This window comes from Leifsonia aquatica H1aii (genome assembly GCF_000633535.1).
In the GTDB taxonomy this organism is placed as follows: Bacteria; Actinomycetota; Actinomycetes; order Actinomycetales; family Microbacteriaceae; genus Leifsonia; species Leifsonia aquatica_A.
The window spans coordinates 227,441-282,461 of sequence record NZ_AYMR01000018.1 but is presented as its reverse complement, the minus strand read 5'-3'; the positions used below and the strand labels follow the sequence as shown (position 1 = coordinate 282,461).

The 55,021-nt window shown below is 72.3% G+C and carries 54 protein-coding genes, 1 tRNA gene and 1 riboswitch (2 of these 56 cut by a window edge); of the genes, 24 read left to right on the top strand and 31 right to left on the bottom strand.

Annotated features, from left to right (window positions below; translation table 11 throughout):
• A protein-coding gene (locus U870_RS0117240) for a hypothetical protein (protein ID WP_025158621.1) crosses the window boundary here: on the top strand, window positions 1–293 show its 3' portion. It extends 52 nt beyond the left edge of the window; 293 of the gene's 345 nt are visible here — the last part of the coding sequence; its start codon lies beyond the left edge, outside the window; it ends in the stop codon at window positions 291–293.
• Between the two features lie 54 nt (window positions 294–347).
• Here U870_RS0117240 and U870_RS0117235 read toward each other — a convergent pair whose 3' ends face one another.
• From U870_RS0117235 to U870_RS0117225, 3 genes are all read right to left on the bottom strand, one after another.
• Entirely contained in the window at window positions 348–1,325 is a 978-nt protein-coding gene (locus U870_RS0117235) for a ribose-phosphate diphosphokinase (RefSeq protein WP_025158620.1), read from the bottom strand.
• Window positions 1,326–2,750, bottom strand: coding sequence for a bifunctional UDP-N-acetylglucosamine diphosphorylase/glucosamine-1-phosphate N-acetyltransferase GlmU (gene glmU, locus U870_RS0117230; protein WP_025158619.1), 1,425 nt, complete (start codon window positions 2,748–2,750; stop codon window positions 1,326–1,328).
• A 32-nt stretch (window positions 2,751–2,782) separates the two neighbouring features.
• Window positions 2,783–2,854 (bottom strand) — tRNA-Gln (locus U870_RS0117225).
• Between the two features lie 100 nt (window positions 2,855–2,954).
• On the opposite strand from U870_RS0117225, the gene U870_RS0117220 reads away from it, so the two are divergent.
• From U870_RS0117220 to U870_RS0117210, 3 genes are all read left to right on the top strand, one after another.
• Complete coding sequence (locus U870_RS0117220) at window positions 2,955–3,467, top strand: MarR family winged helix-turn-helix transcriptional regulator (RefSeq protein ID WP_025158618.1); 513 nt, start codon at window positions 2,955–2,957, stop codon at window positions 3,465–3,467.
• 160 nt (window positions 3,468–3,627) lie between these two features.
• The gene (locus tag U870_RS0117215) at window positions 3,628–6,141 is read left to right on the top strand and encodes a glycosyltransferase (protein ID WP_025158617.1); all 2,514 of its coding nucleotides are present in this window, start codon (window positions 3,628–3,630) and stop codon (window positions 6,139–6,141) included.
• A gap of 28 nt (window positions 6,142–6,169) precedes the next feature.
• Entirely contained in the window at window positions 6,170–7,261 is a 1,092-nt protein-coding gene (locus tag U870_RS0117210) for a DUF2207 family protein (RefSeq protein WP_025158616.1), read from the top strand.
• Between the two features lie 89 nt (window positions 7,262–7,350).
• On the opposite strand, the gene U870_RS0117205 is transcribed toward U870_RS0117210, so the two are convergent.
• Window positions 7,351–8,952, bottom strand: coding sequence for an acyl-CoA dehydrogenase family protein (locus U870_RS0117205; protein ID WP_025158615.1), 1,602 nt, complete (start codon window positions 8,950–8,952; stop codon window positions 7,351–7,353).
• A 36-nt stretch (window positions 8,953–8,988) separates the two neighbouring features.
• Between U870_RS0117205 and U870_RS0117200 the strand changes: the two genes are divergently transcribed.
• Together U870_RS0117200 and U870_RS0117195 are read left to right on the top strand one after the other, a co-directional pair.
• On the top strand, window positions 8,989–9,525 hold the full coding sequence (locus U870_RS0117200; RefSeq protein ID WP_025158614.1) for a GNAT family N-acetyltransferase: 537 nt from the start codon (window positions 8,989–8,991) through the stop codon (window positions 9,523–9,525).
• A 47-nt stretch (window positions 9,526–9,572) separates the two neighbouring features.
• Entirely contained in the window at window positions 9,573–11,396 is a 1,824-nt protein-coding gene (locus U870_RS0117195; RefSeq protein WP_025158613.1) for an ABC-F family ATP-binding cassette domain-containing protein, read from the top strand.
• Here U870_RS0117195 and U870_RS0117190 read toward each other — a convergent pair.
• Window positions 11,393–11,992: a TetR/AcrR family transcriptional regulator gene (locus U870_RS0117190; RefSeq protein ID WP_025158612.1), complete on the bottom strand. Its 600-nt coding sequence runs from the start codon at window positions 11,990–11,992 to the stop codon at window positions 11,393–11,395. The genes U870_RS0117195 and U870_RS0117190 overlap by 4 nt on opposite strands.
• An 88-nt stretch (window positions 11,993–12,080) precedes the next feature.
• Here U870_RS0117190 and U870_RS0117185 point away from each other — a divergent pair, with 88 nt between their 5' ends.
• Together U870_RS0117185 and U870_RS0117180 are read left to right on the top strand one after the other, a co-directional pair.
• A complete protein-coding gene (locus tag U870_RS0117185) occupies window positions 12,081–13,031 on the top strand; it encodes a hypothetical protein (RefSeq protein WP_205288787.1) in 951 nt (316 codons plus the stop codon).
• Window positions 13,032–13,232: 201 nt separating this feature from the next.
• Window positions 13,233–16,064 (top strand): helix-turn-helix transcriptional regulator, encoded by a 2,832-nt coding sequence (locus U870_RS0117180; protein ID WP_025158610.1) that lies wholly within the window; start codon window positions 13,233–13,235, stop codon window positions 16,062–16,064.
• 253 nt (window positions 16,065–16,317) lie between these two features.
• Here U870_RS0117180 and U870_RS0117175 read toward each other — a convergent pair whose 3' ends face one another.
• The 4 genes from U870_RS0117175 to metG form a co-directional block, all read right to left on the bottom strand.
• Window positions 16,318–17,262 carry a 4-(cytidine 5'-diphospho)-2-C-methyl-D-erythritol kinase gene (locus tag U870_RS0117175; RefSeq protein WP_025158609.1) on the bottom strand — a complete coding sequence of 315 codons (945 nt, stop codon included), beginning with the start codon at window positions 17,260–17,262 and terminating at the stop codon, window positions 16,318–16,320.
• A gap of 66 nt (window positions 17,263–17,328) precedes the next feature.
• Window positions 17,329–18,177, bottom strand: coding sequence for a 16S rRNA (adenine(1518)-N(6)/adenine(1519)-N(6))-dimethyltransferase RsmA (rsmA, locus tag U870_RS0117170; protein WP_025158608.1), 849 nt, complete (start codon window positions 18,175–18,177; stop codon window positions 17,329–17,331).
• Window positions 18,174–19,103 carry a TatD family hydrolase gene (locus U870_RS0117165; protein ID WP_025158607.1) on the bottom strand — a complete coding sequence of 310 codons (930 nt, stop codon included), beginning with the start codon at window positions 19,101–19,103 and terminating at the stop codon, window positions 18,174–18,176. Before U870_RS0117165 ends, rsmA begins: the two co-directional genes overlap by 4 nt.
• Window positions 19,100–20,689 carry a methionine--tRNA ligase gene (gene metG / locus U870_RS0117160; RefSeq protein WP_025158606.1) on the bottom strand — a complete coding sequence of 530 codons (1,590 nt, stop codon included), beginning with the start codon at window positions 20,687–20,689 and terminating at the stop codon, window positions 19,100–19,102. Before metG ends, U870_RS0117165 begins: the two co-directional genes overlap by 4 nt.
• Window positions 20,690–20,816: 127 nt before the next feature.
• On the opposite strand from metG, the gene U870_RS0117155 reads away from it, so the two are divergent.
• Window positions 20,817–21,110, top strand: coding sequence for a hypothetical protein (locus U870_RS0117155; RefSeq protein ID WP_025158605.1), 294 nt, complete (start codon window positions 20,817–20,819; stop codon window positions 21,108–21,110).
• A complete protein-coding gene (locus U870_RS0117150) occupies window positions 21,107–21,508 on the top strand; it encodes a type II toxin-antitoxin system VapC family toxin (protein WP_025158604.1) in 402 nt (133 codons plus the stop codon). The genes U870_RS0117155 and U870_RS0117150 overlap by 4 nt, the downstream gene beginning before the upstream one ends.
• 13 nt (window positions 21,509–21,521) lie before the next feature.
• Here U870_RS0117150 and U870_RS0117145 read toward each other — a convergent pair whose 3' ends face one another.
• The 8 genes from U870_RS0117145 to rsmI are packed head-to-tail and all read right to left on the bottom strand — an operon-like array spanning window position 21,522 to window position 26,302.
• Window positions 21,522–21,797 (bottom strand): hypothetical protein, encoded by a 276-nt coding sequence (locus tag U870_RS0117145; RefSeq protein ID WP_025158603.1) that lies wholly within the window; start codon window positions 21,795–21,797, stop codon window positions 21,522–21,524.
• Window positions 21,797–21,958 (bottom strand): hypothetical protein, encoded by a 162-nt coding sequence (locus U870_RS24465; protein WP_162819176.1) that lies wholly within the window; start codon window positions 21,956–21,958, stop codon window positions 21,797–21,799. The genes U870_RS0117145 and U870_RS24465 overlap by 1 nt, the downstream gene beginning before the upstream one ends.
• Before the next feature lie 35 nt (window positions 21,959–21,993).
• Window positions 21,994–22,872 carry a hypothetical protein gene (locus U870_RS0117135; protein WP_025158602.1) on the bottom strand — a complete coding sequence of 293 codons (879 nt, stop codon included), beginning with the start codon at window positions 22,870–22,872 and terminating at the stop codon, window positions 21,994–21,996.
• A gap of 54 nt (window positions 22,873–22,926) precedes the next feature.
• Window positions 22,927–23,322, bottom strand: coding sequence for a hypothetical protein (locus U870_RS24460; RefSeq protein WP_162819175.1), 396 nt, complete (start codon window positions 23,320–23,322; stop codon window positions 22,927–22,929).
• Between the two features lie 12 nt (window positions 23,323–23,334).
• Window positions 23,335–24,660 (bottom strand): TNT domain-containing protein, encoded by a 1,326-nt coding sequence (locus U870_RS23290; RefSeq protein ID WP_025158601.1) that lies wholly within the window; start codon window positions 24,658–24,660, stop codon window positions 23,335–23,337.
• A gap of 7 nt (window positions 24,661–24,667) precedes the next feature.
• A complete protein-coding gene (locus U870_RS0117125) occupies window positions 24,668–24,985 on the bottom strand; it encodes a hypothetical protein (RefSeq protein ID WP_025158600.1) in 318 nt (105 codons plus the stop codon).
• Window positions 24,986–25,011: 26 nt separating this feature from the next.
• Window positions 25,012–25,440: a YbaB/EbfC family nucleoid-associated protein gene (locus U870_RS23285; protein WP_025158599.1), complete on the bottom strand. Its 429-nt coding sequence runs from the start codon at window positions 25,438–25,440 to the stop codon at window positions 25,012–25,014.
• A gap of 31 nt (window positions 25,441–25,471) precedes the next feature.
• Window positions 25,472–26,302, bottom strand: coding sequence for a 16S rRNA (cytidine(1402)-2'-O)-methyltransferase (gene rsmI, locus U870_RS0117115; RefSeq protein ID WP_025158598.1), 831 nt, complete (start codon window positions 26,300–26,302; stop codon window positions 25,472–25,474).
• Window positions 26,303–26,365: 63 nt separating this feature from the next.
• Here rsmI and U870_RS0117110 point away from each other — a divergent pair, with 63 nt between their 5' ends.
• Window positions 26,366–27,979, top strand: a complete 1,614-nt coding sequence (locus tag U870_RS0117110) for a dolichyl-phosphate-mannose--protein mannosyltransferase (protein WP_025158597.1) — start codon at window positions 26,366–26,368, stop codon at window positions 27,977–27,979.
• A 57-nt stretch (window positions 27,980–28,036) separates the two neighbouring features.
• Complete coding sequence (locus U870_RS0117105) at window positions 28,037–29,653, top strand: S53 family peptidase (protein WP_025158596.1); 1,617 nt, start codon at window positions 28,037–28,039, stop codon at window positions 29,651–29,653.
• A gap of 27 nt (window positions 29,654–29,680) precedes the next feature.
• On the opposite strand, the gene U870_RS0117100 is transcribed toward U870_RS0117105, so the two are convergent.
• Window positions 29,681–29,998 carry a DMT family transporter gene (locus U870_RS0117100; RefSeq protein WP_025158595.1) on the bottom strand — a complete coding sequence of 106 codons (318 nt, stop codon included), beginning with the start codon at window positions 29,996–29,998 and terminating at the stop codon, window positions 29,681–29,683.
• 12 nt (window positions 29,999–30,010) lie between these two features.
• Window positions 30,011–30,077: riboswitch (guanidine-III (ykkC-III) riboswitch) on the bottom strand.
• 99 nt (window positions 30,078–30,176) lie between these two features.
• On the opposite strand from U870_RS0117100, the gene U870_RS0117095 reads away from it, so the two are divergent.
• On the top strand, window positions 30,177–31,469 hold the full coding sequence (locus U870_RS0117095; protein WP_025158594.1) for an O-acetylhomoserine aminocarboxypropyltransferase/cysteine synthase family protein: 1,293 nt from the start codon (window positions 30,177–30,179) through the stop codon (window positions 31,467–31,469).
• 44 nt (window positions 31,470–31,513) lie between these two features.
• Window positions 31,514–32,044 carry a CoA-binding protein gene (locus tag U870_RS0117090; RefSeq protein WP_430623527.1) on the top strand — a complete coding sequence of 177 codons (531 nt, stop codon included), beginning with the start codon at window positions 31,514–31,516 and terminating at the stop codon, window positions 32,042–32,044.
• A 95-nt stretch (window positions 32,045–32,139) separates the two neighbouring features.
• On the opposite strand, the gene U870_RS0117085 is transcribed toward U870_RS0117090, so the two are convergent.
• The 3 genes from U870_RS0117085 to U870_RS0117075 all read right to left on the bottom strand — a co-directional run bounded on the left by U870_RS0117085 (window position 32,140) and on the right by U870_RS0117075 (window position 33,440).
• Window positions 32,140–32,484 (bottom strand): type II toxin-antitoxin system PemK/MazF family toxin, encoded by a 345-nt coding sequence (locus U870_RS0117085; protein ID WP_025158592.1) that lies wholly within the window; start codon window positions 32,482–32,484, stop codon window positions 32,140–32,142.
• On the bottom strand, window positions 32,481–32,726 hold the full coding sequence (locus U870_RS0117080; protein WP_025158591.1) for a CopG family transcriptional regulator: 246 nt from the start codon (window positions 32,724–32,726) through the stop codon (window positions 32,481–32,483). Before U870_RS0117080 ends, U870_RS0117085 begins: the two co-directional genes overlap by 4 nt.
• A gap of 132 nt (window positions 32,727–32,858) precedes the next feature.
• Complete coding sequence (locus U870_RS0117075) at window positions 32,859–33,440, bottom strand: class I SAM-dependent methyltransferase (protein ID WP_025158590.1); 582 nt, start codon at window positions 33,438–33,440, stop codon at window positions 32,859–32,861.
• 59 nt (window positions 33,441–33,499) lie between these two features.
• Between U870_RS0117075 and U870_RS0117070 the strand changes: the two genes are divergently transcribed.
• Window positions 33,500–36,787 carry an ATP-binding protein gene (locus U870_RS0117070; RefSeq protein ID WP_025158589.1) on the top strand — a complete coding sequence of 1,096 codons (3,288 nt, stop codon included), beginning with the start codon at window positions 33,500–33,502 and terminating at the stop codon, window positions 36,785–36,787.
• Between the two features lie 73 nt (window positions 36,788–36,860).
• On the opposite strand, the gene U870_RS0117065 is transcribed toward U870_RS0117070, so the two are convergent.
• From U870_RS0117065 to U870_RS0117050, 4 genes are all read right to left on the bottom strand, one after another.
• Complete coding sequence (locus U870_RS0117065) at window positions 36,861–37,679, bottom strand: ABC transporter permease (RefSeq protein ID WP_025158588.1); 819 nt, start codon at window positions 37,677–37,679, stop codon at window positions 36,861–36,863.
• Complete coding sequence (locus U870_RS0117060; RefSeq protein WP_025158587.1) at window positions 37,676–38,692, bottom strand: daunorubicin resistance protein DrrA family ABC transporter ATP-binding protein; 1,017 nt, start codon at window positions 38,690–38,692, stop codon at window positions 37,676–37,678. Before U870_RS0117060 ends, U870_RS0117065 begins: the two co-directional genes overlap by 4 nt.
• A 121-nt stretch (window positions 38,693–38,813) precedes the next feature.
• Window positions 38,814–39,323 carry a Clp protease N-terminal domain-containing protein gene (locus tag U870_RS0117055; protein WP_025158586.1) on the bottom strand — a complete coding sequence of 170 codons (510 nt, stop codon included), beginning with the start codon at window positions 39,321–39,323 and terminating at the stop codon, window positions 38,814–38,816.
• Window positions 39,316–39,558: a helix-turn-helix domain-containing protein gene (locus U870_RS0117050; protein ID WP_025158585.1), complete on the bottom strand. Its 243-nt coding sequence runs from the start codon at window positions 39,556–39,558 to the stop codon at window positions 39,316–39,318. The genes U870_RS0117055 and U870_RS0117050 overlap by 8 nt, the downstream gene beginning before the upstream one ends.
• A 70-nt stretch (window positions 39,559–39,628) precedes the next feature.
• Here U870_RS0117050 and U870_RS24455 point away from each other — a divergent pair, with 70 nt between their 5' ends.
• From U870_RS24455 to U870_RS0117035, 3 genes are all read left to right on the top strand, one after another.
• Complete coding sequence (locus tag U870_RS24455) at window positions 39,629–39,802, top strand: hypothetical protein (RefSeq protein ID WP_162819174.1); 174 nt, start codon at window positions 39,629–39,631, stop codon at window positions 39,800–39,802.
• Between the two features lie 73 nt (window positions 39,803–39,875).
• Window positions 39,876–41,261 (top strand): L-serine ammonia-lyase, encoded by a 1,386-nt coding sequence (locus tag U870_RS0117040; RefSeq protein WP_025158584.1) that lies wholly within the window; start codon window positions 39,876–39,878, stop codon window positions 41,259–41,261.
• Window positions 41,262–41,861: 600 nt separating this feature from the next.
• Window positions 41,862–42,755: a sulfurtransferase gene (locus U870_RS0117035; RefSeq protein WP_052357783.1), complete on the top strand. Its 894-nt coding sequence runs from the start codon at window positions 41,862–41,864 to the stop codon at window positions 42,753–42,755.
• Here the strand turns inward: U870_RS0117035 and U870_RS0117030 are convergent.
• Entirely contained in the window at window positions 42,706–45,531 is a 2,826-nt protein-coding gene (locus U870_RS0117030; protein WP_025158582.1) for an FAD-binding and (Fe-S)-binding domain-containing protein, read from the bottom strand. The genes U870_RS0117035 and U870_RS0117030 overlap by 50 nt on opposite strands.
• Window positions 45,528–46,475: an N-acetylglucosamine kinase gene (locus U870_RS0117025; protein WP_025158581.1), complete on the bottom strand. Its 948-nt coding sequence runs from the start codon at window positions 46,473–46,475 to the stop codon at window positions 45,528–45,530. Before U870_RS0117025 ends, U870_RS0117030 begins: the two co-directional genes overlap by 4 nt.
• Before the next feature lie 164 nt (window positions 46,476–46,639).
• Here U870_RS0117025 and U870_RS0117020 point away from each other — a divergent pair, with 164 nt between their 5' ends.
• Complete coding sequence (locus U870_RS0117020) at window positions 46,640–47,518, top strand: MurR/RpiR family transcriptional regulator (protein ID WP_240183740.1); 879 nt, start codon at window positions 46,640–46,642, stop codon at window positions 47,516–47,518.
• Between the two features lie 88 nt (window positions 47,519–47,606).
• Window positions 47,607–48,095: a glutathione peroxidase gene (locus tag U870_RS0117015; RefSeq protein ID WP_025158579.1), complete on the top strand. Its 489-nt coding sequence runs from the start codon at window positions 47,607–47,609 to the stop codon at window positions 48,093–48,095.
• Window positions 48,096–48,119: 24 nt separating this feature from the next.
• Here U870_RS0117015 and U870_RS0117010 read toward each other — a convergent pair whose 3' ends face one another.
• Window positions 48,120–48,410, bottom strand: coding sequence for a hypothetical protein (locus tag U870_RS0117010; RefSeq protein ID WP_025158578.1), 291 nt, complete (start codon window positions 48,408–48,410; stop codon window positions 48,120–48,122).
• A 59-nt stretch (window positions 48,411–48,469) separates the two neighbouring features.
• Between U870_RS0117010 and U870_RS0117005 the strand changes: the two genes are divergently transcribed.
• Window positions 48,470–48,883: a TraR/DksA family transcriptional regulator gene (locus U870_RS0117005; RefSeq protein ID WP_025158577.1), complete on the top strand. Its 414-nt coding sequence runs from the start codon at window positions 48,470–48,472 to the stop codon at window positions 48,881–48,883.
• Between the two features lie 82 nt (window positions 48,884–48,965).
• Here the strand turns inward: U870_RS0117005 and U870_RS0117000 are convergent, their stop codons facing one another.
• Window positions 48,966–51,935, bottom strand: coding sequence for a helix-turn-helix transcriptional regulator (locus U870_RS0117000; protein WP_025158576.1), 2,970 nt, complete (start codon window positions 51,933–51,935; stop codon window positions 48,966–48,968).
• A gap of 73 nt (window positions 51,936–52,008) precedes the next feature.
• The gene (locus U870_RS24450; protein WP_025158575.1) at window positions 52,009–52,323 is read right to left on the bottom strand and encodes a hypothetical protein; all 315 of its coding nucleotides are present in this window, start codon (window positions 52,321–52,323) and stop codon (window positions 52,009–52,011) included.
• 144 nt (window positions 52,324–52,467) lie between these two features.
• Between U870_RS24450 and U870_RS0116990 the strand changes: the two genes are divergently transcribed.
• Window positions 52,468–53,061, top strand: a complete 594-nt coding sequence (locus tag U870_RS0116990) for an NADPH-dependent FMN reductase (protein WP_025158574.1) — start codon at window positions 52,468–52,470, stop codon at window positions 53,059–53,061.
• Here U870_RS0116990 and U870_RS0116985 read toward each other — a convergent pair.
• Window positions 53,036–53,548, bottom strand: a complete 513-nt coding sequence (locus U870_RS0116985; protein WP_025158573.1) for a metallophosphoesterase family protein — start codon at window positions 53,546–53,548, stop codon at window positions 53,036–53,038. The genes U870_RS0116990 and U870_RS0116985 overlap by 26 nt on opposite strands.
• A gap of 48 nt (window positions 53,549–53,596) precedes the next feature.
• On the opposite strand from U870_RS0116985, the gene U870_RS0116980 reads away from it, so the two are divergent.
• Together U870_RS0116980 and add are read left to right on the top strand one after the other, a co-directional pair.
• Entirely contained in the window at window positions 53,597–54,628 is a 1,032-nt protein-coding gene (locus U870_RS0116980) for an aldo/keto reductase (RefSeq protein ID WP_025158572.1), read from the top strand.
• Between the two features lie 130 nt (window positions 54,629–54,758).
• Window positions 54,759–55,021: the 5' portion of an adenosine deaminase gene (gene add / locus U870_RS0116975; RefSeq protein ID WP_025158571.1), read on the top strand. The gene runs 856 nt beyond the window's last position; only the first 263 of its 1,119 coding nucleotides appear in the window; the start codon lies at window positions 54,759–54,761; its stop codon lies off the right edge, out of view.

The window sequence follows — 55,021 nt, the reverse complement described above, 5'->3', positions numbered from 1 at the left end:
CGCCGCGGCAGCGGCGGGTCGTCCTCACGCGTGTCTTCGTCGTGGTCGCGCTGACGGCTCTCGTGCTCCCGGGCATCCTGCTGACCGTCGGGATGCAGACCGCGACCGCCGAGAGCACCTGCGCCGTCTACGTGCGCCACTACGAACCGGACGCGACGGACTCGTCGGCGCGCTTCGAGCTCACCGGCCCGACCGGTCCCGGCTGGCAGTGCTACGCGCTCAACACCGAGGGAGACGCCACGTTCGTGGCGCCGCTCGGCCTCATCCCGTCGACGCCGCACCAGCTGCCCTGACGAGCGGCCGACGCCGCAAGCGGGCCCTGCCGGCCGTGCGGCGTGCGTCGGCGGCTACGCGGCCCCGTCGAACATCGACGTCACCGAACCGTCGGTGAACACTTGCTCGATCGCGTCCGCGAGCAGCGGGGCGATCGGCAGCACGGTGAGCTTGTCCCAGCGCTTGTGCTCGGGCAGCGGAAGCGTGTCTGTGACGACGACCGAGTCGATGACGTCGGACTGCAGCAGCTCGACGGCCGGGTCGCTGAAGACGGCGTGCGTCGCCGCGACGACCACGCCGGTGGCGCCGTTGGCCTTGAGGGCCTCCGCCGCCTTCACGATGGTGCGGCCGGTGTCGATCAGGTCGTCCACCAGGAGGCACACCCGGCCGCGCACGTCGCCGACGATCTCGTGCACCGAGACCTGGTTCGGCACCAGCGGGTCGCGGCGCTTGTGGATGATCGCGAGCGGGACGCCCAGCTTGTCGCTCCAGTTGTCGGCGACGCGCACACGGCCCATGTCCGGCGAGACGACGGTCAGGGTCGACGGGTCGAGCTCGCGGCGCATGTGCTCCAGGAGCACGGGCATCGCGAACAGGTGGTCGACCGGGCCGTCGAAGAAGCCCTGGATCTGCGCGGCGTGGAGGTCGACCGACATGATGCGGTCGGCGCCCGCCGCCTTGAACAGGTCGGCGACCAGGCGGGCCGAGATCGGCTCGCGCCCGCGGCCCTTCTTGTCCTGACGGGCGTACGGGTAGAACGGCGCGACCACGGTGATCCGCTTGGCCGAGGCGCGCTTGAGCGCGTCGACCATGATCAGCTGCTCCATGAGCCACTCGTTGATCGGCGAGGTGTGGGACTGGATGACGAAGGCGTCCGAGCCGCGCACGCTCTCGTCGAAGCGGGCGTAGATCTCCCCGTTCGCGAACGTCCGGGCGTCGGTGGGGACCAGCTCGCTGCCGAGGCTCTCGGCGATCTCCTTGGCCAGCTGGGGGTGCGCGCGACCCGAGATGAGGACGAGGCGCTTCTGGCCGTTGGCGGTGATCCCAGACACTTATTCTCCGCTTTCTTCCGCTGCTCGGGCGGCGTCGGTGCCCGGTCGCTTCTGCGCGACCCAGCCTTCAATGTTGCGTTGAGGGGCGACCGTGATGGCGAGGGAGCCGGCCGGAACGTCCTTGCGGACGACCGTTCCCGCTCCGGTGTACGCTCCGTCACCCATCCTAACCGGCGCGACGAACACCGTGTTCGTGGCTGCACGCACGTGCGACCCGATCTCGGTGCGGTGCTTGTTCACGCCGTCGTAGTTGGCCGTGATGACGCCGGCGCCGAGGTTCGACTTCTCCCCCACCTCGGCGTCGCCGACGTAGTTGAAATGCGCCAGCTTGGTCCCGGCCCCGATGGTGGCGTTCTTCGTCTCGACGAACGTGCCGATCTTGCCGCCGTCCCCGAGCACGGTTCCCGGCCGCAGGTAGGCGAACGGGCCGACCGTCGCGCCCGCGCCGATGACGGCCAGGGTCGCGTCCGTGCGCTTCACCGTCGCGCCCGGGCCGACCTCGCAGTCGACCAGCGTCGTGTCCGGGCCGACCGTCGCCCCGGTCTCCACCACCGTCGCACCGCGCAGCTGGGTGCCCGGGAGGATCGTGACGTCCGGCGCCAGCTTCGCCCGCACGTCGATCCAGGTCGTCGCCGGATCCTGGACCGTCACACCGGCCAGCTGCCACGTGCGCACCAGCAGGGCGTTCAGTTTCGCGGCCATCTCGCTCAGCTGGGCGCGGTCGTTGATGCCCTCGACCAGCCAGGAGTCGGCCACGGGGAGGGCGTCGACGTCGAAGCCCGCCTCGCGCAGGAGTCCGATCACGTCGGTCAGGTACTTCTCGCCCTGGGCGTTGTCGGTCGTGATCGCCGCCAGCTCGTCCCGCAGCGCCGCCGCGCCGAAGAGGTAGATGCCCGCGTTGATCTCGCCGATGGCGCGCTCTTCGTCGCTGGCGTCCTTGTGCTCGACGATGCGGTCGAGGGTGCCGGAGGCGTTGCGCACGATGCGGCCGTACCCGGTCGCGTCCGCGGGGAAGCTGGAGAGGATGGTCGCCGCCGCGCCGCTTCCACGGTGCGTGGCGATCAGATCGTTCAGGGTGACCGCGTCGAGCAGGGGGACGTCCCCGTTGACGACGAGCACGTCGCCGGCGAAGTCGTCCGGGAGCGCGGCGACGGCCTGCTCCACGGCCCGCCCGGTGCCGGGGATCTCGTCCTGGTCGACGATCACGGCCTCCGGCAGGTCGGACGCGATGACCGCGGCCAGCCGGTCGCGCTCGTGCCGGACGACGGCGACGACGTGCGCCGCGTCGAGCTCGCGCGCGGTGGCGAGCACGTGACCCACGATCGGGATGCCGCCGAGCTCGTGCAGCAGCTTCGGGGTCGTGGACTTCATGCGCGTTCCCTGGCCCGCCGCGAGGACGACGATGGCGAGATTCTTGTCGGTCATGTCCCTCCCGGGGTCGGTGCGGCGGGGTGCCGCTCCGCCTCCAGGACTCGAACCTGGACCTAACAGCTCCAAAGGCTGTCGTGCTGCCATTACACCAAGGCGGAACGCGCAGAAACGCGCAGAGGACAGTCTGCCAGACGCGCCCCGTGCGGGAGGTGGACACGTCGGGCGGGCAACACGCCCGACGGTGAATACGATGGAGGGATGGGAGACGCACGCGACGGTGGACCGCGCGACGAAGTGGACCGCATCGTCGGGGCCTGGCTGCGCGAGCGCCCCGACCTCGACTTCTCCCCGTTGCAGGTGCTCTCGCGGGTCGACCGGCTCTCCCGGCACCTCGACCGCGCGCGCCGCGCGGCGTTCGACCGCTCCGACCTCGACTCGTGGGAGTTCGACGTGCTTTCGGCGTTGCGCCGGGCGGGGACGCCGTACCAGCTCAGCCCGAAGTCCCTGCTCCAGCAGACCCTGGTCTCCAGCGGGACGATGACGAACCGGATCGACCGGCTGGTCTCCCGCGGCCTGGTCGAGCGCCGCACCGACCCCAACGACGGGCGCGGCATCCTGGTGCAGATGAGCGCGCAGGGCCTCGCCCGCGTGGATGCCGCGATCACCCGCCTCGTCGACGCCGAGGCCGACCTGCTCGACGCCCTCTCCGCCTCGGATCAGGAACGCCTCGCCTCCCTGCTGCGCAAGCTCAGCCTGAGCTTCGATTCCTGACCTCTCCTCCACCGGCGGACCGAACGTCACCGGCGGACCGAACGTCACGAAAGCGCGCGTCGCACGCCACATCCGGTCCACCTGTCCGAAGCACCGCGCGCAGGAGGCTCGTGCCGCACTCCCAGGAGACCGTTATCCCGCTCTCATAAACTCGCTGTCGATGAGACTCTCCCGATTGAAGCGCCTGCCGTCGCGGGTGAAACGCGCCGCCCGCTTCGAGATCCACGCGCACTGGCGCCGCCAGCCGCTCGTCGCCGGGAGCGTCTTCTACGAGTCCTTCTCCGGCAACGGGATGCTCGACAACCCCGAGGCGATCTTCCGGGCGCTGCTCGCGGCCCCCGACCTGCAGGGACTGACCCACATCTGGGCGCTCTCCGACCTCGACCAGTACCGCTCCACGGTCGAGGAGTTCGCGGACGACGACCGGGTGAGCTTCGTCCGGTTCGGCTCCGCCGCCTACTACCGCGCGCTCGCGACGAGCCAGTACCTGGTCAACAACGCGACCTTCCCGCCCGACTTCTCGAAGCGCTCCGGCCAGGTCTACCTCAACACCTGGCACGGCACGCCCCTGAAGCGGATGGGCTACGACATCGAGGACGGCGCGCTGGGCACGGCGAACATCGTCCGCAACTTCGTGCAGGCCGACTACCTGCTCTCGGCGAACCCGTTCATGAGCGAGCAGATGTACGAGACCGCCTACAAACTGACCGGGATCTACCGCGGCACCGTCGTCGAGGAGGGCTACCCCCGGATCGATCGCCAGTTCCTGGACGAGGCGGGCCGTGACCGGGTCCGCGCACGGCTCGTCGCGGCGGGCATCCCGCTCGGCGACCGCAAGGTCGTCCTCTACGCCCCGACGTGGAAGGGTGCGACGTTCGGCCGGCCGACGGACGACCTCGACGAGCTGCTCGACCACATCCATCGCATCGAGGAGCAGATCGACACCAGCCGGTACGCGGTGCTGCTCAAGACGCACCAGTCGGTGCACAAGCTCGCCGCCCACCGGCCCGAGCTCACGCGCCTCCTCGTGCCCAACGAGATCCCCACCAACGAGGTGCTGGGCGTCTCGGACCTGCTCGTCTCCGACTACTCGAGCATCTTCTTCGACTTCCTGCAGACCGGCCGACCGATCGTGTTCTTCACCCCCGATCTCGCCGACTACGCCGGAACGCGCGGCCTGTACTTCGAGCCCGACGAGTGGCCGGGACCGGTGTTCGAATCGGCACGCGAGGTCGGCGAGCAGCTCGCCCGCATCGCGGCCGACGACGACCGCGTCCCCGCCGACGCGGCGGAGCGGTACGCCTCGATGCAGAGCCGCTTCACGCCCTCGGAGGACGGCCACGCCGCCGAACGTGTCGTCGACATCGTGTTCCGCGGCACCCGGGACGGCTACCGGCTGCGCACCGGGCTGGCCGACGACGGCCGGAAGAAGATCCTGCTGTACCTCGGCGGTATGCGCCCCAACGGCATCACCACCTCGGCCCTCAACCTGCTGAACAACATCGATCACGACGTCTACGACGTCTCCGCGCTGTTCTCGCAGAGCCGGTCGCAGCCGGCGATCGCCAAGCAGAAGCAGATCCACCCCGCGGTGCGTCAGTTCCCGCGCGTGGGAGGCATGAACGGCGCGAAGCTGCTGCACCTGGCCCGCCACCTGCACTTCCGCCGCGGCCGGATCGCCGAGCACGCGGACATGCCCGCGCAGAACGCGCTCTGGGACGACGAGTGGTACCGCTGCTTCGGCGACAGCCGCTTCGACTACGTGGTCGACTTCTCCGGCTACGGACCGTTCTGGGCGGCCCTGCTGCTGCACTCGCCCGACGCGCAGCGCGCCATCTGGCTGCACAACGATCTCGCCTCGGACGCGCACCGCGAGGTCAACGGCGAGAAGAAGATGCTGCACAGCCTGACCCAGATCTTCACTCTCTACGGCCAGTACGACCACCTGGTCTCGGTGTCTCCCACGCTCTCCGACATCAATCGGGAGGCGCTCGCCGAGTACGCGGCGCCGGACAAGTTCCTCTCCGCGCTGAACACCGTCGACGCCGAGCACATCCTCGAGTATGCGCAGGCCGACCTGCACGAGATCGCCTTCGACGAGGAGACCGGGAGCGTTCCGGCCTGGGCCGAGGCGCTGCTCGCCGACGACGACGTGACCACCTTCGTGAACGTCGGCCGGCTCTCGCCCGAGAAGAATCAGGGCCGCCTGATCCGCGCGTTCGCCGAGGTGCACGACGCCCACCCGAAGACGCGCCTGGTGATCGTCGGCGACGGGCCGCTCGCCGACGAACTGGAGGCGCTGATCGCCGAGCGCGGCCTGCAGGGTGCCGTGTTCCTCACGGGGATGCAGCGCAACCCGCACGCGATCATGGCTGCGGCCGACTGCTTCGTGCTCTCCAGCGACTACGAGGGCCAGCCGATGGTCATCCTCGAGGCCCTCGTCCTCGGGCTCCCGATCGTGACGGTCGAGTTCGCGTCCGCGAAGAACGCGCTGCCCGCCGGAAGCGGCCTCGTCGTCCCGCAGACGGACGAGGGCGTGGCCGACGGTCTGCGCGCCTACCTGGCCGGCGACGTGCCGGAGAGCCGGTTCGACTACGCCGCCTACAACCGCAAGGCGGTGGGCGAGTTCTACCGCGCCATCGGCGCCGCCCCGGTGTTCGCCGAGCGCGGCTGAGCGAGGCGGGAAGGGCAGGGCAGGCGGAATGACCTTGGTGCTCGGTGCACCCATCGCGTTCGGGGTGCTCAGTCTGATCCTGGCGCTCGCCGGGATCACGCTCCTCGCCGCGGCCATCCGCCACCGGGTGCGGGCCACGCGCCTGCCCCGCTCGCTGGTCGTCGAGTACACCCCGCGCCGCGGTTCGACGGTCCTGGCGGATGCGATCCTTGCCGGGCGCGAACGGCGGGCCGCGACGGCGGCGCTGCTCGACCTCGCGGTGCGCCGCCGGATCCGGCTGGTCGTCGACGAGACTGGCGGACGACGGACCACGGTCGGGGTCGAGCTGATCGACGGGGTCGACCTCACGACGCGGGAGCTCGCGCTCCTCGACGCGATCTCGGACCCCGCGCGGGAGGGGCGCGTCCGCCGGTTCTCGCGCAGTCGGCGCCGCACAGGCATCCGAGTGCGTGCCCTGATCGACGGCGTCGCGAAGGGGCTGGCTCGGCGGAGCCTCCTCGCCCCCGGCGGCTCCGCGCGTGCGGCTCTCCGGCGCCTCGCGGGCCTCGTGGTGCTGCTCTCAGGGCTGACGGCCCTCCTCCTGGTGATCTCGGCCCCGCTCGTTGCGCTACCGGCCACGATCGGGCTCTGCTGCGCGGTCGCGGCCGTCGCCGTGCTCCCGCCCGGGCAGGGCCGTCGCTTCACCGCCGGCGCCGAGCCGCTGCGACGGCACCTGGACGGCCTCCGCCAGTACCTCCGCGTGGCGGAGGCGGAACGCCTCCGCTTCCTGCAGGGGCCGACCACGGCGGAGCTGGAGGCCCTGCCCGACGACGTGCGGGCAGAGGCGGGGACCGCGGCCGGACGGTTCCGGCTGCACGAGAAGCTCCTCCCCTACGCCGTGCTCTTCGGCGTCGAGCGCGAATGGATCGGCCACCTGCGGATCGCGTTCGACGGCTACGACGGCGACACCCTCATCGCCCTGGGAGATGCGGCGGAGGTGGCCGCGGACCTGCTGGTGCTCGCGCACGCGCTCGGAAGCCTGGGCGAGCTCGTCGCCGCCATCGACGGGGTCTCGGATGCGGCCGGCGGTGCCGTCGACGTCACGAACGCCCTCGGCGCGCTCCACGATCTGCTCCCCTGACACCGCGCGACGGGAGGCGGCACCGCGCGACGGGAGGCGGCACCGCGCGACGGGAGGCGGCACCGCGCGACGGGAGGCGGCACCGAGGCTCAGATGCGGGCGACGAGGGCCGCGGTGTCGACGCCGGAGGGCAGCTCGCCGTAGAGGGCGCCCCGGTCGGGTCCGAGCCGCGCGGCCACGAAGGCGTCGGCGACCGCGGCCGGCGCGTGGCGGAGCAGCAGCGAGGCCTGCAGCGCGACCGCGAGCGCCGCCACCAGCGGCCGCGCCGAGGACTCGTCGGCCGCCGCCAGCGCGGTGCGCAGCCGGTCGTGGTGTGCGTCGTAGACCGGATGGGTGCCGCGGGCCGCGGCGAGCTCCGCGTCGAACGCATCCCGGCTCGCGGGTTCGCGGGTGAGCGCGCGCAGCACGTCGAGCGCGATCACGTTGCCGGACCCCTCCCAGATGGCCATCACCGGCTGCTCGCGATACCGCCGGGCCAGCGGGAACGCCTCGGTGTAGCCGTTGCCGCCGAGGCACTCGAGCGCCTCGTACGCATGGCCGGGGCCGCGCTTGCACACCCAGTACTTGGTGACCGCCGTCGCCAGACGGCGGAACGCCGCATCGGCGTCGGATGCATCCGCATCATGGGCGCGCGCGAGGCGCAGAGCGACGGCCGTCGCCGCCTCCGACTCCAGCGCGAGGTCCGCGAGCACGGCCGTCATCGCCGGCTGATCCACGAGCCGGGCGCCGAAGGCCGAGCGGTGGCGCGCGTGCCAGCCGGCCTCCGCGACCGCCTGCCGCATCCCGGCCGCGCTGCCCAGGATGCAGTCCAGGCGCGTGCGGTTGACCATCTCCAGGATCGTGCGGACGCCGCGCCCCTCCTCCCCCAGCAGGTAGCCGACCGTCCCGTCGAGCTCGATCTCGCTCGACGCGTTCGAGCGGTTGCCGAGCTTGTCCTTCAGCCGCTGGATGAGGAACACGTTGCGGGTGCCGTCGTCTAGCACCCGGGGCACCACGAAGCAGCTGAGCCCGCCCGCGGTCTGCGCGAGCACCAGGAAGCCGTCCGACATCGGGGCCGAGCAGAACCACTTGTGACCGGTGAGCAGCCAGCGCCCGTCGCCGTCGGCCAGGGCCCGCGTCGTGTTGGCCCGCACGTCGGAGCCGCCCTGCTTCTCGGTCATCGCCATCCCGAACAATGCGGAGGTCTTGCCCACGACGAGGCGTCCGTCGTACTCGCGGCTCAGCAGGCGCGGGATCCACTCCCCGGCCAGCCCCGGGTCGGCGGCGAGGGCGGCGACGGCGGCGTGCGACATCGAGATCGGGCAGGCGTGACCGGGCTCCACCTGGGCGAACAGCATGAAGGTGGCGGCTCGGGCGACGTTCGCCCCCGGTCCCGGCTCCGCCCAGGCCGCGGTGTGCGCGCCGGCGGCGACCGCCGAGCGGATGATGCGGTGGTAGCTCTCGTCGTACTCGACCTCGTCGACGCGCTCGCCCCACCGGTCGAACCCGCGCAGCTGCGGCTCGCGCACATTGGCGCGCTCGGCGTCCGCCTGGAACGCGGCCGAGCCGACCAGGCGTCCGGTCTCCGCCAGTGCAGGCACCGCCCAGCCTGCATCGTGGCGTTCGACGGCCTCCCGAAGCGGGAGGTTGGCGGCGAACTCGTCGAGGTCGACACGCGCGGGAGCCTGGTTCACGACGGTGTGGGTGCCCATGCGATGGGAGTCTACGGCGCGTCTACGATGGAGCGGGTGCGCCTCCCCGACCTCACCACCGACCGGCTGCGCCTGCGGCCGTGGCGGGAGGACGACGTCGCGTTCGCGTTCGCGCTCTACTCCCGCTGGGAGGTGCAGCGGTTCCTCGGCCGTGCGCCGCGGGTGATGTCCGACCCCGCCGAGGCCGAGCGGCTCGTGCGCCGGTTGCGCCGCCGCGAGGACGCCTACCGCGCCTACCGGGTCGTGGAGCTGGTCGCGACCGGGGCGGCCGTCGGAACGGTCATGCTCCAGCCCCTTGCCGCATCGGGACCCTCGGAGCCCCTCCGGCCGAGCGGCGACACGGAGATCGGCTGGCATTTCCACCCCGATCACTGGAGGCACGGCTACGCGACCGAGGCCTCCGCCGCCCTGCTGGAGGCCGCGCTCGCAGCGGGCCGGCCGCGCGTGCTCGCGGTCACCGCCCCCGGCAACACCGCGTCGCAGCGGTTGTGCGTGCGGATCGGGATGACGCCGCTCGGCCCGACCGACGCTTACTACAACACGACGATGGAGCTGTTCCAGCGCGCCCGCTGACCCCGCGGCGGCCGGGCGCCCCTCCGCCTCGGTACCCTGGAGGGGACATGGCACATCTTCTCGGGGCCGAGGCCCTGCATCTCGAATATCCGACCCGTGTGGTCTTCGACTCCGTCTCGCTCGGCGTGAACGAGGGTGACCGCATCGGCATCGTCGGCCGCAACGGCGACGGCAAGTCGAGCCTGCTCGGGATGCTCGCCGGGCTGCGCGCCCCCGACTCCGGGCGCGTCACCGTGCGCAGCGGGGTCCGGATCGGCGTGCTCGACCAGGCGGACACCCTCGACGACGACGAGACCGTCGGTCACACCGTCGTCGGCGACGCCCCCGAGCACGAGTGGGCGGGCGACGCGCGGGTGCGCGACGTCATCGCCGGCCTGCTGGGCGACCTCGACTGGGAGGCGCGGCTCGCCACGCTGTCCGGCGGACAGCGCCGCCGGGTGGCCCTCGCCCGGCTGCTCGCCGGCGACCATGACATCCTCGCCCTCGACGAGCCCACCAACCACCTCGACGTGGAGGCCATCACCTGGCTGGCGGAGCACCTCAAGCGGCGCTGGCCGGCGAACGCCGGCGGCCTGCTGGTCGTCACGCACGACCGCTGGTTCCTCGACGAGGTCTGCACCGTCACGTGGGAGGTGCACGATCGCGTGGTCGACCCGTTCGAGGGCGGCTACGCCGCCTACATCCTGCAGCGCGTGGAGCGCGACCGGCAGGCGGCCTCCATCGAGCAGCGCCGGCAGAACCTGGCCCGCAAGGAGCTCGCCTGGTTGCGCCGCGGTGCGCCCGCCCGCACGGCGAAGCCGAAGTTCCGCATCGACGCGGCGAACGCCCTCATCTCCGACGTGCCCGAGATCCGCGACCGGGTCGCGCTGCAGTCGCTGGCCGTCTCCCGCCTCGGCAAGGACGTCGTCGACCTGCTCGACGTCTCCGTCTCCTACGGCGACCGCCCGGTGCTGCGCGACGTGGAGTGGCGCATCGCCCCCGGCGAGCGCACCGGCATCCTGGGTGTGAACGGCGCCGGCAAGTCCACTCTGCTCGACCTCGTCTCGGGGACGCTGGAGCCGACGACCGGCCGCGTCAAGCGCGGCAAGACGGTGCATGTCGCGACCCTCACCCAGCGCCTCGACGAATTGGAGGAGCACCTGGAGGACCCGGTGCGCGTCGTCATCGGCCGGCTGCGCACGGAGTACACGATCGGCAGCGGCTCCAAGGCGCAGGCGCTCACTCCCGCGCAGCTGCTCGAGCGGCTCGGCTTCGCCTCCGCCCAGCTCTCCACCCCGGTGAAGGACCTCTCCGGCGGCCAGAAGCGGCGCCTCCAGCTGCTGCTCATCCTGCTCGACCAGCCCAACGTGCTCATCCTCGACGAGCCGACCAACGACCTCGACACCGACATGCTCGCCGCCATGGAGGACCTCCTCGACTCCTGGGCGGGCACCCTCATCGTCGTCTCGCACGACCGGTACTTCCTGGAGCGGGTCACCGACCAGCAGTTCGCGATCCTGGGCGGCCACCTGCGCCACCTGCCCGGGGGCGTGGACGAGTACCTGCGGTTGCGGAAGATCGAGGAGCAGCACGCCGGGGCGGGCGCACCGGCCGGGCCGGGCTCGGGGTCTGCGTCGGGCACGGGAGCTCCGACCGCGACTCCGGCGCTGGCCGGCGCCGACCTGCGCGCAGCGCAGAAGGAGGTCGCGGCCCTGGAGCGCCGGCTCGGCAAGCTCCAGCAGCAGATCGACACGGCCCGCACCTCCCTCGCCGACCACGACCAGTCGGACTACGTCGGCCTCGGCGAGAAGATGGAGGCCATCACCGCGCGCGAGCGCGAGGTCGAGGAGCTCGAGACCCGCTGGTTCGAGCTGACGGAGGCGTTGGGCTAGCCGCTACGACCGCTGCGTCGGAGCTCGGCGATCGCCGTCGCCAGGTGCGTCACTTGCTGCACGATCACCGTGCGTCGTTCGGCGTGCTGCGACGGTGAGGTCAGCACCACGCCCGAGAGCGCCGTCAGCGTCCACCAGGCCGTGACGAGCGCGATCGCGCTGAGGAGGAGCTGCTCGGCATCGGCGAGCGTCGCGTCGGGGAGCGCGTCGCCGATGGCCGCCGCCATCGTGGCACAGGTCAGAGCGCGGTGCTCGGACGACGCCGTCCCGGGCAGTTCGAGGCTCTCCCAGGCGAGCAGGCGTGCGAGATCCGGGGCCTCGGCCAGACGGTCGAAGAGGGCACCCGCGTAGGCGCCGACGGCCGCCGGCCCCTCTCCAGCCGGGGGCGCGATGTCCAGGACGCCGTCGAGACGGTCGGCGAGCACGGCCGCGAAGAACCCCTGCTTGTCGCCGAAATACCGATAGACGCGCTCCTTGTTGACACCCGAGTCGCGGCCGATCGCATCGAGGTGCGCGCCCGCGAACCCGTGCGCAGCGAACTGCCGCGCCCCCGCGTCGAGGAGCTTGCGTCTGGTCGCTTCCGTGTCCCACGCCATGACCGCAGTCTAGTCGAGGCCAAACGATCGTTTGCAGTCACAGACGGCAGGGTTTACGTTAACTCCAAACGAGCATTTGGAGATACATATGACGATCGACGCCCTGATCTTGGGAGCCCGTGGAGCGGTCGGCCGGGTGATCGCCGACGACCTCCGGCGGCGCGGCCACCGTGTGACCCCGGCGGGCCGGCGGCCGACGCCCGGCGGGCTCCCGCTGGACCTCGCCGCACCAGGCGGACTCACGGCGCTCCGCGCGGCGGCGGCGGGATTCGACGTGATCGTGAACGCCTCGGGGGTCGAGGAGCCGGCCCTCGGCGCGGCGGTCGGGACGACCCCGCTCGTCGACGTGTCCGCGACCGGCGCCTACCTGGACGGCCTCGCCGACGCCGTGCGCGCCGCAGGACAGCCGACGACCGTGGTGCTGGGAGCCGGCCTGGTGCCGGGGCTCAGCACCCTCCTGATCGCCGACCTCTCACCGCGGCCCGGCGACGACGTCGACGTGGCGGTGGTGCTCGGCTCGGGCGAGGAGCACGGCCCCGCCGCCGTCCGGTGGACCGCCGAGCTGGCCGGGCGCGCCCTGCACGAGCCTCCCGAGCCGGGGACCGTCCCGAACCTGCGCGAGCGGCGCAGGCTGAGCGGCCCGCTCGGCGAGCGCACCCACCTGCGCGCGGATTTCCCCGACCATGTGCTGCTCGGGCGACCCGGCGGCTACGCGGTGCGCAGCTACCTGGCGCTCACCAGTCCACTCGCGACCGCCGCACTCGGACTCGTGGGACGCTTCCCGAGCCTGCGTCCCCTCGTCAGCCGTGCGCCTCACGTCGGCGGCGACGCCTGGAGCCTGCACGCCCGGGTCCGCCGCACCGGAGAGACCCGCACGGCACAGGGCGCGGGACAGTCGCGGGCGACCGGGATGCTCACGGCCCGCGCCGCCCTCGCCGCGGTCGCCGCCCCGACCGAGGGCGCGGTGCCGATGTCCCACCTCCTCGCACTGGCCGACCTCACGGACATCCCCGACCTCGCCGCGCCCTTCCCCCGCTGATCCCGCCCGCTGATCCCGCCCGCATTCGTGCCGAATGTCGAGAATGGCGCCGCGATACGCGACATTCGGCACGAATGTGTGCCGGGAACCCCCACCCTCGGACGGGTGCTGCAAAGCGACCCGCCCGGTGTGCGAAGATTCTAGGGATCGGCTGACCCGCCCCGACCCGCCCGCGGCAGCCGGCCGGAGACGGGGACCCACGTGACCAGCGACGACCAGCCGGTGGCCGACAGGCCGCTCTTCGGCCGTGATCGCGCTCGGGAGACCGTGCTCCTCGTCGCCCACCGGGCGATCGATCGCGGCGGCGCTGTGCTGGTGACCGGCGAGGCCGGGCTGGGCAAGACGACGCTGCTGACCGACATCGCCGAGCGGCTGGACGGCTGGACCGTGCTGCGCGTGCACGCCGACTCGTTCGAGTCCGACCTCGCCTACGCGACGGTCGAGACACTGGTGCGCGGGCTCAACGCCATCAGCGGCGCCCGCATCCGGCCTCCCGCGCCCGGCGACGACCCCTTGACGGTCGGGCGCCTGCTGCTGGATGCCATCGACGGCGTCTCCGGCCCCGTCTGCCTGATCGTGGACGACTCCCAGTGGGTGGACGAGCCGTCCGCCCGCGCGCTGCGCTTCGTGGTGCGCCGGCTCACCGATCAGGGCTTCCTCTTCGCTGCGGCCACGCGCCCACAGCCGAACAGCGTCGTGGCCTTGTTCGACGACGTCGCCGCCGCTACGGTCAACCACGCCCGCGTCGAGCTCACACCGCTGACCGTCGCGGACACCCAGGACCTCGCCCAGCACCTGCTCGGGCACGCGATCTCCCGGCGCACCGCGACGCGTCTGACCGAGGCCACCCAGGGCTCGCCCCTGCTGCTGAGCGTGCTGCTCGGCCAGCTGCGCGACACCTTCGCCCAGGCCCTGCACCCGGCCGGCTGGGACCTCCCGGTGGCCGCGATCACCCCGCTGTCGACCGCGATCTCCTCCGCCCTGGAGGGTGCCGACCCGGCCGTGCGCGCCGCCGCCGAGATCGTGGCCGTGCTGCGCGACCCGCTGCCGCTGCCGGTCGTGGGCACGATCGCCGACCGTCTCGGCGTCGCCGCCGACGTCGCGGGCGCGGTCTCCCGCGGGCTCGTGCTGGCGGCCCCGCGCGACGGCGTGGTCTGGGTGGAGCCGGCCCACGCCATCCTCGCCGACGCCCTCGTCTCGGAGCTCAGTCTCGACCGCCGCGTCGCCGTGCACCGCATCGCCGCCGAGGTGCTCTCCGGGCACCGCGCCCTGCGGCACCGGGTGGAGGCGGCGGACCGCACCGACCCCACCCTCGTCGACGAGCTGCTCACGGCCGCGCTCGACGCCGCCGAGCTGGGCCGTGCAGAGCAGGCCCTCAGCTACGCCCGCTCGGCCGTGCACCTGGCGACCGGGGCGGAGCGCGACCGGGCGCTGATCGAGATCGGTCTGCTGGCGATGCGCTTCCGCATGCACGAGCGGGTGCTCGACCTGCGCGACGCGATCGAGGCGATCGCCCCCTCGCCGGTGCGCGACGCCGTCCTGCTCGAGCTGCGCACCCTCTCGCGCGACGCCCCCGGCGCCCTGGCGCTCGGTCTGGCGCTGGAGGCCGCACCCGCGACCACGCCAGACGAGCGGGCCATCCGCACCCATGTGGCGGAGGCGCTGCCGAAGGTCTACATGGCGATGGGCGACTTCGCCTCGGTGCTCGACCACCTGGATCGCGCCCGTGAGCTGATCGCCGACTGCCCGCGCCCCGAGGAGGTCTCCGACCCCGCGCTGCGCTGGATGGCGCACCCCGAGGAGCACCTCGTGCGACTGCTGGGCTGGGCTCTGAACTCCGCGGCGCACGCCCGACGACCCGACCTCTACGGGCCGCTGACCCTGGAGCTCGACGACCTGCTCGCGCGCCACGAGTCGCCCGCGGCGGTGGACGCCCTGGTCTCCCGGTCGCGCGTGTCCGTCCTCGGCGGGGACATCGAGCGCGCCCGCGCGGACCTGAGTGCGGCCAACGAGCTCGTCCGGCGCTTCCCGTCGAGCTGGACCGCCGGGTTCGCCCGCACGATCTACGCGCACATCCTGTTCCTCGTCGGCGAGTGGGAGGAGTCGGTGACGCTGGCCGACACGGCCGTCGCTCTGGCGCTCGACGAGACGGACCTGTCCTGCTGGCCGATCGCCCTCTGGACCTCGGCGCTGGTCCGCGCCGGACGCGGGGAGACCGAGGCGGTCGAGGAGCGCCTGCGCGCGGCGGCACAGGCCGACCCGCGCATCATCGGCTCGTACGACGGCGACCTGCCGTTCATCGCCCGAGCCGAGCTGGCCCGGGCGACGGGCCGACCCGAGGACCAGCTGGCCGCGACCCGGGATGCCGAGGAGGCCGCCACCCGGGCCTCCACCCTCGGCTGGCTCACCTACCGCATCGATGCCCTCGTCTCCCTCGGCCGGGCGGACGAGGCCCGCGCCGCCTACGAGCGCTGCATCGAGCCCGGACTCTGGCGCCCCTTCTACGGATCGCTGCGCTGGCTCGAAGGCCGGGTGCTGGAGGCCGAGGGCCGCACCGACGATGCGATCGCCGCCTACGCGGAGAGCGTCGACGACCCCGCCTGCGCGTCGTTCCCGTTCCCGCGTGCCGTCGCGTCGCTCGACGCCGCTCGCCTCCTGACCGATCAGGGATCGGACCCGGCGCTCGCCGCGCGGCTGCTCAGCGACGCGGCGGCGACCTTCCGCCGCCTGGGCGCCTCCGGCTACCTCGCGCGCTGCGCACAGCTCCTCGACGCGCTGGAGGCGGCGGCTCCCGCCACCGAGGCGGCCGACCCGCTGGCCGCCCTGACCACCCGCGAGCGCCAGGTCGCGCACGCACTCGCGGCCGGGATGACCAACAAGGAGATCGCGGAGCGTCTCTACGTCTCGGTGACGACCGTCAACTTCCACGTCCGCAACATCCTCGCCAAGCTCGGACTGCGCTCACGCCGCGACCTGCGCGCCCTCGGCATCGCCCGCCGGCGCCCGGCGCGCAGCAGCAGCGTGCGCAACTGAGCAGTCGGGCCGGCAGCCGGCCCCGTCTGCCCGTCAACTGTTGACGGTTTCTCGCGCACCGCTGGCCTCCGGGCACCGTCGTGACTAGCGTGGGAAGACCCGGGATGCCCGGCCTCGGGTGCGTGGACACGCTTCTCTCCGACGGATCGTCTCAACCCGACATGCGCCGCACCGGGCATCCGCGGGCAGACGGCGCGACGGACCGCCGTGAGCGAACGGGCCAGCGACGGCCCGGCGACGACCCACCGGCTGATCAGTCGCCGAGGATGCGCGCCCCGTGCACAGGACCGGTGGCCCGCACGGCTGTGATCCGCGACGCGCTCAGCGCGATCTGCAGGTCCAGCGCGGAGTCGAGGTCGGCGGCGAGGAATGCCACGGTCGGGCCCGAGCCGGACACCATCCCGGCGAGGGCGCCGTTCAGCTCCCCCAGCTCCAGCACATCGGCGATCGTCGGGGCGAGGTGGATGGCCGGAGCCTGCAGATCGTTGGCGAGGGCCTCGGCGAGCATGGCCGGGTCTCCCGCCCGCAGTGCCTGCAGCACCTGTGCGTCGACGCTCGGGGCGAGCTGGGCGGGAGCGATGTCGGCCGCGTGCCGCTCGCGGTGCCGATCGAGCTCGCTGTACACCTGCGGCGTGCTGAGCTCGGTCTCGGGCAGCGCCAGCACCCAGTGGAAGGTCCCGGTCGCCAGCGCCGGGCTCAACCGGTCGCCGCGTCCCGTTCCGATCGCCGTGCCGCCGACCAGCGCGAAGGGGACGTCGGCGCCCAGGCGTGCGGCCAGGGCCAGCAGCTCGTCGCGGCCGACGTCCGTGCCCCAGAGCGCGTCGCAGGCGACGAGGGTCGCGGCGGCGTCGGCCGAGCCGCCGCCCATCCCGCCGGCGATCGGCACTCGCTTGTCGATGCGCAGCCGCACCCCGCCCGTGTAGCCGGTGCGCTTGGCGAGGAGCTTGGCGGCCTTGATGGCCAGGTTGCTGCCGTCCGTCCGCAGCCCGCTGGTGTCGATGGGGCCGCCGAAGCTGACGGAGAAGTCGTCGGCGGGGTAGGCGCGCACGTCCTCGTAGAGCGAGACGGCCTGATAGGCCGTCGCGACGTCGTGGTATCCGTCGTCCATGACGGCACCGACCCGCATGAAGACATTGATCTTGCCGGGAGCCCGCACGTGCACGGCGTCCCCGCTCCATCCGCTCCCGCGCTCCACCATGCTTCCAACCTACAGGGGGCCGAGGGGCTCCCGCCGCACCAGCGGGCCGGTGGGTTCAGGCGGGGTTCAGGCGCGCGCGGCGCCGAGCCGGGCGAAGTCGTCGAACGAGAGCTGCTCGCCGCGGAGCGACGGCGAGAGCCCCGCCGCCTCGAGTGCCTCGGCGGCGGCCGTCGGGTCTCCGTACACGCGCGCGAGCGACTGACGCAGAGTCTTGCGGCGCTGCTGGAAGGCCGCGTCGACGAGCTCGAAGGTGCGCAGCCGCAGCTCCTCGCTTCCCGGAGGTGCGGCGTGCCGCTCGAAGGCGACCAGCACGGAGTCGACGTTCGGCACGGGCCAGAAGATCTGCCGGCTGACGTTGCCGGCGGTGCGCCAGGTGCCGTACCAGGCGGCCTTCACGCTCGGCGTGCCGTAGACCTTGGAGCCCGGCTGCGCCGCGATGCGGTGCCCGACCTCGGCCTGCACCATGACGACGCCCGAGCGCAGCGAGGGGAAGTGCTCCAGCAGGTGCAGGAGCACCGGCACCGACACGTTGTACGGGAGGTTGGCGACCAGCCGGTCCGGCTGTTCCGGGAGCTCGGTGACGGCCAGGGCGTCGCGGTGCACGACGGTCAGCCGGTCCGCCGCCTCCGGCGCCATCTGCGCCACCGTGACGGGGAGCTGCTCGGCCAGACGACCGTCGATCTCCACCGCCAGCACCCGCGCCCCCGCCTCGAGCAGACCGAGCGTCAGGGAGCCGAGCCCGGGGCCGACCTCGACGACCACGTCGCCGGCCTCCACCTCGCCGACCCGGACGATGCGGCGCACGGTGTTCCCGTCGATGACGAAGTTCTGGCCGAGCTTCTTCGTCGGCGTGACGTCGAGCAGTTCGGCGAGGTCGCGGATCTCGGCCGGACCGAGCAGACGCACGTCGCTCACGCGATGCGCCCGATCGGGCTGGTCGGCGGTGCTGCGACCGGCTCGGCGTCCCAGCGCCCGTAGACCAGCTCGGTGTTCGAGTTGATCTGCGCGGCGAGGGTGGAGGCGTCGGTGTCGATCGTCTCCGCCATCGCGCGCAGCGTGAGCGGGATGAGGTACGGCGCGTTCGGCCGGCCGCGGTACGGCGTCGGCGTGAGGAACGGGGCGTCCGTCTCGACCAGGATGAGGTCGCGCGGGGCCGAGCGCAGCGCCTCCCGGAGGGCCGGGGCGTTCGTGAACGTGACCGTGCCGGCGAACGACATGTACCAGCCGTTCTCGGCGCAGATCCGGGCCAGCTCCACGTCGCCCGAGAAGCAGTGGAACACGGTGCGCTCGGGAGCGCCCACGCGCTTCAGGGTCGCGACGACGTCGGCATGGGCGTCGCGGTCGTGGATCTGCATGGCGATGTCGTGCCGCTTGGCGATCTCGATGTGCGCCTCGAAGGAGCGCAGCTGCGCGTCACGGCGCGGCCCCTCCTCGGTGCGGAAGAAGTCGAGGCCGGTCTCTCCGACGGCTCGGACGCGCGGCCGGCCGGCCAGTTCGTCGATCACCGCGAGGGCGTCGTCCAGCTCGCCGCGCTCGGCGTAGTCCGGGGCATCGTTCGGGTGCAGGGCGACGGCCGCGAGCATCCGCGGCTCCACCGCCGCCATCTCGGCCGACCAGCGGGAGGTCTCGACATCGTTGCCCACCTGGACGACGCCGCGCACGCCGACGCTCGACGCACGGTCGAGCTGCTCGCGGTAGTCCAGCGACACGTCACCGTCGGCGATCTCGAGATGGGTGTGGTTGTCGTAGACGGGGACGACGAGCGCCTCCGGGAGCGGCGGGTAGGCCAGGTCGCGGCCGTCGGTGACGTGCCGCTGCCGGATGAACGCCGGGTCGGTCATGCGCCCGGCACCGCGTCCGCGTCGATCCGGGGGAACAGCGCTTCGAGCGCGCCCACCGTCGTTCCCGGCGGCAGCTGCCCCCACTCCCCCGCGCTCCGCAGCGGCTGGGCCGCGAGCGCACCGAGGCCGCCCTCGACCCCCAGGGCCGTCCAGAGCTTCGCCGTCGCCTGCGGGACGACCGGGGAGAGCAGCACCGCGAGGGCGCGAAGGCCTTCCGCGGCCGTGTACAGCACCGTGGCCAGACGCTCGCGCTGGGCGTCGTCCTTCGCCAGGCTCCACGGCTCCTGCGCGGTGATGTACCCGTTGAGCTCGTCTACGACGGTCCAGATCGCGGTGAGGGCGTCGTGGATCGCGAGCCGCTCGATCGCGGCGTCCGCGTTCGCGGTCGCCTCGGCGACCGTGCGCTGCACCTGCAGGTCGGAGTCGACGTAGTCGCCGGCCTCCGGAACGGAGCCGTCGAAGTAGCGCGCGAGCATCGCGATCACCCGGGACGCCAGGTTGCCGAAGCCGTTGGCGAGTTCCGCCTGGTAGCGGGCGGACAGGTCCTCCCAGCTGAACGAGCCGTCCTGGCCGAAGCTGATGGCGCGCATGAAGTAGTAGCGGAAGGCATCGGAGCCGAACGTGTCGGTGATCTGGGTCGGAGCGATGCCGGTCAGCTTCGACTTGGACATCTTCTCCCCGCCGACGAGCAGCCAGCCGTGGCCGTAGACGCGGTGCGGCACGTCGACGCCCGCCGCCATCAGCATGGCCGGCCAGATCACCGCGTGGAAGCGCAGGATGTCCTTGCCGACGATGTGGGTGGCGGGCCACCGCCGGGCGAAGGTCTCCTCGTCCTGGCCGTAGCCCACGGCGGTCGCGTAGTTGAGCAGCGCATCGAACCACACGTACACGACGTGCGACTCGTCCCACGGCACCTTGATGCCCCAGTCGAAGCTCGACCGCGAGATCGACAGGTCGCTCAGGCCCTGCCGCACGAAGCTCACGACCTCATTGCGCGCCGACTCCGGCTGCACGAACTCCGGGCGCTCCTCGTAGAGGGCGAGCAGCGTGTCCGCGAACTGGCTCATCCGGAAGAAGTAGTTCTTCTCCTGCAACAGCTCCAGCGGCTTCGAGTGGATGGCGCACACCTTCTGGCCCTCGTACTCGCCCGTGCCGTCGACGATCTCACTCTGCGGCTTGAACTCCTCGCAGCCCACGCAGTACAGCGCCTCGTACTCGCCCGCGTAGATGAAGCCGTCGTCGTACAGCTTCTGCAGGAACTTCTGCACGTTGGCCTCGTGGCGCTCGTCCGTCGTGCGGATGAAGTCGTCGTTCGCGATGTCGATCGTCTTCAGCAGCGGCAGCCACTCGTTCGTCACCAGACGGTCGGCCCACTCCTTCGGGGTCGTGCCGTTCGCGGTCGCGGTGCGCAGGATCTTCTGGCCGTGCTCGTCCGTGCCCGTCAGCAGCCAGGTGTCGTCGCCCGCCTGGCGGTGCCAGCGCGCGAGGACGTCCGCAGCGACCTCCGTGTAGGCGTGCCCGATGTGCGGGACATCGTTCACGTAGAAGATCGGCGTGGTGATGTAGAACGAAGAGCCGTCGGACATGCTGACTATCCTACGGGCGCGCGAGACGGAGGCCGGTTGTGTGTCGACGATCAGAGCGGGCCGACTCAGAGCCGATGTGGAGCCGAACTGGATAGAATGGCTCCGAACCGGATCGAACGGAGCAGAAATGACGCTCACCGCTGCCGACGTGGACGGCCTCCCGCACGTCCCGATCAGCACCTTCAAGGCCAATCCCGCCCACTACCTGACGACGGGCGCGGCCGTCACGACCCATGGTCGGGTCAGCGCAGCGTTTCTCCCTGTCGTCGACGACGCTGCGCGCGAAACCGAGCCGACCCTCGAGACGACCAGGGCGCAGCTCCGCCTGCTCTCCCGGCTGGTCGATCGGGAGGCTGTGGCCGAAGAGCGGCGACGACTGAGCGTCTCGCGCGACGCCGACGCTGTTCCCGACCCGCGATGACCGTGCTGGGCATGCTCGACACGAGCATCCTGATCAGCGGACTCCCCGACGACGTCATCGACGAGATCGACGCGTACCGCTCGTCGATGGTCTGCCGGGGCGAGCTCATCCAGGGGCTCGTCGCGTTCCGTTCCGATCCGCACCGCGAGGCCGCGGCCGCCCAGCGCCAGGAGCTCGTCCGGATCCTCGATGAGCTGCCCGGTTTCTGGCTGCCCTTCGACCGGGCCGCGTCGGACAGCTACGGCGCCCTCACGTCGGAGCCGCGCAGCGCCGGGCGGTTGAAAGACGCCCTGATCGCGGCCCATTCCCAGTCGGTCGGGGTTCCGCTCCTGACGGTGGACGCGGGCTTCACGCGCTATCCGGAGGTCGACATCCGGCTGCTCCCTCAACGCGGCTGATCGACACCGCCGTTCATCGCCAGTCCCCGCTCAGCAGATCGCGCAGAGCGCCGACAGCCTCCGGCGCGAGGCCGCCGGACTCCGCCGCGATCGTGGCGGCCTGCGTGTCCGCCCACGTCACGAGGTCGCGTGCCGTGTCGTCGGGTCGGATCGCGTCGAGCCGGCGGATGACCTCCTCGACGCGGGCCAGGAGGTCGGCGTCCTGCACGCACTCGGGATGCCGGCCGGGGAGGGACGAACCCGGTGCCCGGATGTAGGCGACGATGGCCGCGCTGAGAGCCGTCTCCATCACCGGAACGTGAGGTGGCCCCAGCGCCAGGCGAGCGCTTCGACAGCGGTGGGGCCGAGGTGCGGGAGGAGGTCGCGGATGCGCTGGTGGAGGCGCTCGCGAAGTCCGGTGCCGGACGGGGCGACCGCGTCGAACCTCATGGCGTCGGAGAGGCGAACCATCGCGGATTCCAGCGGAGACGATGAGCGTCCGTCGCTCACGACCGCGGCTCCGCGCGAAGGACGGTGCCCTGGATCTCGCCGGGAGCGAGCGCGGTGATCTGCCAGTCGATTCCGCGGCCGAGCAGTAGGGCGCCGGCGCCGGGCTCGCCGGGCTCGCCGGGCTCGCCGGGCTGCGGGGGCGTGTAGAGGGCGGGTGTGCCCTTCGTGACACGGAGGATCAGCGTGGTGGGCGCGTCGATCCGTGTCTGGCCTGTCAGGAAGGTCGAGGTCAGATAGGTGGGCTCGTGCACGACCGTCCCGACCGCGGCCTCGGCAGGCAGAGTCGCGGGGTCGTAGGCGAGTGCGACGAGGACGTCCTCGGGAGCGGTGCGCACGTGCGTCGCCTCATCGAGGGCGGCGATGCGCGCCTGGATCTCGGGAGTCGGACGAGCCTGGCCGCGCAGGACGGCGTCGATCTGCTCGCGCGTGGGCGCGGGGACGGCGACGCTCCGCTCGGCGCGTTCAGAGCGAGATGACTCCTGAGCGCGGCGACGGGCGACGTCTGGGTTCAGTCTGGCGAATACAGCGTCCGTGCTCTCGAACCGCTCCGTCGTCGGCGAAACGGTCCCGGCCGTGTCCGGCCCTTCGCCTCCGAGAAGCGTCTGGAAGAGTTCGGCCGCGGGCACACCCTTCTCCGCGCCGCTGTTGATGAGGCCTGTCCAGTATCGGGAACCGCCGTTCACGTAGTCCTCGTGCTCGTAGGACAGCGTCAGAGCCAATACGTTCTGAGCGGGGTCGAGCGCCGTCACCAGATACCCCATGAGGTGACCGTTTCGGAGAACGGGGGCGGCCAGAACCGGGTCCGCCGAACGCCACTCGTAACGGCAGGGTCCTCCCACGACCTTGAGTTCGAGGTCGAAGTCTTTCCAACTCATGGGATCACCTCGTCTCAAGCCTTTTATCGAACCGTCCCCTCGCGACCTCCTCTTTCATGCGCCTCCACGATCGTGAGGCTCGGCCTGACTTCGCACGAACTCGTCCCAACGACGTCGGACCTCAGCCCCTGCCGCCTCGTCGCGGGCTCGCTGTTCAGCGTCATACGTCGGAATTCGGCCGCGAGCCTCCTGCAGGTAGCCCCACGCCCAGTCGCAGGCCGAATCCTCGTCGGGGAAACGAAGCTCGCGTCCATCCGCGTCCGTCATCGGGACTGCTTTGGTCCGGAGATCTCCGTGGGCAGCCGAGTACGTACCATCGCGGTGCGCGATTAGCGTCAACAATGAAGTGTTGGGATCCCCGCCGAACACACGGGTCACGAGATACGGCACCGAGTCACGATCCATGCGCGGTAGTGTTGCCGCTTTCTCGACGAGCTCCTCATACTTCATACGTCCACTCTCCTACGACACTTGCCTCAGATAGTCCATCCACTCCGAGATCCCGCCCGGGAAATGAAGTTGGGTCCCGCCGCCTGGCTGCTGAAAATCGGGCGCGATGTTGCCTGCTCGCACCTCGGGAGGAAGCGGCTTCACAATCTCGTAGGTGTACCGGTTGAAGGCCGGCCCTAGGCGGTCAGGCGGGAGGCTCTGGTCGGGAAACTGCGTTCCGACAGGCGATGCGAACTCGCCTGAGTCCTTCGCTCCCTCTGCCACGGAGATTCGATCGATCCGTGTGCCCGGTGGGAAGTAGTCGGCAGCGGACACGATGGGAGAACCGGGGCTGAACCCGTCCTGGAGCGGCCAGCGCCAATCAGCGTACCCTTCCGGCGTAAACCGCTTGAGATGTGTATCGATGAAGTCTGTCCCATCGAGGCCCCCGAACGGCTTGTAACCGGGGATGCCTGCACTATCCGCCCAGTTCTGCATCTTGACGATGAGATCGTCTCGCCGCGGATCAAGTCGTCGGATGCCGGGAAGGCCAATCACCGCCTCCTTGGTGTTGTGCGCGGCCGTCTTCGCGGCCTCCTTCCCACCCTTCAGCACCGACCCGAACAGCTCGTCCGCCTCGCGCAGCAGCCCACGCAGTTCGTCGAGGAGCTTCGAGAGGGCCTTCACCGACCGCACCAGGGCGGTCATCTTGGAGCCGATCTTCGCGACCCAGGAGGCGACGCGGGTCGAGACCTGCTCGACGATCCACGGCGTCGCGAGTCCCAGGGTGAGCACGGCCTCCGACGCCCACGAGATCGCGGAGCCGACGAGCTGCGAGAGCACGTCGCGCACGATGTCGTGCACCACCTGCACGATCGTGGACGCGACGCTGAGCCCGGTCGCCATCGCGCCCGCCCAGGTCGCCGCACCGTGGAGGTGCTGGGCCGAGTCCTGCTGGAATCGGCGGTAGGCGTCCATCGCCTCGCCGGCGAGCTCGTCGACGTCGCCCACGATGCGCGTGAGCTCGTCGCCGGACGACTGGAGCTGCCTCTGGATGTTGGTCCAGGTCTGCGCGAACGCCTGCACCTCGCCCGCGTCGCCGGTGAGGTCGTTGAACCAGCCTTTCAGCGGCTCGAAGTGGTCGATCAGCCAGCCGAGGCCGGCGGCGATGAGGGAGCCGAGCGGATCGGAGACGGTCGCGATGGTGTCGGCCGCGGCCGAGAACGCGGCCATGCCGCCCTCGACCCAGTCTCCGGACTCGATCGCCGAGGCCAGTTGGGTGCCCGAGTCGAGCAGCCCGGCGCCGCTGAAGGGCGTCGCGGTGTCGACCGGGGCCGCGACGAGCGGGTTCGCGTTCACCGGCGGCTCACCCCAGACCCTTCTCGAGTGCGCGCACCGCCTGCACGATGTCGTCCTCGACCGCGGCCATGTCCGAGGCGACTCCGCGGACCTCCCGCGCGCTCCGGGTCAGCATGCCCTCGGCGGCCCCGATCGCGGAGGCCGCCATCGTGGCCGCGAGCGTCGCGGGCGGCACGAGGAAGGCGCAGATGACGCCGAAGGCGCCTCCGCCCATGTTCGTGGCGCCCGCCGCCTGCCGGGCCGTCCCGACATCCGCCGCGACCCGCTCGACGCGGGCGGCGTGGGCGACGATGATCTCGGCGTCCACGGCGATCTGCTTCGCCATCGCGACTCCCCCCTTCGGCCCCGCGCTCAGTACTCGATCCGCGTCCCGTCGCCCGTTCCCCCGGCGTCCGGAGCAGCGGACCTCTCGACCTCGCCACGCAGATGCGCCACGATACCGGACTCCGCGCCGAACGCCTCGCTCGCCACCTCGACGGCTTTGGCCCCGGCCTGGCGCTGCGCCGCGTTCGCCGTCTCGACGATGAGCCGGCCGAGATCGCGCGGAGCGAGGCGGGATGCGGCGTCGGCGAGATCGACGGCGACGAGCCGTCCGCTCGCGTCGACGGTCACGGTGACCTCCCGACGAGGCGAGGTCGCCGATCCGCGAAGCGCATCGATCTCCTGCCGGACCTCGCCGGCGCGCCTCGCACGCTCCTGGGCCTCCGCGATCTGCTCCTCGATCCGCGCCACCGCGAGATCGGCATCAGCATCCGCATCGGCTGAGAAGAAGTCGGTCACCGGGCCAGCATAGCCACACGGCCGTCCGGCGCTAGCGAGGTGCCCGGCCCTTGTGCTCCAGCGCCGCCTGGTAGAGGTCGCGGCGGCCGAGACCGGTCGCCTCCGCCACCTCGGCGGCGGCATCCTTGAGGCGCGTGCCGGAGGCGACGAGGGCGAGCACCTGCTCCAGTGCGGTCTCGGGATCGGCTTCGCGAGCGGGGGCGCCCGCGACGACGATCGCGATCTCCCCGCGCACGCCCTCGGCCGCCCACGCCGCAAGCTCGGCGGCGGTGCCGCGACGAACCTCCTCGAACAGCTTGGTCAACTCACGGCACACCACGACACGACGCTCGTCCCCCAGCACCTCCGCCATCGCGGCGAGGGAGGCGGCGAGCCTGTTGGGCGACTCGAAGAACACCATGGTGCGGGGTTCCGCGGCGAGAGCGCGCAGAGCGGAGGACCGCTCCCCCGGCTTGCGCGGGAGGAAGCCCTCGAACGTGAACCGATCGGTCGGCAGGCCGGAGACGGCGAGCGCGGTCAGCACCGCCGACGGCCCCGGCAGCGCGGTCACCCCGACACCCGCCGCCGCGGCCGCCTCGACCAGGTGGAACCCGGGGTCGGAGACGGTGGGCATCCCGGCGTCCGAGAGCACCACCACGTCCTGGTCCCGCGCCAGCTCGACGAGCTCGACGGCGCGCTCGCGTTCGTTGTGATCGTGCAGGGCGATCAGACGCGGCCGGTTCTCGATGCCGAGACCCGCGAGGAGCCGTTGCGTGACGCGGGTGTCCTCGGCGGCGACGACGGGCGCCTCGGAGAGCACCTCGACCAGGCGGGCGGTGGCGTCGCCGAGGTTTCCGATGGGGGTCGCGGCCAGGATGATCATGCTCCCAGTGTGACAGGCGGGGCGCACGGCGTCGGGCGCGGCCGCTCCCCGTAGCATTGCCTGGTGAGCTCGCTTCCCGTCACCGATCCCGTCCCCGCGCACACCGCGCCCGGGCCGATCGGCAGCCGCCTCGATGACTGGTGGGCGCGCGTGCTGCGCACCCCCACCCGGATGCGCGTCTGGTACTGGGGCGCACCGATCGGCGTGACCCTGCTCGCCGCGGTGCTGCGGCTGTGGGACCTGGGCTCCCCGCACTCCCTCGTCTTCGACGAGACCTTCTACGTCAAGGACGCGTGGTCGCTCTCCCACCTCGGCTACGAGGGCAGCTGGCCGGACAAGGCCGACGAGCAGTTCAACGCGGGCAACACGGACATCTTCACGTCGTCGCCCTCGTTCGTCGCGCATCCCCCGCTCGGCAAATGGATGATCGCCCTGGGAATGGCGGCGACCGGAGCGGGCAACTCGTTCGGCTGGCGGGTGTCGACCGCGATCGTCGGGATCATCGCCGTCCTGCTGGTCTTCCTGATCGCCCGCGTCCTGTTCCGCTCGACCATCATCGCTACCATCGCCGGCTTCCTGATGGCGATCGACGGCCACGCGATCGTGATGAGCCGCGTGGCGCTCCTCGACAACTCGGTCATGTTCTTCGGCCTGCTCGCCTTCGGCTGCATCCTCCTGGACCGGCGCTGGCATGCGGGCCGGCTGGCGGCGGCGGTCTCGGCGGCGCGCTCGGCGGGCCGGGATCCCGCGTGGGGCCCGGTGCTCTGGTGGCGTCCGTGGCTGATCGCGGCCGGCATCCTGTGCGGGCTCTGCGCCGGAGTGAAGTGGAGCGGCTTCTACTTCCTGGCGTTCTTCGCGGTCTACACGGTGGTGGTCGACGCCGTCGCGCGCCGCCGAGCCGGCCTGGCGTTCTACCTGAGCGGCGCGACGCTGAAGCAGGGACCGGCGACCTTCGTCCTCATGGTCCCGATCGCGTTCGTCGTGTATGTGGCGACCTGGACCGGGTGGATCGTCACCGACGGCGGCTACTACCGGCACTGGGCCGAGTCCACGCACATGCAGTGGACGGGCGGTCTGAGCTGGGTGCCGCTGTGGCTGCAGAACCTCTGGCACTACCAGACGGAGATGTACAACTACAGCATCAACCTGCACGTGCCGCATCCCTACCAGTCCAACCCGCTGACCTGGCTGTTCATGATCCGGCCGACCAGCATGTACTACGTCGGCACCACGCAGGGGCAGGGCGGGTGCGACGTCTCGAGCTGCTCGGCCGCGATCACCTCTCTCGGCAACCCGCTCATCTGGTGGGCGGGCGCGGCGGCGCTGTTCTACCTGATCTACCGGCTGGCACGCTACCGCGAATGGCAGATCGGCCTCATCCTGACCGGGCTGGCCGCCGGCTACCTGCCGTGGCTGCTCTACATCAACCGCACGATCTTCCAGTTCTACTCGATCGCGTTCGAGCCGTACCTCATCCTGGGCCTCGCGGCCGCGGTCGCGGTGGTGCTGGGCAGACGCACGGATCCGGCGCCGCGACGGCGGCGCGGGATCGCCTGGGTGGCCGTGTTCCTGGCCGCGTCGGCACTGCTGAGCGTCTACTTCTGGCCGATCTGGACGGGGGAGCAGATCCCGTTCTGGTTCTGGCAGATGCACATGTGGTTGCCGAGCTGGGTGTAGGCGCACCCGGACGGAGGCAGGGGTGGCGCTGTCGTCCGGCGGGTGTAGACCGTGGGTATGACCGACGCGCAGCTGCCCGGCGATGACCGGCTCGACCACCTCGACCTCGTCCCCCTGCCCGGGAGCGAGCGGCCGGAACGCCCGGGATACCGTGCCCACGGCGCACTGGCCCCGGAAGCGGTGGTGTCCGCGACCCTCGTGCTGCGCCGCCGGGCGGAGCTGCCGGAGAGCGCCGTCACCGCCCGGCTGAGCAGGGACGAGCTCGCCGCGCGCTACGGCGCCGACCCGGCCGAGGTGGAGCTCGTGAGCACGACGCTCAGCGGGCTCGGCCTCTCGATCGACGAGGCGGACGCCGCTCGCCGCACGGTGCGCGTGAGCGGTCCGGCCCGCGTCGTCGCCCGGGTCTTCGGGACGGACCTGGCGCGCTCCGCCCCCGCCGACTCCGGCGACGACGCAGAGGCTCCCTACCGTCAGCGCACGGGGAGCCTCAGCATCCCGCGCGCGCTCGACGGCGTGGTCACCGCCGTCCTCGGCCTCGACGATCGGCCGCAGGCGCGGGCGCAGTTCCGCATCGCCCGGCCGGCTGCGGTGTCGGTCAGCTACACGCCTCCCGAGCTCGGCACGGTCTACCGCTTCCCGGCCGGCACCGACGGGAGCGGGCAGACGATCGCGATCATCGAGCTCGGCGGCGGCTACGAGCAGGGCGACCTCGACACCTACTTCGCGGGACTCGGGATCGCGACCCCCTCGGTGACCGCCGTGGGAGTGGATGGCGGAGCCAACGATCCGGGGGCCGACCCGAACGGCGCCGACGGGGAGGTGATGCTCGACATCGAGGTCGCGGGGGCGCTGGCGCCCGGCGCCTCCCTCGTCGTGTACTTCGCACCCAACACCGACGCCGGGTTCCTCGATGCCGTGACGACGGCGGCGCACGCCTCCCCCACTCCCGCCGCCATCAGCATCAGCTGGGGGCAGGCGGAGGATCAGTGGACCGCGCAGGCCCGCACCGCGTTCGACCAGGCGCTGCAGGACGCCGCGGCGCTCGGCGCGACGACGACGGTCGCCGCCGGGGACGACGGCAGCAGCGACCGGGTGACCGATGGGGCGGCGCATGTCGACTTCCCTGCCTCGTCCCCGCACGCCCTGGCCTGCGGCGGAACCCGGCTGGAGGCGGACGGCAGCACCGGCGCGGTCAGCAGCGAGACCGTCTGGAACGACGGCTCGGGAGGCGGTGCGACCGGCGGCGGCGTGAGCGCGGTCTTCCCCCTTCCGTCGTGGCAGGGCGGCGTCGGAGTGCCCTCGGGTGCGGGCGGAGCCGACGCCGGAGGCAGCGCGAACGGACCGGGCGGACGCGGGGTGCCCGATGTCTCCGCGGTCGCCGACCCGCAGACCGGCTACCGCGTGCGCGTCGACGGGAAGGACACCGTCATCGGCGGCACCAGCGCGGTCGCGCCGCTCTGGGCGGCCCTCGTGGCCCGGATCGTGCAGCAGACGGGACGACCGCTCGGGCTGGCGCAGCCGGCGCTGTACGACTCGGTGCGGGCCGGGCAGGTCGCCGCGGGGTTCCGCGACATCACGCAGGGCGACAACGGCGCGTACACGGCGACGGCCGGCTGGGACGCCTGCACGGGACTGGGCGTGCCCGACGGAGCGCGGCTGCTCGGCGCGCTCTGAGGATCCCGCTGTGTCGGCCGGACGGGCTCAGTGGTCGACGAGCTTGAGCCCGACGACGCATCCCACGAGCCCGACGATGAGCAGCACCTTGACGAGCGAGAAGCCCTCGCCACCGAAGATCGACGCGTAGAGCACGGTCAGCGCCGCCCCGATCCCCACCCAGACCGCGTAGGCGGTGCCGGTCGAGATCTCGCGCATCGCGAAGGCGAGCCCGCCCATCGACGCGACGAGGCCCACGCCGAAGATCACGGTCGGCCAGAGGCGGGTGAAGCCTTCGGCCTTTCCGAGGGCGGTGGCCCAGACGGCTTCGAGCACACCGGAGAGGATGAGGACGATCCACGACATGACGACGGACTCCTTGGCCAGTCTTGTCGCGCACCGGGTACTGATCCGTCGTCCGGGATCGCTCTCCTGGCGATCTAGCACGAGTGTACCACAATGTCCCGCAAGCCTCCGTGTCGCTCTGTTACGTCTGTTACGCGGCGCCCGCGGCCGTGCCGGAACGGTCCGGTAGCGTGAGCCCATGGCAGATCGCGAATACGGTTTCCGCACGCGTGCGATCCACGCGGGCAACATCCCCGACCCCGTGACGGGAGCCCGCGCGCTGCCGATCTACCAGACCAGCGCCTTCGTCTTCGACGACACCGCCGACGCGGCCGCCCGCTTCGCGCTCCAGAAGTACGGCAACATCTACTCGCGTCTCGCGAACCCGACGGTGGCCTCGTTCGAGGAGCGCATCGCGAGCCTCGAAGGCGGCCTCGGCGCCGTCGCCACCGCCTCCGGTCTCAGCGCGCAGTACATCACGTTCGCCTCGCTCGCCGGTGCGGGCGATCACATCGTCGCCTCCGCCAACCTCTACGGCGGCTCGATCACCCAGCTGGATGTCACGCTGCGTCGCTTCGGCGTGGAGACGACCTTCATCCAGAGCTCCGACCCGGCGGACTACGCGGCGGCGATCACCGACAAGACGAAGGTCGTCTTCGCCGAGACGGTCGCGAACCCCTCCGGCGAGATCGCCGACATCGAGGGTCTCGCGGATGTCGCGCACGCGGCGGGTGTGCCCCTCGCCATCGACTCCACCATCGCCACGCCGTACCTCAACCGGCCGATCGAGTGGGGCGCCGACATCGTCATCCACTCGGCCACCAAGTTCCTCGGCGGGCACGGCACGACCCTGGGCGGTGTGGTCGTCGAGAGCGGCCGGTTCGACTGGCACTCGGAGCGGTTCCCGCTCTTCGCCGAGCCCGTCCCGTCCTACGGCGGCCTGCAGTGGTCCGGCAACTTCGGCGAGTACGCGTTCCTCACCCGGCTGCGGGCCGAGCAGCTGCGCGACATCGGCCCCTCTCTCGCCCCGCACTCCGCCTTCCTGCTGGCGCAGGGCGTGGAGACCCTCCCCTACCGCATCCAGGCGCACGTCGACAACGCGCGGGCGGTCGCGGAGTGGCTCGAGGCCGACCCGCGGATCGAGCACGTCTACTGGGCCGGTCTGCCGAACCACCCGCACCACGACCGTGCCCGCAAGTACCTGCCCGCCGGTGCCGGCAGCGTGTTCAGCTTCGTCGTGAAGGGCGGCCGCCCGGTCGGGCAGAAGCTGATCGAATCGGTCAACCTGGCCAGCCACCTCGCCAACATCGGCGACGCCAAGACGCTCGTCATCCACCCCGCCTCCACCACCCACGCCCAGCTCACCGAGCAGCAGTTGCTCGACGCGGGCGTGCTGCCCGGTGTCGTGCGCATCAGCGTGGGCATCGAGGATGCCGACGACATCATCTACGATCTCGACCAGGCCCTCACCGAGGCCGTGAAGGAGGCGTGAGCGTGACCGCGACCGACACCACCGAGGTCCAGCTCGCCAACGGTCTGAGCTGCTCCCTTCCGGCCGACTCCCCGCTGGCGAAGCTGTTGAAGTCGCAGCGCACCTGGATCGGCCCGGACGCCAAGAAGCGCCTCGCCATCCTGCGCGCGGCGAAGTCCGTCGCGATCGTCGGCGCCTCGCCGAACCCGGCGCGCTCGAGCTACTTCGTCGGCACCTACCTGCAGCAGTCGAGCGACTTCCGCGTGTACTTCGTGAACCCCAACGCCGACACCATCCTCGGCCAGCCGGCGTACCCCGACCTCGCCTCGCTGCCGGAGGTGCCGGACATCGTGGACGTGTTCCGCAAGCCGAGCGACATCCCCGCGGTGATCGACGAGGCCATCGCGGTCGGCGCGCCGACCGTCTGGGTGCAGCTCGGCATCTGGAACCAGGAGGCCGCCGAGTACGGCGAGTCGAAGGGCCTCACCGTCGTGATGGACCGCTGCATCAAGATCGAGCACGCCCGCTTCCACGGCGGCCTGCACCTCCTCGGCTTCGACACCGGCCAGATCACCGCGCGCAAGACCCTCCGCTGAGCCACGCCCCCGTCGTCGCCGTCGAGACGGCGAATAGTCCGCCGTTTCACGGCGAGACGGCGGACTCTTCGCCGTCTCGACGCGTCCCCTTCGGGTCAGAGTCCGGTGGCGAGGCGGACGCCCGCGCTGATCTGGGTCATCAGGTAGGCGGGCATGCTCCCCACCGGGTAGGTCTCCACGAAGTCCCGATCGACCGGGCCCAGCTGGGTGACGAGGGCGACCGAGTCCTTCGCCAGCCCGACCGCCGCGGCGGGGATGAGCACATTGCCCGGGAACCGTTCGAGCGCCGTGTTCGATGTGAGCGGCACCACCAGCACCGTGCTGATCGCGGACGCGAGGAGCCACCCATCCTGGACGACGACCGCCGGCCGGACCTTGGCGGGCTCGGATTCGCGCGGAAAGCCGAAGTCGACCCAGACGACGTCACCGCGCGCGATCACCAGTCGGTGCTTTCGGCGACGACCCGAGAGGTCTCACGCGTGAAGAGTCCGTCTCCAGACGGCTGACCCGCTTCGGCGATCGCACTATCGGCCAGACGCGTGAGGTCGGCGGCCCCCTCCAGCTCGTCCGCCAGCTTCTGTGCCGCCAGCCGATAGAACGTCGACCGATTCAGGCCGTGTTGCGCCGCGACCTTTTCGAAGCGCTCGAAGTCACCGTCCGGAAGGGAGATCGCGGTCTTCATGCGTCGAGTATAACTCGTATAACTCAGCCAACGCCGCCTCCTTCGCCGAGACGGCGAAAAGTCCGCCGTTTCACGGCGAGACGGCGGACTATTCGCCGTCTCGACGCCTCGGGGGGGCCGGGGGCTGCAGCGTCAGGCGCGGGCGATGAGGTGGAAGACGTGCCAGTGCTTGGGGCCCTCGAACGACATCCCGCGCCGATCGTCTTCCACGAGCTGCAGCACCTCCATCCCGGCCAGCATCCCGGTCACGCCGGCCCGGTCGTGGAAGTTCATGCCGGGCCGGCCGAACCAGTCGTCGTGCGGACCGAAGAGCTCCCCGGCGAAGAGCGCACCGGGGCGCAGGGCGTCGCGGATGTCCGCCCAGACGTACGGGAAGCGGTCCGGGTCGCAGAACGGCAGCGCGAACCCGGCGTAGACGAAGTCGGCAGCGGGGAGGTCGCCGAGCGTCTCGAACGGCGCCGACCGCACCTCGAGGCGTGCGGCCTCCTCCGGATTCAAACCGGCGGCCACACGCTCCTCCACGCCGGGGTCGGAGTCGATCGCGAGCACGTTCCAGCCGCGGGTCGCGAGGTGCCGCGTCTCCACGCCGTCCCCGCAGCCCAGATCGATCGCGTCCCCGGGCTCGCCGGCCCACGCGGCGAGCGCGCTCGCGAAGGTGGGGCGCACCGTGCGGCCGCCCTGCTGCTCGTAGAACTGCGACCAGTCGAACGCCATGACGCCGAGCCTACGCGCGTGCGCACCCGCCGCACCCCCGCGCTGGCTAAACTCGGCGGGTGGAGTCCGCGCCTTCGTCCCCCCGCGTCGCCGTCCTCGGCCCCGTGCTGGTGGAGGATCGCTCCGGCGCGCTCGCCGAGCCGACAGGTGTGCGCGGCAAGCGGCTCATCGTCGCCCTGACCCTCGCGCGCGGGCCGCTCTCGGTGCCGTCCCTCGTCGCGGACCTCTGGGACGACGCCCCGCCCCGGCAGGAGCGCGCGGCCCTGCAGACCCTCGTCTCCCGATTGCGCACCTCCAGCGCCGACGGCCTGGTCGAGTCGACACCGGGCGGCTATGCGCTGGCGATCGGCGCCGAGCAGACGGACGTGGGTCTCGCCCGGCGTCGGCTGGCGGACGCGCGCACACTGCTGACCGCGGGCGACGCCGCCGCGGCCGACCGCGAGGCGACGGCCGCCCTCGCCCTCTGGCGCGGCGACCCGGGCACCGGTCTCGGCGATGCCCCACTGGCCGACGACCTCGCCCGCACAGCCGCCTCCCTCCGCGACGACCTGCTGTTGGTGCGCGCCCGCGCCCGGCGCGCCGGCGGCGACCCCGACGCCGCACTGACCGACCTCGCCGCGCTGCTCGAGACCCACCCCCTCGACGAGGCGCTGCAGCGCGAGCGGATGGGGGCGCTCGCCGACGCGGGTCGGCGCAGCGAGGCCCTCCTCGCCTTCGCCGAGCTCAAGGAGGCGATGCTCGAGCGACTCGGCACCCGGCCCGGGCCCGAATTGGTCGCGTTCAACGCGGCCCTCCTCGCCGCCGAGGACGAACCCGTCGTCGCCGCTCCGAAACAGCTCCGGATCGGCCTGCGCACCGCGCCGAACGCCCTGCTCGGGCGGGAGTACGACCTGCAGGCGCTGGAGGACCTGATCGCGACCTCGCGGCTGACGACGATCCTCGGCGCGGGCGGGCTCGGCAAGACCCGGCTGGCCCAGGAGGTCGGCCGGCGCGCCATCCACACCCCGGCCGTCGTCTTCGTCGAACTGGCGAGCGTGCGCAGTGCCGAGGACATCGAGCTGGCCTTCGCCTCGACCCTCGGGATCCGGGAGGCCCGCACGGTGCGGTCCGGCGACCCGGGGGCACTGGTCGACCTCCACTCGCGCATCCTCGGCCAGCTGGCGGAGCGCGAGACCCTGCTCATCGTCGACAACTGCGAGCACATCGTCGACGCCGCGGCGGCATACATCTCCGACATCCTCGAATCGACGACGACCGTGCGCGTGCTGGCGACCAGCCGGTCCCCGCTGGCGATCGGCGCCGAGCGGGTCTACCCCCTCGACTCGCTGCCGAGTGCGGGAGGCGGCGCTGCGGTCGAGCTCTTCGTCGAACGCGCGCGGGCGGCACGGCCCGGGGTCGTACTCCCGCTCGACACGGTCGCCCGGCTCTGCGACCGGCTGGACGGGCTTCCGCTCGCGATCGAGTTGGCCGCGGCGCGGACCCGCTCGCTCGCGGTCGAGGAGATCGAGCGCCGGCTCGGCAACCGGTTCGCACTCCTGACCGGGGGCGAGCGCACCGCACCGGAACGCCACCGCACGCTGTTCGCCGTGATCGACTGGAGCTGGAACCTGCTCAGCACCTCCGAGCAGGCGTTGCTGCGGCGCCTGTCCGCGTTCCCGGACGGCTTCAGCGCCGAAGCGGCCGAGGCCGTCGCCGGGGCGGGGGCCGGGTCGGTCCTGGACGACCTCGACGCCCTCGTGACCCAGTCCCTCGTCGCCGTGACCGAGGATGCCGGCACCGGTCTCCTGCGCTACCGGATGCTCGAGACCGTGCGCGAGTTCGGCGACCGCGAACTCGATGCCGCCGGTGAGGCCGACGAGGTGCGCGACGGGATGGACGCCTGGGCGGTGACGTTCGCGCACCGGATGATGGAGACGATGCACGGCCCCGAGCTGGTGCCGACGTTCGGCCGGGTGACGGCCGAGCAGGACAATCTCGTCGGCGTGCTGCGATCCGCCCTCGACGGCGGCCGTCCCGCGACCGTCGCCGCCGTGTTCGCCCTGCTCTCCTACTACTGGTCGCTGCGCAGCGCGCACTCGGAGGTGCTGGGGTTCGGCCCGACCGTGCTCGCCGCGCTCGCGGAGTGGGAGCCGGATGACGGGCAGCGCGAGGACGCGGCCGTCTGCTTCACGATCATCGGCGGGACGTTCCTCTACGTCGACCTGCGGACCGCCGTCCGGGCGATCGCCCGGCTCAAGCGCCTCCGCCGGGTCCGGCCGTTCGCCGATCCGCGACTGAATGCGATGGCGAACCTCATCACGGTCGCGGGCAAGGTCGACCCGGGGATGCGGATGCTCGCCGACTACGCCGCGTCGAGCCAGGCCGACGTCGCCGTGATGGGCAATCTGCTGCTGGCCCAGCTGCACGAGAACGCCGGCGAGCTGCAGGCCGGGCTGGCCGAGGCGCAGCGTGCGTACACACTCGGCCAGGTGGTCGGGGACGCGTGGTCGACGGCCTCCGCCGCTCAGGCCCTGGCCCAGCTGCACAGCCAGCTGGCGAACCCGGAGGAGGCGCTGCGCTGGGCCCAGCGCGCGCACGACGGGCTTGCGCCGCTCCAGGCGGCCGGCGATCTGCGTCAGCTCGACTGGCTCATCGCCATCAACTCGATCACCGTGGGCGACACCGCCCGCGGCCGCGAACTGCTCGACACCTACCTGAGCGTGGAGGTCGACCGCACCGGATTCGACTACGTCGACTACTACGGCATCGGCTACGGCGGTCTCGCCGAGATCGCGCTCGCCGAGGGCGACATCGCAAGCGGTCTGCGGCGCTACGCCGAGGCCGTCGGCGTCTTCGTCGACGACGGTGTCGCACAGCGGGAGACGCTGACCAACCCCTGGCTGACGATGCTGGGCGCGGCCGAGCTCGTCGTGCACCTGCGCGCGCACGCCGCCGGCCCGGACGAGCTCGCGCCGGGCACGGTGTCGTGGCCGGCGACGGACGAGCTCGCGCGCCGGCTCCGCGTGCGGGTGCTGGTCTACACCCGGCTGAGCTCCTGGTACGTGGACAAGCCGGTGCTCGGAAGCGGGCTGCTGGGCTACGCCGCGTGGATGCTCGATGCCCACACCGCGCAGGGCCGGGGCGACGGATGGGTCGAGACCGGACTCGCCCTCGTCGCGCTGGCGACCCGGCTGAACTCGCGCCAGGACCTCGCCAGCATGCACCGGGCGCGCCTGCTCGCTCCGATCACGGCCGCGTGGGGTGCCCAGCGGGTCGCGGAGACGGTGGAGGCGGCCGTCGGCCTGACCCTCGACGAGGCCTGGGTCCGGGGCCTGGAGCTGTTGCGATCAGCGAAGCCGGCCCGCTGACCCGGACCGCGCGCGAAAGCGGCCGCCGCACCCCTCCGCAGGGTGCGACGGCCGCTGTCCAGGAGCGCCGGGCTCAGGCCTTCCGCATGTAGGCGCGGACGGTGAGCGGGGCGAACACCGCCACGATCACGGCGGCACCGAGGAGCGCCCACCAGCCGTCGGCGGGGAACGTGCCGTTGTTGGCCAGATCGCGGACCGCGGTGACCAGGTGCGACACCGGGTTGATGTTCACGAAGGTCTGCAGCCAGTCCGGCAGGGTGCTCGCCTGCACGAAGGCGTTCGAGAAGAACGTCAGCGGGAAGAGCACGAGGAACGAGATCCCCTGGACCGAGCCCGCCGTGCGGGCGATGACGCCGAAGAAGGCGAAGATCCAGCTGATCGCCCAGGCGCAGACGATGACGAGCAGTCCGGCCAGGATGACGAAGCCGACCCCGGCGGCGGGGCGCCAGCCCATGGCGAACCCGGTGACGAACGTGATGGTCGTCGCGATCGCGTAGCGCAGCGTATCGGCGAGCAGTGCGCCCGACAGCGGAGCGATGCGCGCGATCGGCATCGACTTGAACCGGTCGAACACGCCCTTGTCCATGTCTTCGCGCAGCTGCACGCCGGTGACGACAGAGGTGGTGATCACCGTCTGGGCCAGGATGCCGGGGATGAGGTACGGCAGGTAGGCCGTGACCCCTCCGGCGAGCGCCCCGCCGAAGAGCAGCGCGAACATGATCGTGAAGATGATGGGCTGTAGCGTGACGTCGAAGAGCTGCTCCGGCGTCCGCTTGATCTTCAGCAGGCCACGGCGGGCCATGGTCAGGGTGTTCGCCAGAGTCTGGCGCACGCTGACGTGGTTCTTCAGGTTCCGCTCGGACGGCGGGGTGATGGTGGCGATGGCGCTCATGCGCGGACTCCTTCTGCGACGGAGGCGGTGTCGGTCTCGGCGGACTCGTCGTCCGCGGTCTCCTCTTCGACGCCGTGACCGGTGAGGGTGAGGAACACCTCGTCGAGGGTCGGCTTCTGCACGGACATCTCCGCCAGGCGGATGCCCGCTTCGCGGAACGTGATGAACAAGTCGGTGACGGCGTCCGCGTCGCGCATCGGAGCGGTGAGGCGCGCTCCCTCCGGCGAGACGACCGCGTCGACGCCGAGCACCGTCGCGATCGCGCGGCGCGCGTCCTCCACGTCGGCGGCGTCGGCGAGGCGCAGTTGCAGGGACGACTCACCGACAGAGCTCTTCAGCTCGTCGCTGGTCCCCTCGGCGACGACACGGCCACGGTCGATGACCGCGATCCGGTCGGCCAGCTGGTCGGCCTCGTCGAGGTATTGCGTGGTGAGCAGTACGGTCGAGCCGGTCGACACGAGGCGCCGGATGGTGTCCCACATCTGCGAGCGGGTGCGCGGGTCGAGGCCGGTGGTCGGCTCGTCGAGGAAGATCAGCGGGGGCTGCGCGATGAGGCTGGCGGCGAGGTCGAGCCGGCGGCGCATGCCCCCGGAGAACTTCTTCAGCGGGCGGTTGGCGGCATCGGTGAGCCCGAACTCCTCGAGCAGCTCGGCGGTCTTGGCCTTGGCCTCGCGGCCGCTCAGGCCGAGCAGCCGGGCGAAGATCATGAGGTTCTCGTTGGCCGACAGGGTCTCGTCGACGGAGGCGAACTGGGCCGTGACGCCGAGGAGCTGGCGGACGATCTGCTGCTCCTTGCGGATGTCGTGGCCGAAGATGGTGGCTTCGCCCGCGTCGGGCTTCAGCAGGGTGGCGAGCATGGAGATGGTGGTGGTCTTGCCGGCGCCGTTCGGCCCCAGCACACCGTAGACGGTGCCGGCGCGGACGTTCAGGTCGACGCCGTCGACCGCGCGGTTCTCGCCGAAGACCTTGACGAGCCCGTGGGCTTCGACCGCCCATTCGGAGCTGCGAGTCATGGTGGTCCTTCCTTTCGGATCGGTTGATGTCTCGATGGTGGCGCGGCCCGCTTTCAGCGCGCTTACGCGGCGCTTACAGCGTGGGTCGGGTCGTGAAAGCGGGTGTGAGAGCGCAGGCGGCCTAGCCCGCGCGGAGGGCGCCGGCGAGCAGGGCGGCACGGTCGATGCCCGCGAGTTCGAGCGCTCGCGGGACGGTCCCGAGGTCGAGACCGAGCAGGGCGGCGAGCAGATCGGCGTGCGCGGAGCGCTGCCGGCGCTGTGCGGCGGCGACGCGGTGCGCCCGGCTGAGGGCGTCCTTCGCCGATGCGCCCCAGCGCGGCCGGGCCACACGCGGCGATGCGACCAGTCGGGCCGGGTCGGGCGGGGTGACGCCGGCGGCGCGCAGGCTCAGCTCGCGCTCCGCCTGCAGCGCGGCCTCCACGCCCGCGGTGTCGAGGCCGGCCGAGACGAGCACGTCGTGCACGGGCGACTCCGTGTCACGTGTGAGGGCGAGCAGGAGGTGCTCGGCCTCCACCAGCGGGGCGTTGCGGTGCTGCGCTTCGACGACGGACCGCACGACGACCTCCCGCATCGCGCGGGAGAGGGGCTGGCCCGGGGCGTTGTTCGCGGTGCCGGGTGGGATCTCAGACATTGCGTCTCCTCAGCTCGATGCCCGCGGCGGCTACGCGTCGCAGGTGCTTCTTGTGGACGGCCTGGCGGGTGACGCCGAGCGCGTCGGCGATCTGGGACCACGTCCAGCCCGCACGGAGGGCACGCTCGACCTCGGCGTCTTCCAGACGGTCGGCGTATTCGCGCAGGGCGACGACGGCGGCGAGACCGTCGGCGACGCCGCCGAGCGGTTCGGGAGGAGGGCTCACGGTGGTCATGCGAGCAACTTTAGTTGCTTGCGATCGTTTGTCAACTCTGGTTGCGTATTTCTCGGCGTACGCTGTCGGCATGGACATCGGCGTCGGCAGCGCGATCCTGTGGGACGGCCACCCCGGGATGGTCATCGAGGGCCCGGACGAGGACGGCCAGTTCCTGGTCGAGTTCGCGCAGAGCGGCGGCGGCCTCGACACCGCGTGGTTCCTGCCGGGCGACTCCCGCGTGGTCTCCGCACCCCGCGGCTGAAGCGCACGATTCCCGCGTCGATTCGCGGCCGTACGCGGATTCCGTGCGCGCAGGCCGACGTAGACTGGACGATGTGACTGCGTACGTCTCGGCCTTCGACCTGTTCTCGATCGGCATCGGCCCCTCGAGTTCGCACACCGTCGGACCCCTGCGGGCCGCCCGCGCATTCGCCGTACGACTCGTCGAGGACGGCCTCCTCGACCGCGTCGACCAGGTGACCTGCACCCTGTACGGCTCGCTCGGCTCCACCGGGATCGGCCACGGCACCCCCGACGCCATCGTCGCCGGGCTCCGTGGGCTCCAGCCCGAGAACTGCCACCCCGACGACGTCCGCGGAGCCTGGAGCGGGCTCGGCGACGACGCCACGCTGCTCCTCGCCGGTGAGCGGGAGATCCCGTTCGCCCGTGACGACATCGACTTCGAGCCGCGCACCCGGCTGCCCGGCCATCCCAACGCACTGACACTGCGGGCCTGGGGACGCGGCCCGGACGGCATCCGTGAGCCCCTGCCGCTGCTGGAGGAGACGTACTACTCGATCGGCGGCGGCTTCATCCGGCGGGACGGCGAGGAGGCCGACCTGGCCGCGCGCGCCTCCCATCCCCTCCCCTACGACACCGCCGAAGAGCTGCTGGCGATCTGCGAGCGCCTCGACATCCCGATCTGCGAGGTCGCCCACCGCAACGAGGCCGCCCTGCACGGCGAGGAGCGGACCCGCGAACGGCTCGATCTCATCTGGGAGGCCATGGCCGAGTGCGTCGCGAACGGCCTCGCCGGCACCGGCACCCTGCCCGGCGGGCTGCAGGTGCCACGCCGGGCGGCCGCCATGCGCGAGCACCTCGAGCGGGTCCAGGACGATCCGGGACGCGCGACGGCTCTGGAGTGGCTGCACGCCTTCGCTCTGGCGGTCAACGAGGAGAACGCGTCCGGCGGGCGCGTCGTCACCGCACCGACCAACGGCGCGGCGGGCATCGTCCCGGCCGTCGCCCACTACTACCTGCGGTTCGTGCCCGGCGCGACCCTCGACGGCATCCGCCGCTACCTGCTGACCGCCACGGCGATCGGCTCCCTGTTCAAGGCGAACGCCTCCATCTCGGGCGCCGAGGGAGGCTGCCAGGCGGAGGTCGGCTCGGCCTGCGCGATGGCGGCGGGCGCCCTGTGCGCGGTGCTCGGCGGCACACCCCGCCAGGTCGAGAACGCCGCCGAGATCGCGATGGAGCACCACCTCGGCCTCACCTGCGACCCGGTCGGCGGCCTGGTGCAGATCCCGTGCATCGAGCGCAACGCGATCGCCTCCTCCACCGCGGTCTCCGCCGCTCGGCTCGCCCTGCACGGCGACGGCTCGCACCTCGTCTCCCTCGACACGGTGATCGAGACCATGCGCCAGACCGGCATCGACATGTCGACCAAGTACAAGGAGACGAGCGAGGGCGGCCTCGCCGTCAACGTCATCGAGTGCTGACCCGCCCGCCCGCCTGCCTCGACTGCCCGCCCACGAGAGGTGAGTAGTTGCGGGTAAACCGGGCGAATACCCGCAACAACTCACCCCTCGCGGGCCTGCGCCCCACCCGCACACAGCCGGCCCCGTGCGAGGGGAGCGTAAATGCGGGCAAACCGCACGCATACCCGCCACGACCCGCACCTCGCCGCCCGCCTCGCGCCCGACGCCCGCCCACCCGGCCCGCCCACGAGAGGTGAGTAGTTGCGGGTAAACCGGACGAATACCCGCAACAACTCACCCCTCGCGGGCCTGCGCCCCACCCGCACACAGCCGGGTCCACGCGAGGGGTGAGTAGTTGCGGGTAAACCGGGCGAATACCCGCAACTACTCACCCTTCGCGGGCGGGACGACGTGCCCTGGCGCGCGAGGGGAGCGTAAGTGCGGGTAAACCGAGCGAATAACCGCAGCAACTCACCCCTCGCGGGCCCGCGCCCCACCCGCACACGACCGGCCACGCGCGGGGCGCGCGCGGAGCGCGGGCGCGGAGCGCGGGCGCGGGCGGGGTTACGCCGCGTTGCGGGCGCTCTCCCGAACGTCGGCGGGGCCGCCTACCGTGGTCCCGTGAGCACGACACCCGCATCAGACGCCGACCGTTCGAGCGCGCTGGGAGCCGCCCTGGCCGGCCCGCTGGTCTCCACGCAGTGGCTGTGCGACCACCTCGGCTCCGCGGGGCTGGTCGTGCTCGACGCGACCGTCGTCCCGGCGGTCGGGCCCGACGGAGGACCGGTCTTCGTCAGCGGCCTCGACCAGTACCTCGTCGACGGCCACATCCCCGGCGCCGTGTTCGCCGAGCTGCTCGACGGGTTCAGCGACCCGGCGGGCCCGTACCCGTTCACCCGGCCGTCCGCTGCGGCCTTCGCCATCGCCGCCCAGGCCGCCGGTGTCGACGAGGACACGACGGTCGTGATCTACGATGCCGCCGCCGGCCAGTGGGCCGCTCGGCTCTGGTGGCTGTTCCGCTCCTTCGGCCACGACCGGGTCGCAGTGCTCGACGGCGGCGCGACCGTGTGGCGCGCCGAGGGCCGGCCGGTCACCCGCGGCCACGTCGAGCCGCGCACGGTGGCCCCCTTCACCGCGGTCGAGCGGCCGGGATTCTGGGCGGACAAGGCCGCGGTCGCCGCGATCACCGCCGGCGACCGCGCGGCGACGCTGCTCTGCGGGCTCCCGGCGCGCGACTTCGCCGCGCGGCACATCCCGGGCAGCCTCAGCGTTCCCGCGGGCCGGCTGGTCTCGCGCGAGACGAACACGTTCCTGCCGCCCCGGGAGCTGCGCGAGCAGTTCGCCGACGCCCTCGCCTCGACCGACCCGATCGTCGCCTACTGCCGCAGCGGGATCGCTGCGACGGCGGACGCGCTCGCGCTCGCGGTCCTCGGCCGCACGGACGTGGCGGTCTACGACGCGTCGCTCAGCGAGTGGACCGCCGACCCGCAGGCGCCGCTGGCGTCGGTCGCGTAGCCTCCTCCACCAGCTCCAGGATGTGCCGGTAGCGCTGCCCGGTCGCCCGCGACATCCCGAGTTCGCAGGTGCGGTTGGCCGACGCGTAGGCGGTCACGGTGCCGGACGCGGCGGCCTCCGCCGCCAGCAGGCCCACCTCGGCCGCCTCCCGCTCCGTGGCGGACGCGGTCAGCTCGGGATGCAGCAACCCCCGGTCGCCCGCGAACGCGCAGCAGCCGGCGTCGATCGGGATCGTCACCTCCTGCGCCACCGCCTCGGCGACCCGGCGCAACGCACCGTCGACCCCCAACCGCCCGGTCGAGCAGGTGGGATGCAGCACGAGCGACGGCAGCGCCTCCACGACGTCGAGCGCCGGGAGCAGGGTCGTGGCGGCGAAGTCGACGGAGTCCACGAACCGCAGCCGCGCGAACGGCCCGCCCGCTGCCGCGGCGGCGTCGCGCATCGCTTCCAGCCCCTCGGTGCAGGACGCCGCATCGCAGACGACCGGCAGCTCACCGCCGCGGGAGGCCTCCAGCAGCGCCGGCAGCACCCGCTCGGACATCCGCTCGTGGCCGTCGTGGAAGCCCTTCGACTTCCAGGGGGTGCCGCAGCACATCGATGCGACCCCGTCCGGCACGGTCACCTCGACGCCGGCGCGCTCGCACAGGGCGAGGAACGCCGCCGTCGAACCGATCCCGTCGCCCTCGGCGCCGAACATCGTGCCGATGCAGGCGGCGAAGAACACCGCCTGCGGCTCGGCGGCGCGCAATGGCACCCGGCGCTCGCCGCCACGCGGGAGGCCTGCGTCGTAGCGCGGGACGGTGTCGGAGCCGAGCACGGCGCGGCCGAGGTCGGTCACGGCCCGCACCAGCGGCGCCGGCAGAGCACCGGCGACGGTCAGTGCGGCGCCACCGGCCCGGCTGACCGGACCCCACGCGGCGGCCGCGGCATCCCACGCCCCCGCCGCGACGCGCGAGACGGACTCGCCGCGCAGTCGGCGCACGAGGTCGCCCGTGTTGATGTTGACCGGGCAGACCGCCTGGCACATGCCGTCGACGGCGCAGGTCTGCACCCCCGCGTACTCGTAGTCGTCCCGCAGCTCGGCGGCGAGCGCGTCATCCCCCGCCAGCTCGGCGGCACGCAGCTCCCGCCGCAGCACGATGCGCTGGCGCGGGGTGAGCGTGAGGTCGCGCGACGGGCAGGCCGGCTCGCAGTAGCCGCACTCCACGCAGCGGTCGACCTCGCTCTCGACCTCGGGCGCGGTCTTCAGGTCGCGCAGGTAGGAGTCGGGGTCGTCGCTCAGCAGCACCCCCGGATTGAGGATGCCGTGCGGGTCGAACAGCCGCTTGACCTCCCGCATCACCCCGTAGAGCTCGTCGCCGTACTGCCGACGCACGAATGGGGCCATGATGCGGCCGGTGCCGTGCTCGGCCTTGAGCGAGCCGCCGAGGCCGAGGATCAGCTCGACCATGTCGTCGGTGAACGCGCGGTACCGGTCGACACCCTTCTGGTCGCCCAGCCGTTCGCTGAGCATGAAGTGGATGTTGCCGTCCTTGGCGTGCCCGAAGATCACGCTGTCCTCGTAGCCGTGGGCGGCGAAGAGGTCGCGCAGACCCGCGCAGGCGTCCAGGAGGGTCGGCACGGGTACGACGACGTCCTCCAGCAGCGCCGTCGTCCCGGGCGCGCGCGCCTCGGCGACGGTCGTGTAGAGACCCTTGCGGATGTGCCAGAGGGCCGCGCGCTCCGCAGCATCGGTCGTGAACCGCAGCGGGAGGCTGAGCCGCAGCTCGTCGAGCACGGGCGCTGCGAGCGCGCGGGCAGCCTCCGCGGCCTCGGCGTCTGCGCCGTGGAACTCGATCAGGAACGCCGCGTGGTCGTCGATCGTCAGCTCCCGCAGCTCGGCGGGGGCGTCATCGGCGCGGGCCGCCAGGCGCAGCGAGGTCGAGTCCATGAGCTCGACCGTGGCGGCGCCCGTCGCGACGATCGCCGGGAGGGAGGCGGTCGCCGCGCGCAGGGTCGGGAACACCGCGAGCGCGGTCGTCGCCGCCGGGTGGAGGGTGACGGTGCGGAACACCGCCTCGGCCACGAAGCCGAGCGTCCCCTCGCTGCCGACGAGCAGGTGGGCGAGGATGTCGACGGCGGTGTCGAAGTCGAGGAAGGCGTTGATGCCGTAGCCCATGGTGTTCTTCATCGCGAAGAACCGCTCGACCGTCGCGACCGAGGCCTGGTCGGCGCGCACCCGGTCGCGCAGGGCCAGGAGACCGGCGTGCAGCTCGGGCTCCGCGGTGCGCAGCCGGTCGTCGGCGTCGACGGCGGCGGTGTCGAGGACGGTTCCGCTCGGCAGCACGACCACCAGGGATTCGAGCGTGCGGTAGGTGTTCTGCTCGATGCCGCACGCCATGCCGCTCGAGTTGTTGGCGACGACGCCGCCGATGGTGCACGCGATCTCGCTCGCCGGGTCGGGGCCGAGTTTGCGGCCGTGCCGGGCGAGTCGGGCGTTCACCTGGCGGACGGTCATGCCGGGCTGCACCCGCACCCGCTCGCCGCCGTCGAGCACGTCCGCCGAGCGGAACGCGTGCCGGGTGTCCGCGAGCACTCCGGCCGTCACCGCCTGGCCGGAGAGGCTGGTGCCGCCGGAGCGGAACGTCACCGGCAACCCGCGCGTGCGTGCTGAGACCAGGAGGTCCGCGACCTCCTGGGCCGTTCCCGGCCGCGCGACCTCGGCGGGGACGAGGAGGTAGTGCGATGCGTCGTGCGCGGCGGCGTGACGGTCGATGGCTCTGGTGGACACGGTCACGGGCGGGCTCCTGCGGGGTCGGCGGGTCGAGCGGTGTCGATCGTGAGGTAGGGCGGGCGGCCGCCCTCGGGGAGGCCCTCGGCGGAGGCCAGCAGAAGCGCCCCGTCGAGCGGCTGCACCGCCGGGGTCAGCAGGCGGGCGCCGGGAGCGGTGCCGGCCAGACGTTCGCGCAGCGGGTCGAGCAGGAGCTCGCCGACACCGGTCACGCCGCCGATCACGGCCAGCCGGCGCGGCACCGGCGCGGCGAGCAGGGCCGTCGCGGTGGCGGCGAGGGCATGGGCGGCATCGGTCCAGATCCCCGCCGCGACCGGGTCGCCGGACCGCGCCGCGTCCGCCACCGCCGGCGCGAACGACGCGAGCACTCCCGCTCGGTCGTCGCGGGTGTACAGCTGGGCGGGCAGAGCCTCGACCGCCCCGAACCGGTCCGCCGCCGCTGTGAGCAGCGCCGATGACCCGCCGGGCCTCCCGTCGTGCTCGCGCACCGCGGCGCGCAGGCCGGCGAGGCCGATCCAGGCGCCGCCGCCCTCGTCGCCGAGCAGGTGTCCCCAGCCGTCCGCCCGGCGCCACACGTCGTGGAAGTCCGTCGCCAGCCCGACCACGCCGGTGCCGACGGCGATCACGGCGCCGCCCTCGAGGCCCAGGGCCGCGGCTGCTGCGGTGACGGCATCGGAGGCGAGCAGGATGCGCGCGTGCGGCCAGCGCCGGCGCAGGTCGGCCAGCACCGCGTCCGGCGGCGTCAGCCCGAGCAGTCCGCTCATCCCCACGGTGACGGTGGTCGCCGCGTCGAGGCGGTTCGCGGGGAGGCCCGCGAGGAGCTCGTCCAGCAGGGGGGCCACCCGGATGCCGTCCGGCCCGACGCTCACGCCGGGACCTGCGACCGGAGGTTGGCCGCCGAGCGTGGCGCGGGATCCTGTGCCGCCGATGTCGATCGCGAGCACGCTCATGAGCCGGTCCCCTCGTCGTTCCGCCGCACGGCTGCCTCCTTCGTCGCACCCGCCGGTCCGTCGCGCACCGGCAGGAAACACCTTGTCGCAAATTTACCGCGGATTCAATTCGCAGGAATATCGTTTACATGGCGCCTCGCTCCCGGGGCGCGGGAGAGGACGCGATGAACATGGATGCCGGCGCACGGATCGCTCAGGCCCTGCCGGGGCTGCGCCCCTCGGAGCAGCGTGTCGCCCGGCTGATCCTGGCCGAGCCGGCGGCGGTGGTGGACCTGCCGATCACCGGGCTCGCCGCCCGCTGTGCGGTGTCTGTCGCGACCATCGTCCGGTTCTGCCAGGCCGTCGGCTACGCCGGCTACGGTGCTCTGCGGCTCGACCTGGCGTCGACGCGCGGCCGCGAGGAGGTCTCCCTCGGGCGGTTCGGCGTCGCGGATGCCGAGATCTCCCCCGACGACGACGGCCGGGACGTGCTCGCCAAGATCGCGTACCACGAGGCCCGGGCGATCGAATCGACCGCCGCGAGCGTCGACGTGCCCACGCTCGATGCGGTGGCCGACGCCGTCGTCGCCGCCGATCGCATTGAGATCTACGGCGCCGCCTCCAGCAGCCTCGCCGCGATCGACCTGCAGCAGAAACTGCACCGGATCGGCGTCATCGCCTTCAACACGAGCGACATCCACCTGGCGCTCACCGGCGCGGCCCTGCTCACCGAGCGCTCCGTGTCGATCGGTTTCTCGCATTCGGGCCTCACCCTGGAGGCGGTCGACAGCCTGCGCACGGCGCGCCGGGCCGGAGCGACGACGGTCGCCGTGACGAACTTCCCCACGTCGCCGATCGCGCAGAACGCCGACCATGTGCTCGTGACGAGCGCGAGCGAGACGCGCTATCGCCCCGGGGCCATGTCGAGCCGCATCGCGCAGCTCGCCGTCGTGGACTTCCTCTTCGTGCGGATCGTCCAGCGGCTCGACCCCGATTCGCTCCCGTCCCTGCAGCTCACCTATGACGCGGTGCAGGCGCACCGCCATCCGCACGGGGACGAATGAGCCCGGCGGGAGTGCGTCCCCGCTGTGTCTTCGCTGTGGACACCGCCGTCGCGCCCCGAGGCCACCCGCACTGTCTTACGCTCGCATCATGAGCCTCATGGACATCCCTTTCAGCACCATCGACGGCGCTCCCGCCTCGCTCGCCGACTACTCCGGCAAGGTCATCCTGATCGTGAACGTGGCCTCCCGCTGCGGCCTGGCGCCGCAGTACGAGAAGCTCGAGAAACTGCAGGAGACGTACGGCGACCGCGGTTTCACCGTGATCGGGTTCCCGAGCAACCAGTTCCTGCAGGAGCTGAGCTCCACCGACGCCATCAAGGAGTACTGCTCCACCACCTGGGGCGTGACGTTCCCGATGATGGAGAAGGTGCGGGTGAACGGCCGGTCCGCGCATCCGCTCTACGCCGAGCTGACCACCCACCCGGACGACGCGGGCAAGGCCGGCAAGGTCAAGTGGAACTTCGAGAAGTTCGTCGTCACGCCGGACGGCGCCGTGCACCGCTTCCGCCCGACCACGGAGCCCGACGACCCGGCGATCGTCTCCCTGATTGAGGAGACGCTGCCCGCCGCCGCCTGACGTGCAGGACGGACGTCCCGCGACTCAGGCCCGGCGGAACCACCGGCCGCCGACGCGCTCGGTGAGGCGCCAGCCCGTCGTCGCTGCGACCGACTGCACGCCCACGAGGGTGTGCTCCGCGATGGCCAGCGCCTCCGGCACCGAGTCGGCGACGAAGCGCACCGTGAGCCGCGCCTCGCGGGCGACCACGTCGACGCTCGACGCCTCGACGACGGTGCGGGCCCCCGCCGCAGCGACGGCCGCGGGCTCGACGGCCTGCGGGTCGACGCCGGGGCGCAGGGCACCGACGGACACGATGACACGGTAGGAAGGCACGGATCCGAGCCTACGGGCTCGGCCGGGGTTACCCTCTGACGGGGGAAAGGAGTGCGCCGATGCACACCGGAGCGGATACAGGAACGATCGACCTCTACGGCGTGAGCGGTCTGAGCGACGGCGAGCTGGACGAGTTCGCCGCGGTGCTCGACCGCCGACGGCACGACGACGTGGTCGAGGCCGAGCATCTGGCGGAGACGCTGGGCACGCTGCTCGCCTCGCGCTCGGAGTCGACCGCGGACGACGAGCACGACCCGGAGGGGCCGACCCTCAGCTCCGAATGGAGCAGGCTGCAGGCGCTGCGGTCGGACGCCGCCGCCGATCTCGCCGCGGTGGAGGCGGCGGGTGCGCGCTTGCAGGACGGCAGCTTCGGACTGTGCACGCACTGCGGCCGCGCGATCGGGGTGGACCGCCTGCGCGCGCGACCCACCGCGGAGCTGTGCATCCAGTGCGCGATCGCCGCCGAACGCTGAACGCCGCGCGCCGGCCGCGGTGCCGGTGGGTCCGGATGCACCCGGCTCAGCGCGTTCAGCGGGCTCACCGGATGCAGCGGGCTCAGCGGACGGTCTGCGCCGCTCGGTAGACGGCCTCGGTGCGGGAGGAGGCTCCCACCTTGCGCAGGATGCTCGAGACGTGGACGCTGGCGGTCTTCGCGCTGATGAAGAGCCGCTCGCCGATCTGCTTGTTGCTGAGACCCTGCTCGATGAGCGCGAGCACCTGCTCCTCCCGCTCGGTCAGCGGAGCGCCCGGCCCCGAAACTCCTGCCGGGGCGCGCTGCCCGCGCGGCGCGGTGAGGGCGGCCGCCGCCGCGGAGACGAGACCGTACCCGAGGGCGTCCGCGGCGGACACCGCCTCGGCGGCCTGCCGATCGGCCGCCGGCCGGTCCCCCGCGGCGAGTGCCACCCGCGCCGAGCGCGCGAGCGCGTAGGGGTGGAGGTGCGCCGGCGCGAGCGGTGAGGTGGTCGCCTCGACGGCGACCCGCCAGGCGGCGACGGCATCGGCGAACGCCGCCCGGGCGTCGTCCCGCCCGTGCTCCCCCGGCGTCCCGGCGCGAGCCGCGAGATCGGCGGCGGCACCCTCGGCGGCCGCGACCGCGGCGCGCGCGGTCGCCAACTCGGCCGCGACCATCGGACCCCACACCGCGGCGGTCGGCCAGTCCGCCAGACGTCCCAACGCGATCGCCACGTCGTCGGCCGCACCCCGGATGTCGTCGGACCCTCCCGCCATCGCGCGGTCCGCGAGGGCACGCGCCGCGGCGGCCAGCACCGGCAGGTCCTTCGCGGGGATGGACCGGTGGCCGGCGTCGACGACGACGCGCGCCTCCTGCCACGCCCGGTCGGCGTCGCCCCGGGCGAGGGCGACTTCGGCCTCGATGCGCGCCACGCCGAGGAAGGATTGGGCCTCCAGATCGCCCTGCAGGCGCAGCCCGGAGCGCCAGCGTCGCAGCAGCGCATCGGCTCCCGCCACGTCTCCCCGCCAGAGCGTCAGCCACAGCTTCAGATGCTGCAGGTGAGCACGGAAGCTGGGCGGTGGATCGAGCGCGAGGGCCGGGTCGAGCAGCGCCTCCGCCCGGGCGAGCTGGCCGAGCGCGAGGAGGGGCTCGATCGTGTTCGAGGAGAGGATCACGCCCGAGGTCCGCTCCACCCCGCGCGCCCGCGCCCGTGCCGCCCCGGCCTCCGCGAGCTGCACCGCGTCGGCGTAGCGGCCGAGCCCGTTGAGGGCGTCCGAGGTGTTGACGGCATGCCGGAGCAGCGCCGCCGTGTCGTCGTCGGCGACCACTCGTGCCCGCTCCAGCTCGGCGAGGCCGCGGTCGATCTCGCCGCAGGCGATGAGGGCGCAGCCGCGGATGTTGTGCGCGATCGAGAGCCGGACGTCCCGGGCGTCACCGAGCTCTTCGATGGCCTGGGTGGTCGTCTCGACCGCCTCATCGAACCGTGCGGACAGCATCAGCCGCGCGGCGAGCTCGGCGAGCAGCTGCGGTCGCAGTGCGTCGTCGACCGGAAGCGAGGCGGGCGGCACGGCCTCCAGCGCCTCCCGGAGCAGCTCGATGCCTCCGGGACGATTGAGGTTCGTCAGGTATTGCGCCTTGTCGCGCAACAGCCGGGCGAGCCGCGACGGCTCCAGAGCCGCCGGATCGGCCAGGGCCACCGAGACCAGCGCGAGCGCCCGTTCGTTGTCGCCCGCGTTGCGCAGCGCCGACGCCGTCCGGGCGACGAGATCGACCCGGCTCAGCCCGCCCAGCTCCTCGGCGTCGGGGATGCGCTCCCACAGCTCGAGCGCGCGATCGCCCATCGCCGCGGCCGTGGCGTACGCGTACGACCGGCGCGCCTCCTCCATACCTGCGATCGACGCGATGAAGGCGCGGCGGAGGTCGTGCGCGGCCATCCAGTGCGTCGAGAGCTGGATGGCCGAGCGCTGCGGCGCGGCCTCCATCGCCTCGGCGTAGCGGGTGTGGAAGCGGGTGCGCTCACCCGGCAGCAGGTCGGCGTGCACCGCTTCGCGCACGAGGGCGTTGCGGAAGGTGTACTCGGTGGTGTCGGCGGCGAGCACGTGGGCGACGACCGCCTCTCGTGCTGCGGCGTCGAGCGCCTCCGGAGTGCCGTCGAACACCGCCTCGAGGAGGTCGTGCTCGACGCAGACGCCACCCGCGGAGACCAGCCGCAGGAGTCGCTGCGCCGGCTCGCTCAGCCGGTCGTAGCGGGCGAGCAGCAGTTCGCGCAGGGTCTCGGGGAGGTCGTCGCCGGTCGCCAGACCGTCGATACCGGCCAGCTCCTCGACGAAGAACGGCACCCCCTCGCTGAACCGGTAGACCTGGTCGACGGTCGCCGCGTCGGGCACGCACCCGAGGAGCACGTCGAGCTGCGCGGCGACCTGGGCCCGGCCGAGCCGCCCCAGCTCCCAGCGCGTGACCCGGCGCGTACGCTCCAGCTCGGCCAGATAGGCCCGGAGCGGATGCCCGCGCGTGACCTCGTCGCTGCGGTAGCCCAGCAGCACCAGCACCCGCCCGCGCTCGCTCATCCGCACCACGAACCGCAACAGCTCCAGCGTGGAGGTGTCGGCCCAGTGGATGTCGTCGATCGCGAGCACGAGCGGACGCTCGGCGGAGAGGTTCTCCAGGAGCACGGTCACCAGTTCGTAGAGCCGCTCCGCCCCCGCGCGCGCCGGAACCGCGGTGCGGTCGGCGACCTCGGGCAGGAGGGCCGCGAGGCCGCCCGCTCCCGGGCCGGCCGCTTCCAGCACGGCGTCCAGGCCGACCAGCTCGATGAGCCGGCGCAGCGCCGCGGCGAACGGAGCGTAGGGGGCGCCGTCGCTGCCGAGGTCGACGCAGCGCCCCAGGAGCACGAGCGCAGAACCGGAGGCCTGGTCGAGGAATTCGGTGATCAGCCGCGTCTTGCCGATACCCGCCTCGCCGCCGATGACCACCGCGCGGGTGCCCCCGGCGGCGACCGCCTCGAGTTCGGCACGCAGCGCCGCGAGATCGGACTCCCGTCCGATCATCGTGGGGCTCGACGCCGGTGTTCGCATACCTCCATGCTGGCACGCACCACCGACATCCGGGGCCTTTCCGCGGGCGGCTCTGCGCTGGGCAGAAGAGCCGTCACCGTGCGGTGCGGGCCAGCTCGCGCGCCGCCTCGGTCTCCACCGCCGCACCCGACGGCCCGGGGGCCGAGGACGGTGCCGCAGACGGGGCCGAGGACGGTGCAGCAGACGGTGCCGAGGACGGTGCCGCCACGGGCGCGACCGCGGCCGCACGGCCGGCGCCCCGCACTGTGCGGCGGGCGTGCAGCGCATCCCACCACCGCACCACGACGACGCGCTCGCGGCGCTGGCGCAGCACCTCCCGCTCGGCCCGGTGCCGGGCGTCCTCCGCCGCGTTCACCCGAGCGGTCACGTATTCTTCGAGCAGTCCCATCCGTCCATCCCTCTCACTCGTTCCGACCACCTCAGACTGCTCGCTAAGGCCCGGGCCGAGCATCGGGCAGATGCCCTATTCCTGCCGGTCCCGGTGCCCTGGTCGGGACTTCCCCTCGACCGTGGGCTGGTGCACTCTGGCGGCATGGCAACGATCAACACCCTCCAACCGCCCTACCGGGTCGGCTACTTCGTCGGCAGCCTCTCCACGCAGTCCATCAACCGCCGGCTGGCACGCGCCCTGATCCGGCTCGCCCCGGAGGAGCTGGAGTTCACCGAGATCCCGATCGGCGGGCTCCCGCTCTACAACCGCGACCTCGACGGCGACTTCCCCGAGTCGGCCCGCGCCTTCAAGGCCGCCATCGCCGCCCAGGACGCCCTCCTCTTCGTGACGCCGGAGTACAACCGGTCCATCCCCGGAGCGCTGAAGAACGCGATCGACTGGGCGAGCCGGCCGCACGGCGAGAATGTGATCGCCCGCAAGGCCTCCGCCGTCATCGGCGCCTCGACGGGGGCGATCGGCACGGCCGTCGCCCAGCAGCAGCTGCGCAGCGTGCTCAGCTTCCTCCAGGCGCCGCAGATGAACGCCCCCGAGGCCTACCTCCAGCTGAAGCCGGGTCTGATCGAGGAGGACGGCACCGTGACGAACGAGGGGACCGAGGCGTTCCTGCGGGGTTTCATGGTCTCGTTCTTCGAGTACATCGAGCGGGTGCTCACGGTCGTTCCGAAGCCCGCCTGACCGGCACCAGCCGCACGTCGGCGAGCGCGCCGTCCGCGACGGTCGCCGTCAGGTAGGTGCACGCGGGCTGACGACGGCGGTCGGTCGGCGATCCCGGGTTCAGGAGGCGCATCCCGGCCGGGGAGACCGTGTCCCAGGGGATGTGGGAGTGGCCGAAGACCAGCACGTCCGTCTCCGGGAAGTCCCGGTCGGCGCGCGCCTCCCGGCCGGTCGCCTGGCCGGTCTCGTGGACGACGGCGAACCGCAGCCCGCCGAGCACGACCCGGGCGACCTCTGGCAACCGGCGGCGTAACGCAGGCCCGTCGTTGTTGCCCCAGACCCCGACGAGCCGCCGCGCCCGCGCCTGGAGCAGGTCGAGGGTGGCGGCGTCGACCCAATCGCCGGCGTGGACGACCACATCGGCCCGGTCGACCGCGTCGAGCACCGGAGCGGGCAGGGACCGCGCGCGCGTCGGGACGTGGGTGTCGGAGATCAGGAGGAGCTTCATCCCTCCGAACGCTAGGCGAGCGATCGGCGCAGGGCTAGCGTCGCGCGTATGGATCTTCGCAACCTCGGAAACAGCGGGACGATGGTGTCGGAGCTGGCGCTCGGCACCATGACGTTCGGAGCGGAGGCGGACGAGCCGACCTCCCACGCCATCCTCGAGCGCTATCTCGACGCCGGCGGCACCCTGGTCGACACCGCCGACGTGTACAGTTCGGGCGCCTCGGAGTCGATCATCGGCCGCTGGCTGGCCCGCAACCACGGCCGCCGCGACGCCATCGTGCTCGCGACCAAGGGCCGGTTCCCGATGGGCCCCGGAGCCAACGACCTGGGCCTGTCACGCACACACCTGCGCCGCGCTCTCGACGACTCGCTCCGCCGGCTCGGCGTCGACCACATCGACCTCTATCAGCTGCACGCGTGGGACGGCCTCACCCCGCTCGACGAGACCCTGCGCTTCCTCGATGACGCCGTCTCCGCCGGGAAGATCTCGTACTACGGCTTCTCGAACTACCTCGGCTGGCAGCTGACCAAGGCCGTGCGCCTCGCGGCGGAGCACGGCTGGTCGCCGCCGGTCACCCTGCAGCCGCAGTACAACCTCCTGGTCCGCGGCATCGAGCACGAGATCGTGCCCGCGGCAGTCGACGCCGGGATGGGGCTGCTGCCGTGGTCGCCGCTCGCGGGCGGCTGGCTGAGCGGCAAGTACCGGCGCGACGAGGACCCGACGGGCGCGACCCGGCTCGGCGAGAACCCGACGCGCGGCATGGAGGCGTGGGACGCCCGCAACGCGGATCCGCGCACGTGGGAGGTGGTGGACGCGGTCGCGGACGTCGCCGCCGCGATCGGCGCCAGCCCGTCGCAGGTGGCGCTGCGCTGGCTGGCGGATCGGCCCGCGGTGACTTCGGTCATCCTCGGCGCGCGCACGGTCGACCAGCTGGACGACAACCTCGGGTCCGCCGACATCGTACTTCCGGACGACTTGCGCCGCACGCTCGACGACGCGAGCGCCCCGCGCACGGACAGCTACCCGTACGGCGAGCAGGCCGTGGCGCAGCGGCACCGCAAGCGCGAGGGCGGCCGGTAGCGGAAGCCGCTCGACTCGGGCGGTCGACACGTGCGCCATCATCGTCCCCAACTTGTCAACAAGCCGCACCGCGGCTAGAGTCGGCTCGCTCCGCCCTCCCTGCCCGCTCGAAAGGACGCCGCCGCCCACGATGACCACCGTCCTCTCCGCCAGCGCTCCGGACGGCACCGCCGACCGCGCAGCGCGCACCGACGAGCCGCGCATCGACGAGCCGCGCATCGACGAATCCTGGATCCGCGCGCTCCCCAAGGCCGAGGTGCACGTGCACTTGGAGGGCCACTTCGGGCTGGTCGACCTGCTCGACCTCGCGAAGGCCGCGGGCGAGCCGCTGCCCGGGCCGGCGGCGACGCTGTTCGACATCACGACGCACCACGACACGGGCGGGGCCGGCGA

Bases quoted from the DNA above. Each gene is read 5' to 3' on its own strand.
- U870_RS0116980 (WP_025158572.1), top strand. From the start codon at position 53,597: ATGGATCTTCGCAACCTCGGAAACAGCGGGACGATGGTGTCGGAGCTG.
- U870_RS0117065 (WP_025158588.1), bottom strand. From the start codon at position 37,679: ATGAGCGCCATCGCCACCATCACCCCGCCGTCCGAGCGGAACCTGAAG.
- U870_RS24465 (WP_162819176.1), bottom strand. From the start codon at position 21,958: ATGGTTCGCCTCTCCGACGCCATGAGGTTCGACGCGGTCGCCCCGTCC.
- U870_RS0117125 (WP_025158600.1), bottom strand. From the start codon at position 24,985: ATGGCGAAGCAGATCGCCGTGGACGCCGAGATCATCGTCGCCCACGCC.
- U870_RS0117015 (WP_025158579.1), top strand. From the start codon at position 47,607: ATGAGCCTCATGGACATCCCTTTCAGCACCATCGACGGCGCTCCCGCC.
- U870_RS0117060 (WP_025158587.1), bottom strand. From the start codon at position 38,692: ATGACTCGCAGCTCCGAATGGGCGGTCGAAGCCCACGGGCTCGTCAAG.
- U870_RS0117095 (WP_025158594.1), top strand. From the start codon at position 30,177: ATGGCAGATCGCGAATACGGTTTCCGCACGCGTGCGATCCACGCGGGC.
- U870_RS0117185 (WP_205288787.1), top strand. From the start codon at position 12,081: ATGACGATCGACGCCCTGATCTTGGGAGCCCGTGGAGCGGTCGGCCGG.
- U870_RS0117050 (WP_025158585.1), bottom strand. From the start codon at position 39,558: ATGACCACCGTGAGCCCTCCTCCCGAACCGCTCGGCGGCGTCGCCGAC.
- U870_RS24455 (WP_162819174.1), top strand. From the start codon at position 39,629: ATGGACATCGGCGTCGGCAGCGCGATCCTGTGGGACGGCCACCCCGGG.
- U870_RS0117205 (WP_025158615.1), bottom strand. From the start codon at position 8,952: ATGGGCACCCACACCGTCGTGAACCAGGCTCCCGCGCGTGTCGACCTC.
- U870_RS0117150 (WP_025158604.1), top strand. From the start codon at position 21,107: ATGACCGTGCTGGGCATGCTCGACACGAGCATCCTGATCAGCGGACTC.
- U870_RS0117135 (WP_025158602.1), bottom strand. From the start codon at position 22,872: ATGAGTTGGAAAGACTTCGACCTCGAACTCAAGGTCGTGGGAGGACCC.
- U870_RS0117145 (WP_025158603.1), bottom strand. From the start codon at position 21,797: ATGGAGACGGCTCTCAGCGCGGCCATCGTCGCCTACATCCGGGCACCG.
- U870_RS0117165 (WP_025158607.1), bottom strand. From the start codon at position 19,103: ATGACCGACCCGGCGTTCATCCGGCAGCGGCACGTCACCGACGGCCGC.
- U870_RS0117075 (WP_025158590.1), bottom strand. From the start codon at position 33,440: ATGGCGTTCGACTGGTCGCAGTTCTACGAGCAGCAGGGCGGCCGCACG.
- U870_RS0117020 (WP_240183740.1), top strand. From the start codon at position 46,640: ATGAACATGGATGCCGGCGCACGGATCGCTCAGGCCCTGCCGGGGCTG.
- U870_RS24460 (WP_162819175.1), bottom strand. From the start codon at position 23,322: ATGAAGTATGAGGAGCTCGTCGAGAAAGCGGCAACACTACCGCGCATG.
- U870_RS0117025 (WP_025158581.1), bottom strand. From the start codon at position 46,475: ATGAGCGTGCTCGCGATCGACATCGGCGGCACAGGATCCCGCGCCACG.
- U870_RS0117195 (WP_025158613.1), top strand. From the start codon at position 9,573: ATGGCACATCTTCTCGGGGCCGAGGCCCTGCATCTCGAATATCCGACC.
- U870_RS0117080 (WP_025158591.1), bottom strand. From the start codon at position 32,726: ATGAAGACCGCGATCTCCCTTCCGGACGGTGACTTCGAGCGCTTCGAA.
- U870_RS0117155 (WP_025158605.1), top strand. From the start codon at position 20,817: ATGACGCTCACCGCTGCCGACGTGGACGGCCTCCCGCACGTCCCGATC.
- U870_RS0117210 (WP_025158616.1), top strand. From the start codon at position 6,170: ATGACCTTGGTGCTCGGTGCACCCATCGCGTTCGGGGTGCTCAGTCTG.
- U870_RS0117175 (WP_025158609.1), bottom strand. From the start codon at position 17,262: ATGGTGGAGCGCGGGAGCGGATGGAGCGGGGACGCCGTGCACGTGCGG.
- U870_RS0117215 (WP_025158617.1), top strand. From the start codon at position 3,628: ATGAGACTCTCCCGATTGAAGCGCCTGCCGTCGCGGGTGAAACGCGCC.
- U870_RS0116990 (WP_025158574.1), top strand. From the start codon at position 52,468: ATGGCAACGATCAACACCCTCCAACCGCCCTACCGGGTCGGCTACTTC.
- glmU (WP_025158619.1), bottom strand. From the start codon at position 2,750: ATGACCGACAAGAATCTCGCCATCGTCGTCCTCGCGGCGGGCCAGGGA.
- rsmI (WP_025158598.1), bottom strand. From the start codon at position 26,302: ATGATCATCCTGGCCGCGACCCCCATCGGAAACCTCGGCGACGCCACC.
- U870_RS0117100 (WP_025158595.1), bottom strand. From the start codon at position 29,998: ATGTCGTGGATCGTCCTCATCCTCTCCGGTGTGCTCGAAGCCGTCTGG.
- U870_RS0117220 (WP_025158618.1), top strand. From the start codon at position 2,955: ATGGGAGACGCACGCGACGGTGGACCGCGCGACGAAGTGGACCGCATC.
- U870_RS0117055 (WP_025158586.1), bottom strand. From the start codon at position 39,323: ATGTCTGAGATCCCACCCGGCACCGCGAACAACGCCCCGGGCCAGCCC.
- metG (WP_025158606.1), bottom strand. From the start codon at position 20,689: ATGTCCGACGGCTCTTCGTTCTACATCACCACGCCGATCTTCTACGTG.
- U870_RS0117190 (WP_025158612.1), bottom strand. From the start codon at position 11,992: ATGGCGTGGGACACGGAAGCGACCAGACGCAAGCTCCTCGACGCGGGG.
- U870_RS24450 (WP_025158575.1), bottom strand. From the start codon at position 52,323: ATGGGACTGCTCGAAGAATACGTGACCGCTCGGGTGAACGCGGCGGAG.
- U870_RS0116985 (WP_025158573.1), bottom strand. From the start codon at position 53,548: ATGAAGCTCCTCCTGATCTCCGACACCCACGTCCCGACGCGCGCGCGG.
- U870_RS0117105 (WP_025158596.1), top strand. From the start codon at position 28,037: ATGACCGACGCGCAGCTGCCCGGCGATGACCGGCTCGACCACCTCGAC.
- U870_RS0117000 (WP_025158576.1), bottom strand. From the start codon at position 51,935: ATGCGAACACCGGCGTCGAGCCCCACGATGATCGGACGGGAGTCCGAT.
- U870_RS0117005 (WP_025158577.1), top strand. From the start codon at position 48,470: ATGCACACCGGAGCGGATACAGGAACGATCGACCTCTACGGCGTGAGC.